At 50.9% G+C, this 56,982-nt stretch carries 58 protein-coding genes and 10 pseudogenes (1 of these 68 only partly in view); 34 read left to right on the top strand and 34 right to left on the bottom strand.

Features of this window, described 5'->3' with window-relative positions; genetic code table 11:
* Nucleotides 1-526, top strand: a pseudogene (gene asnS, locus JCM15764_RS04195) (asparagine--tRNA ligase) (it extends 858 nt beyond the left edge of the window).
* Nucleotides 527-700: 174 nt separating this feature from the next.
* Nucleotides 701-1,528: a UDP-3-O-acyl-N-acetylglucosamine deacetylase gene (lpxC, locus tag JCM15764_RS04190; RefSeq protein WP_054692910.1), complete on the top strand. Its 828-nt coding sequence runs from the start codon at nt 701-703 to the stop codon at nt 1,526-1,528.
* 121 nt (nt 1,529-1,649) lie between these two features.
* On the opposite strand, the gene JCM15764_RS26040 is transcribed toward lpxC (JCM15764_RS04190), so the two are convergent.
* The 4 genes and pseudogenes from JCM15764_RS26040 to JCM15764_RS04175 form a co-directional block, all read right to left on the bottom strand.
* Nucleotides 1,650-3,086, bottom strand: a complete 1,437-nt coding sequence (locus JCM15764_RS26040; RefSeq protein WP_054692907.1) for a sensor domain-containing protein — start codon at nt 3,084-3,086, stop codon at nt 1,650-1,652.
* A complete protein-coding gene (locus JCM15764_RS04180) occupies nt 3,008-4,306 on the bottom strand; it encodes a cache domain-containing protein (protein WP_279384274.1) in 1,299 nt (432 codons plus the stop codon). Before JCM15764_RS04180 ends, JCM15764_RS26040 begins: the two co-directional genes overlap by 79 nt.
* 203 nt (nt 4,307-4,509) lie before the next feature.
* Nucleotides 4,510-4,767 carry a hypothetical protein gene (locus JCM15764_RS21775; RefSeq protein WP_243688339.1) on the bottom strand — a complete coding sequence of 86 codons (258 nt, stop codon included), beginning with the start codon at nt 4,765-4,767 and terminating at the stop codon, nt 4,510-4,512.
* A 5-nt stretch (nt 4,768-4,772) separates the two neighbouring features.
* Nucleotides 4,773-5,596, bottom strand: a pseudogene (locus tag JCM15764_RS04175) (ATP-binding protein).
* A gap of 775 nt (nt 5,597-6,371) precedes the next feature.
* Here JCM15764_RS04175 and JCM15764_RS04170 point away from each other — a divergent pair.
* Nucleotides 6,372-6,506: a hypothetical protein gene (locus JCM15764_RS04170; protein ID WP_439645254.1), complete on the top strand. Its 135-nt coding sequence runs from the start codon at nt 6,372-6,374 to the stop codon at nt 6,504-6,506.
* Nucleotides 6,507-6,602: 96 nt separating this feature from the next.
* Here the strand turns inward: JCM15764_RS04170 and JCM15764_RS04165 are convergent, their stop codons facing one another.
* A complete protein-coding gene (locus JCM15764_RS04165) occupies nt 6,603-8,231 on the bottom strand; it encodes a fumarate hydratase (protein WP_054692900.1) in 1,629 nt (542 codons plus the stop codon).
* Nucleotides 8,232-8,516: 285 nt separating this feature from the next.
* Between JCM15764_RS04165 and JCM15764_RS26035 the strand changes: the two genes are divergently transcribed.
* The 6 genes from JCM15764_RS26035 (at nt 8,517) to JCM15764_RS04145 (ending at nt 11,584) form a co-directional block, all read left to right on the top strand.
* A complete protein-coding gene (locus JCM15764_RS26035) occupies nt 8,517-9,440 on the top strand; it encodes a sulfotransferase family protein (protein ID WP_279384262.1) in 924 nt (307 codons plus the stop codon).
* Nucleotides 9,430-9,807 (top strand): sulfotransferase, encoded by a 378-nt coding sequence (locus tag JCM15764_RS26030; RefSeq protein ID WP_279384261.1) that lies wholly within the window; start codon nt 9,430-9,432, stop codon nt 9,805-9,807. Before JCM15764_RS26035 ends, JCM15764_RS26030 begins: the two co-directional genes overlap by 11 nt.
* A 62-nt stretch (nt 9,808-9,869) precedes the next feature.
* The gene (locus JCM15764_RS27800; protein WP_369412243.1) at nt 9,870-10,403 is read left to right on the top strand and encodes a lysylphosphatidylglycerol synthase domain-containing protein; all 534 of its coding nucleotides are present in this window, start codon (nt 9,870-9,872) and stop codon (nt 10,401-10,403) included.
* Complete coding sequence (locus JCM15764_RS27795; protein WP_369412242.1) at nt 10,358-10,828, top strand: lysylphosphatidylglycerol synthase domain-containing protein; 471 nt, start codon at nt 10,358-10,360, stop codon at nt 10,826-10,828. Before JCM15764_RS27800 ends, JCM15764_RS27795 begins: the two co-directional genes overlap by 46 nt.
* Nucleotides 10,829-10,880: 52 nt before the next feature.
* A complete protein-coding gene (locus JCM15764_RS04150; protein WP_054692895.1) occupies nt 10,881-11,174 on the top strand; it encodes a hypothetical protein in 294 nt (97 codons plus the stop codon).
* Nucleotides 11,081-11,584 (top strand): outer membrane protein, encoded by a 504-nt coding sequence (locus JCM15764_RS04145; protein WP_369412248.1) that lies wholly within the window; start codon nt 11,081-11,083, stop codon nt 11,582-11,584. The genes JCM15764_RS04150 and JCM15764_RS04145 overlap by 94 nt, the downstream gene beginning before the upstream one ends.
* A gap of 58 nt (nt 11,585-11,642) precedes the next feature.
* On the opposite strand, the gene JCM15764_RS04140 is transcribed toward JCM15764_RS04145, so the two are convergent.
* Nucleotides 11,643-11,858 carry a hypothetical protein gene (locus tag JCM15764_RS04140; protein ID WP_243688338.1) on the bottom strand — a complete coding sequence of 72 codons (216 nt, stop codon included), beginning with the start codon at nt 11,856-11,858 and terminating at the stop codon, nt 11,643-11,645.
* Between the two features lie 158 nt (nt 11,859-12,016).
* On the opposite strand from JCM15764_RS04140, the gene JCM15764_RS04135 reads away from it, so the two are divergent.
* A complete protein-coding gene (locus tag JCM15764_RS04135; protein ID WP_054692890.1) occupies nt 12,017-12,415 on the top strand; it encodes a bacteriohemerythrin in 399 nt (132 codons plus the stop codon).
* Between the two features lie 28 nt (nt 12,416-12,443).
* On the opposite strand, the gene ubiE is transcribed toward JCM15764_RS04135, so the two are convergent.
* On the bottom strand, nt 12,444-13,151 hold the full coding sequence (gene ubiE / locus JCM15764_RS04130; RefSeq protein ID WP_054693131.1) for a bifunctional demethylmenaquinone methyltransferase/2-methoxy-6-polyprenyl-1,4-benzoquinol methylase UbiE: 708 nt from the start codon (nt 13,149-13,151) through the stop codon (nt 12,444-12,446).
* A 224-nt stretch (nt 13,152-13,375) separates the two neighbouring features.
* Here ubiE and JCM15764_RS21770 point away from each other — a divergent pair, with 224 nt between their 5' ends.
* The 5 genes and pseudogenes from JCM15764_RS21770 (at nt 13,376) to JCM15764_RS04115 (ending at nt 17,605) form a co-directional block, all read left to right on the top strand.
* Nucleotides 13,376-13,930 carry a diadenylate cyclase gene (locus tag JCM15764_RS21770; protein WP_279384260.1) on the top strand — a complete coding sequence of 185 codons (555 nt, stop codon included), beginning with the start codon at nt 13,376-13,378 and terminating at the stop codon, nt 13,928-13,930.
* Entirely contained in the window at nt 13,867-14,739 is an 873-nt protein-coding gene (locus JCM15764_RS21765) for a CdaR family protein (RefSeq protein WP_279384259.1), read from the top strand. Before JCM15764_RS21770 ends, JCM15764_RS21765 begins: the two co-directional genes overlap by 64 nt.
* An 81-nt stretch (nt 14,740-14,820) precedes the next feature.
* A pseudogene (locus tag JCM15764_RS04120) lies at nt 14,821-15,862 on the top strand (C40 family peptidase).
* A gap of 79 nt (nt 15,863-15,941) precedes the next feature.
* Nucleotides 15,942-16,295, top strand: a complete 354-nt coding sequence (locus JCM15764_RS21760; protein ID WP_243688337.1) for a hypothetical protein — start codon at nt 15,942-15,944, stop codon at nt 16,293-16,295.
* Nucleotides 16,296-16,330: 35 nt separating this feature from the next.
* Nucleotides 16,331-17,605 (top strand): B12-binding domain-containing radical SAM protein, encoded by a 1,275-nt coding sequence (locus tag JCM15764_RS04115; protein ID WP_243688336.1) that lies wholly within the window; start codon nt 16,331-16,333, stop codon nt 17,603-17,605.
* Nucleotides 17,606-17,665: 60 nt separating this feature from the next.
* On the opposite strand, the gene JCM15764_RS04110 is transcribed toward JCM15764_RS04115, so the two are convergent.
* From JCM15764_RS04110 to JCM15764_RS04025, 21 genes and pseudogenes are all read right to left on the bottom strand, one after another.
* Complete coding sequence (locus JCM15764_RS04110; protein ID WP_012647395.1) at nt 17,666-18,079, bottom strand: hypothetical protein; 414 nt, start codon at nt 18,077-18,079, stop codon at nt 17,666-17,668.
* Between the two features lie 114 nt (nt 18,080-18,193).
* Nucleotides 18,194-18,694, bottom strand: coding sequence for a YhdP family protein (locus JCM15764_RS21755; protein ID WP_439645253.1), 501 nt, complete (start codon nt 18,692-18,694; stop codon nt 18,194-18,196).
* Nucleotides 18,695-18,702: 8 nt separating this feature from the next.
* On the bottom strand, nt 18,703-19,914 hold the full coding sequence (locus JCM15764_RS21750) for an AsmA family protein (RefSeq protein WP_243688335.1): 1,212 nt from the start codon (nt 19,912-19,914) through the stop codon (nt 18,703-18,705).
* Nucleotides 19,877-21,412 carry a DUF748 domain-containing protein gene (locus JCM15764_RS21745; protein WP_243688334.1) on the bottom strand — a complete coding sequence of 512 codons (1,536 nt, stop codon included), beginning with the start codon at nt 21,410-21,412 and terminating at the stop codon, nt 19,877-19,879. Before JCM15764_RS21745 ends, JCM15764_RS21750 begins: the two co-directional genes overlap by 38 nt.
* A gap of 192 nt (nt 21,413-21,604) precedes the next feature.
* Nucleotides 21,605-23,844, bottom strand: a pseudogene (locus tag JCM15764_RS04100) (sensor histidine kinase).
* Nucleotides 23,845-23,974: 130 nt separating this feature from the next.
* On the bottom strand, nt 23,975-24,895 hold the full coding sequence (lpxC, locus tag JCM15764_RS04095; protein ID WP_054692880.1) for a UDP-3-O-acyl-N-acetylglucosamine deacetylase: 921 nt from the start codon (nt 24,893-24,895) through the stop codon (nt 23,975-23,977).
* Nucleotides 24,896-24,986: 91 nt separating this feature from the next.
* Nucleotides 24,987-26,777 (bottom strand): 2-polyprenylphenol 6-hydroxylase, encoded by a 1,791-nt coding sequence (ubiB, locus tag JCM15764_RS04090; protein WP_279384258.1) that lies wholly within the window; start codon nt 26,775-26,777, stop codon nt 24,987-24,989.
* On the bottom strand, nt 26,771-27,088 hold the full coding sequence (locus JCM15764_RS04085; RefSeq protein WP_054692877.1) for a phasin family protein: 318 nt from the start codon (nt 27,086-27,088) through the stop codon (nt 26,771-26,773). The genes ubiB and JCM15764_RS04085 overlap by 7 nt, the downstream gene beginning before the upstream one ends.
* 120 nt (nt 27,089-27,208) lie before the next feature.
* Nucleotides 27,209-27,364, bottom strand: a complete 156-nt coding sequence (locus JCM15764_RS04080) for a DUF2905 domain-containing protein (RefSeq protein WP_279384257.1) — start codon at nt 27,362-27,364, stop codon at nt 27,209-27,211.
* Nucleotides 27,365-27,416: 52 nt separating this feature from the next.
* A complete protein-coding gene (locus tag JCM15764_RS04075) occupies nt 27,417-27,971 on the bottom strand; it encodes an epoxyqueuosine reductase QueH (protein ID WP_054692874.1) in 555 nt (184 codons plus the stop codon).
* A gap of 64 nt (nt 27,972-28,035) precedes the next feature.
* Complete coding sequence (locus JCM15764_RS04070; RefSeq protein ID WP_054692871.1) at nt 28,036-28,467, bottom strand: archease; 432 nt, start codon at nt 28,465-28,467, stop codon at nt 28,036-28,038.
* A gap of 4 nt (nt 28,468-28,471) precedes the next feature.
* Nucleotides 28,472-29,929 (bottom strand): RtcB family protein, encoded by a 1,458-nt coding sequence (locus tag JCM15764_RS04065; RefSeq protein ID WP_054692868.1) that lies wholly within the window; start codon nt 29,927-29,929, stop codon nt 28,472-28,474.
* A gap of 111 nt (nt 29,930-30,040) precedes the next feature.
* Nucleotides 30,041-30,667: a DnaA/Hda family protein gene (locus JCM15764_RS04060; RefSeq protein ID WP_369412247.1), complete on the bottom strand. Its 627-nt coding sequence runs from the start codon at nt 30,665-30,667 to the stop codon at nt 30,041-30,043.
* A 100-nt stretch (nt 30,668-30,767) separates the two neighbouring features.
* A pseudogene (gene ruvB / locus JCM15764_RS04055) lies at nt 30,768-31,786 on the bottom strand (Holliday junction branch migration DNA helicase RuvB).
* 361 nt (nt 31,787-32,147) lie between these two features.
* Entirely contained in the window at nt 32,148-32,825 is a 678-nt protein-coding gene (locus tag JCM15764_RS04050) for an RloB family protein (protein ID WP_054692865.1), read from the bottom strand.
* Nucleotides 32,825-34,093 (bottom strand): AAA family ATPase, encoded by a 1,269-nt coding sequence (locus JCM15764_RS04045; protein ID WP_054692861.1) that lies wholly within the window; start codon nt 34,091-34,093, stop codon nt 32,825-32,827. The genes JCM15764_RS04050 and JCM15764_RS04045 overlap by 1 nt, the downstream gene beginning before the upstream one ends.
* A gap of 345 nt (nt 34,094-34,438) precedes the next feature.
* Entirely contained in the window at nt 34,439-35,005 is a 567-nt protein-coding gene (locus tag JCM15764_RS04040) for a DUF2971 domain-containing protein (protein WP_243688333.1), read from the bottom strand.
* A complete protein-coding gene (locus JCM15764_RS21740; protein WP_243688332.1) occupies nt 34,959-35,261 on the bottom strand; it encodes a hypothetical protein in 303 nt (100 codons plus the stop codon). Before JCM15764_RS21740 ends, JCM15764_RS04040 begins: the two co-directional genes overlap by 47 nt.
* A gap of 238 nt (nt 35,262-35,499) precedes the next feature.
* A complete protein-coding gene (ruvA, locus tag JCM15764_RS04035; RefSeq protein ID WP_054692855.1) occupies nt 35,500-36,099 on the bottom strand; it encodes a Holliday junction branch migration protein RuvA in 600 nt (199 codons plus the stop codon).
* Nucleotides 36,096-36,616 (bottom strand): annotated as a pseudogene (ruvC, locus tag JCM15764_RS04030) (crossover junction endodeoxyribonuclease RuvC). Before ruvC ends, ruvA begins: the two are co-directional and overlap by 4 nt.
* Nucleotides 36,617-36,665: 49 nt before the next feature.
* Nucleotides 36,666-37,409, bottom strand: a complete 744-nt coding sequence (locus JCM15764_RS04025; protein ID WP_054692852.1) for a YebC/PmpR family DNA-binding transcriptional regulator — start codon at nt 37,407-37,409, stop codon at nt 36,666-36,668.
* Between the two features lie 134 nt (nt 37,410-37,543).
* Here JCM15764_RS04025 and JCM15764_RS04020 point away from each other — a divergent pair, with 134 nt between their 5' ends.
* From JCM15764_RS04020 to JCM15764_RS03965, 13 genes and pseudogenes are all read left to right on the top strand, one after another.
* Entirely contained in the window at nt 37,544-37,975 is a 432-nt protein-coding gene (locus JCM15764_RS04020; protein ID WP_054692849.1) for a YbjQ family protein, read from the top strand.
* Between the two features lie 347 nt (nt 37,976-38,322).
* A pseudogene (locus JCM15764_RS04015) lies at nt 38,323-39,086 on the top strand (IclR family transcriptional regulator).
* Nucleotides 39,087-39,207: 121 nt separating this feature from the next.
* Complete coding sequence (locus tag JCM15764_RS04010) at nt 39,208-39,516, top strand: DUF485 domain-containing protein (RefSeq protein WP_012647412.1); 309 nt, start codon at nt 39,208-39,210, stop codon at nt 39,514-39,516.
* A gap of 15 nt (nt 39,517-39,531) precedes the next feature.
* Nucleotides 39,532-41,508: pseudogene (locus JCM15764_RS04005) on the top strand (solute symporter family protein).
* A gap of 66 nt (nt 41,509-41,574) precedes the next feature.
* Nucleotides 41,575-42,804, top strand: coding sequence for a putative nucleotidyltransferase substrate binding domain-containing protein (locus JCM15764_RS04000; RefSeq protein WP_243688331.1), 1,230 nt, complete (start codon nt 41,575-41,577; stop codon nt 42,802-42,804).
* A 130-nt stretch (nt 42,805-42,934) separates the two neighbouring features.
* Nucleotides 42,935-44,899, top strand: a complete 1,965-nt coding sequence (locus JCM15764_RS03995; protein ID WP_054692846.1) for a cache domain-containing protein — start codon at nt 42,935-42,937, stop codon at nt 44,897-44,899.
* A gap of 333 nt (nt 44,900-45,232) precedes the next feature.
* A complete protein-coding gene (locus JCM15764_RS21735; RefSeq protein WP_369412241.1) occupies nt 45,233-45,454 on the top strand; it encodes a toxin-antitoxin system TumE family protein in 222 nt (73 codons plus the stop codon).
* Nucleotide 45,455: 1 nt separating this feature from the next.
* Nucleotides 45,456-45,797 carry an HVO_A0114 family putative DNA-binding protein gene (locus JCM15764_RS03985; RefSeq protein ID WP_054692840.1) on the top strand — a complete coding sequence of 114 codons (342 nt, stop codon included), beginning with the start codon at nt 45,456-45,458 and terminating at the stop codon, nt 45,795-45,797.
* A 61-nt stretch (nt 45,798-45,858) separates the two neighbouring features.
* Nucleotides 45,859-47,240, top strand: a pseudogene (locus tag JCM15764_RS03980) (sigma-54-dependent transcriptional regulator).
* A gap of 393 nt (nt 47,241-47,633) precedes the next feature.
* Nucleotides 47,634-47,825, top strand: coding sequence for a hypothetical protein (locus JCM15764_RS03975; RefSeq protein WP_012647417.1), 192 nt, complete (start codon nt 47,634-47,636; stop codon nt 47,823-47,825).
* A 20-nt stretch (nt 47,826-47,845) separates the two neighbouring features.
* Complete coding sequence (locus JCM15764_RS26025) at nt 47,846-47,968, top strand: hypothetical protein (RefSeq protein WP_279384256.1); 123 nt, start codon at nt 47,846-47,848, stop codon at nt 47,966-47,968.
* Nucleotides 47,949-48,200, top strand: a complete 252-nt coding sequence (locus tag JCM15764_RS03970; RefSeq protein WP_012647419.1) for a hypothetical protein — start codon at nt 47,949-47,951, stop codon at nt 48,198-48,200. Before JCM15764_RS26025 ends, JCM15764_RS03970 begins: the two co-directional genes overlap by 20 nt.
* A gap of 132 nt (nt 48,201-48,332) precedes the next feature.
* Nucleotides 48,333-49,379, top strand: a pseudogene (locus tag JCM15764_RS03965) (hypothetical protein).
* A gap of 89 nt (nt 49,380-49,468) precedes the next feature.
* Here JCM15764_RS03965 and JCM15764_RS03960 read toward each other — a convergent pair.
* The 3 genes from JCM15764_RS03960 to JCM15764_RS03955 form a co-directional block, all read right to left on the bottom strand.
* A complete protein-coding gene (locus tag JCM15764_RS03960) occupies nt 49,469-49,711 on the bottom strand; it encodes a c(7)-type cytochrome triheme domain-containing protein (RefSeq protein WP_243688329.1) in 243 nt (80 codons plus the stop codon).
* Entirely contained in the window at nt 49,683-49,820 is a 138-nt protein-coding gene (locus JCM15764_RS21730; protein ID WP_243688328.1) for a hypothetical protein, read from the bottom strand. The genes JCM15764_RS03960 and JCM15764_RS21730 overlap by 29 nt, the downstream gene beginning before the upstream one ends.
* Before the next feature lie 237 nt (nt 49,821-50,057).
* Complete coding sequence (locus JCM15764_RS03955) at nt 50,058-50,552, bottom strand: hypothetical protein (protein WP_243688327.1); 495 nt, start codon at nt 50,550-50,552, stop codon at nt 50,058-50,060.
* Nucleotides 50,553-50,692: 140 nt separating this feature from the next.
* Here JCM15764_RS03955 and JCM15764_RS03950 point away from each other — a divergent pair, with 140 nt between their 5' ends.
* From JCM15764_RS03950 to JCM15764_RS21720, 4 genes are all read left to right on the top strand, one after another.
* Nucleotides 50,693-51,901, top strand: coding sequence for a class I SAM-dependent rRNA methyltransferase (locus tag JCM15764_RS03950; protein WP_054692838.1), 1,209 nt, complete (start codon nt 50,693-50,695; stop codon nt 51,899-51,901).
* Nucleotides 51,902-51,994: 93 nt separating this feature from the next.
* Nucleotides 51,995-52,219, top strand: coding sequence for a SlyX family protein (locus tag JCM15764_RS03945; protein ID WP_243688326.1), 225 nt, complete (start codon nt 51,995-51,997; stop codon nt 52,217-52,219).
* 23 nt (nt 52,220-52,242) lie between these two features.
* On the top strand, nt 52,243-52,857 hold the full coding sequence (locus JCM15764_RS21725; protein ID WP_243688325.1) for an aldo/keto reductase: 615 nt from the start codon (nt 52,243-52,245) through the stop codon (nt 52,855-52,857).
* 47 nt (nt 52,858-52,904) lie between these two features.
* Entirely contained in the window at nt 52,905-53,192 is a 288-nt protein-coding gene (locus JCM15764_RS21720; RefSeq protein WP_243688324.1) for a 4Fe-4S dicluster domain-containing protein, read from the top strand.
* Here JCM15764_RS21720 and JCM15764_RS03935 read toward each other — a convergent pair.
* From JCM15764_RS03935 to JCM15764_RS03925, 3 genes are read right to left on the bottom strand one after another with little or no spacing between them, the layout of a single operon-like run.
* Nucleotides 53,176-53,715 (bottom strand): DUF2721 domain-containing protein, encoded by a 540-nt coding sequence (locus JCM15764_RS03935; protein ID WP_054692835.1) that lies wholly within the window; start codon nt 53,713-53,715, stop codon nt 53,176-53,178. The two genes, JCM15764_RS21720 and JCM15764_RS03935, sit on opposite strands and share 17 nt — an antisense overlap.
* A gap of 23 nt (nt 53,716-53,738) precedes the next feature.
* On the bottom strand, nt 53,739-54,623 hold the full coding sequence (locus tag JCM15764_RS03930; protein WP_054692831.1) for a carbon-nitrogen hydrolase: 885 nt from the start codon (nt 54,621-54,623) through the stop codon (nt 53,739-53,741).
* Nucleotides 54,624-54,651: 28 nt separating this feature from the next.
* Nucleotides 54,652-55,674, bottom strand: coding sequence for an agmatine deiminase family protein (locus JCM15764_RS03925; protein WP_054692829.1), 1,023 nt, complete (start codon nt 55,672-55,674; stop codon nt 54,652-54,654).
* A 113-nt stretch (nt 55,675-55,787) separates the two neighbouring features.
* Here JCM15764_RS03925 and JCM15764_RS03920 point away from each other — a divergent pair, with 113 nt between their 5' ends.
* A complete protein-coding gene (locus JCM15764_RS03920) occupies nt 55,788-56,633 on the top strand; it encodes a methionine adenosyltransferase (RefSeq protein WP_279384255.1) in 846 nt (281 codons plus the stop codon).
* On the top strand, nt 56,564-56,982 hold a 419-nt coding region (locus tag JCM15764_RS29305; protein ID WP_279384254.1), incomplete at its 3' end, for a methionine adenosyltransferase. The genes JCM15764_RS03920 and JCM15764_RS29305, both read left to right, overlap by 70 nt.

Below are 56,982 nucleotides of genomic sequence, written 5' to 3'. Positions count from 1 at the left end.
CGACAAGGGCCTGCTGTCGCGGATCGAGGCAGTGGCTTCATCATCCTTTGCCGTCATGGAATACACCGAGGCAATCGATCATCTGAAAAAAGCGGCTGTCCCTTTTGCCTTTCCTGTTGAATGGGGACTGGACCTGCAGTCGGAACATGAGCGTTACATAACCGAGCAGGTTGTTGGAGGCCCTGTTTTCCTCATCAATTATCCAAAGGATATCAAGGCATTCTACATGCGGCAGAATGACGACGGCAGGACTGTTGCAGCAATGGACCTGCTGGTGCCCAAGGTGGGGGAGATTATTGGCGGTAGTCAGCGGGAAGAGCGGTTTGATCTGCTCCTTGAACGCATGGGGGAGCTGGGTATAAATGAAGAAGGGCTCTGGTGGTACCTGGATAGCCGCCGCTGGGGCTCCTGTCCACATGCCGGCTTCGGTTTGGGATTCGAGCGACTGCTCATGTATCTTACCGGCATGGAGAACATTCGCGACGTGATTCCTTTTCCGCGTACGCCCAGGCATGCCGAGTTTTGATACACCCCGCAATCTCATGCCGATAATTTCGCTTCAATTTAGCCGTCTTAAAGGCATCGGGCACGGCAGCCGATGCCTTTTTTCTTTATAAAAGCGCTTTTTATGTATCTTTCCCCAGTTGCCTTCAGGCTATTCTTCTCCCCATGACTCGATCCCGGAAAGGTTTTATTTATTATGATTAAACATCAGACCACCATAAACCGCATTTTCAAACTATCCGGCATCGGCCTTCACACCGGCCGGGAGGTTACCATGGAATTCCTGCCCCGGCGGGAATTCGGCATTGCCTTTATCTTCAACGGTCAGCTGATACCTGCCCGTTACGACATGGTTGCCGACACCCGTCTTTCCACACAGGTTGCAGCCGGGGAGGCATCTGTCGCCACAATCGAACATCTTATGGCGGCCTTCTATTTTTCCGGCATCACCAACTGCCTTGTCTATATTGATGGACCTGAGGTGCCGATCATGGACGGCTCGGCTTGGGAGTTCTACCATGAGCTCTGGCGCGCCGGAATTTATGAGTTTCCCGAATCGGGGGTGTATCTGAAAATTCAGCGCCCGGTCGAAGTCCGGCATAATGACGCCTTTGTCCGGGTAAAACCCCTTAACACCCTGGACATCACCATGACCATCGAATTTCGTCCACCAGTTGGAAAACAGCGCAAGCGAGTCATGGACGTGGAAAATGCCATCTCCATCATAAACTCCCGTACCTTTGTCCTGCATGAAGAAATTGAGGCCATCAAAAAAGCCGGTCTGGCCAAGGGAGGATCCCTGGAAAACGCCGTCGTCATAGGTGGCGATAGTATCGTAAACCCCCAGGGGCTTCGCTACAAGAAAGAGCTGGTGAACCACAAGATTCTCGACCTGATTGGCGATTTTTATACGTGTGGCTACCGTTTGCTGGGCAAGGTGGAGGCCCACAAGACCGGGCATTACCTGAACAATCTGTTCCTGCGTGAGGTGTTCGCAGATCCTGCCAATTACGCTGTCTACTGAAATGCCTCAGGAACGGAGGAACACGGACAGCAGCATCAGGTTTAGAATGGCCATGGGCGCTCCGGGCGACAAAGCGTTGCTATTCCGTGTCTGAACATGGTTCTGATTGACACATTCATAATCACTCCTGAATCATCATGCCGCCCCGTAAAAACCTGGTGAACTCCGCCTCAGGCAGTGGCGATGATAGGAGGTAGCCTTGTATCTCGTTGCAGTTCCGGGTACTGAGGAATTCAAGCTGACTGTGGTTTTCCACTCCCTCAGCCGTAACCTTAAGATTCAGATTGTGGGCCATGGCAATGATTGCACTGACAATGGCCGTGTCGTCGGGATTATTCGGTACATCGCGGATGAAAGAGCGGTCTATCTTAACCCTGTTGATCGGGAAGTTCTTAAGGTAGCTCAAGGAGGAGTATCCGGTACCGAAGTCGTCTATAGCCAGACTGACTCCCATTTCCTTCAGTTTGTGCAGGACGGTTGTGCTCTCTTCCGCCTTGGACATGAGCATGCTTTCAGTTAGCTCCAGCTCCAGTTGACTAGGCGCCAGCCCCGTTTTCTTCAGCACTGCTTCAATCAATTCGATGAACTTTTTCTGCCTGAACTGTATCCCACACAGGTTTACCGCTACCCTGAGCGGCATAAATCCCGCATCCATCCAGGCCCTGTTTTTAGCACATGCGGTCTGGAGAGCCCATTCACCTATGGGTAGGATCAGACCGGTTTCCTCTGCCATCGGGATGAATCTGGATGGAGGAAGCAGTCCAAGGTCAGGATGCTGCCAGCGTATCAGCGCTTCCATCCCCACAAGCCGTCCACTCTTCAGGTCCATCTGCGGCTGATAGAAGATGACGAATTCATTTCGCTCCAGGGCCCTGCGCAGGCTGTTTTCCAGGATGAGATGCTCAAGCGTCTGGACATTCATCTCCTGAGAGAAGTACTGGAAGGTATCTCTTCCCTGATCTTTAGCCTTATACATGGCAAGATCGGCGTTTTTAAGCAGACCTTGGACGTCAGTGCCGTCTTCAGGATAGATGGCAATGCCGATGCTGGCAGTGATGAATATCTCCTGACCATTTAAAGCCAGTGGCTTGGATATGGCCGCGAGAATTTTTTCTGCAATCTTGTTCAGATCTTCAGCATGTTCGATGGCAGAGATGATAATAACGAATTCATCCCCTCCGATTCTGGCAACCGTATCGGTTTCCCATACGCATTCTGTCAGACGCTCGGCGACAGTGGCCAGCAGGCTGTCACCTGCCACGTGTCCCAGTGTGTCATTGATGCTTTTGAAGCGGTCAAGATCGAGACACATGATAGCAACCTTGCGATTGTCACGTACTGCCTGAACAATGCTCTGTCCTAGCCGGTCCTGGAGCAGCGAACGGTTCGGCAAACCCGTCAGGGTATCATAGTAGGCAAGTTGCTGAATCTCGTCTTCTGCCTTTTTTCGGTCGGTGATGTCCCTGACGATTGCCAGTTCTACCTGTTTTCCCTGCCAGATTGTTCTGGCCGTTGTGACTTCAACCGGAACACAGCTACCATCCCTATGGGCCAGCATGATTTCAAACTGCTTGGGACGAATTCACCCGCATCTGTTTTTGCCTTTCGTTCGATAATCATTTGCAGGTGGTCCGGGTGAATAATTGTTTCAATGGTGGTCAAAAGCATCTCTTCAACACTGTAACCGACGATCTCTGCGGCTCTCTTGTTGACATATGCAAGATGGCTGCTGTCAGTGATTATCTGAAGGCCATCATTGGCATTGTCAGCAAGGGCTCTGAAATTGCTTTCGCTCTCTCGCAAGGCATTCTGATGCTGATCGAGGGAAAGTATCATGCTGTTGAACGCATTAATCAGTGTTCCCAGTTCATCTTTTCTTTCAAGATTGATCAGATTATGCAATCCGGATTTATCAGGGATTGCTTTCACATGGCGGGTGATGAGCGAAAGCGGTGAGGTGAGGCGTTGCATCAGGAACCAGACAAAAAGGAGGGTTACTGCTGTACCGACGACCATGACAGTAATGAAGTAGATTCTGTTTGTCTTAAGTGGAGCATAGGCTTCGACGATGGGATAACTTGCTGCTAGAATCCAATCGGTAGTTTTAAGGTGTTTGAATGAAGAAAGTGTCTCAATCCTTCTTGAGTTGCGGGTTTCTCCACTTCCTTCGAATCCGGCGATTGATTCGTCAAAAAGCCTGTTAATGCCGACAGGCACATCCCGGTGCATGATACGATTTTTCTCGGGATGGGCGATTATTGTACGGTGGTTATCGAAAAGGTAAACGTAACCTGTTTTACCGATTCGGGTGTGTGAGAGATCCTCAAGAAAATTCTGGCCCAGGAGGTCGAAACTCCCGCCGAATATGGCAGCCAGCTTTCCGTTACTGTAAATCGGCACGGTGAGCATGACACAGGGGTGCCCAGGATTGTGGGTGGAGAGGTAGGGGCTTGATATGACCGGCTTGCCTCTGGCCACCGTGTCTTTAAAATAGTCGCGAAAGGAAATGTCCCGTCCACGCCGGTGCTCAAGGTATGGACTCTCGGCAACAATCTTCCCTTCAGGGGAAAAGACGAAAAGTGCGTTATCGAACAAAGCGAGCAGTGAATATCTGTTGTCCAGGAAGCGCTGAGCCTTGTGGGAATCCCTGAGCTCTTCGAGGGTTATATTTGCTGCAGCTGCCAATAGGGAATTCTGGGCTATTCTGAGCTTGTCATCTACGTTTTCGGCAAGGGCACTGACGAGGTGTATTGCTGATTGGAGATACTCTGCTTGTATTCGCGCTCAATGTAAGAAAGGGATAGGAAGGCAAGTATTGCCAGAGAGCAGACAAAAAGAGAAGATACCGCCAGTGCCATTGTTATTTTAAGGCTGAGTTTCCTTATGTCAAAGTCCTTCCCGAGGTTGTTTCCAAGGAGAATACCACACCCCGTGCCGGTTAAAAAGGCTTCTCTGTTTCAATTGATAAAACCCGGTTAACTTTATAAATCTGGACTTCTTTCCGCTGAAAGCGCTACTATGCCCACATGAGCAAAACGTTCGCATCTTTTATGATACTGGTAGTTATTTCCCTTGTCTCCTTCGGCACCTGGCAGCTGTTTTTGGGCAATTTTGAGGCCGCGTTCTCCTCTGTCCCTTTTCTGCTTGCTGTCTACTTTTTCGTCAAGGTTTACCGAAAATAACCGTCTCAATTCCTGAACAAAAAGCCGCTTCAGCAGCGGGCTTTTTTGTCTGAGCATGTGGTTTACTTGTCGAGCAGATACTTGCCGACCCAGTTCTTGGAGAATTGGAAGGCTGTGCGCCCGCAGCGCTTACTCTTGTCATGGGACCACTGAATTGCTTCTTCTTCAAGTTCTTTGCTCCAGGGAATTTCCAGCTGCCGTTCCTTCGCGTGCCTTTCAACGCACATTCGTACCGCATGAAGATAGCGATCCTGGGTAAATACGTGGAATGGTATCCATAATCCGAACCGGTCGGAGAGAGAAATCTTCTCTTCCATCGCCTCACTCTGCTGCAACTCTCCATTGACGAACTTGCCGCCGATCTTGTCCGAATCGTATTCGGGAATAAGGTGGCGGCGATTGGACGTTACATAAATAAGAACGTTTTCCGGGGAGGAATAAACTGAACCGTCCAGGGCGCTCTTCAGCATCTTGTAACTGAGTTCACCAACTTCGAAGGTAAGGTCGTCGCAGAGAAGGATGAAGCGGTATGGTTCATCCCGAACCATCGTGAAGATGTCTGAGAGATAGACCAGGTCTTCCTTTTCCACCTGAATAATGCGCAGTCCCTCACTGGCAAATTCATTAAGCAGCGCCTTGACGATGGAGGATTTGCCTGTGCGCGTGAGCCCCAGAGCAGAGCATTGTTGGCAGGCAGTCCCTTGAGAAATTGCTTGGTGTTGCTTACCAGGATCTCTTTCTGCTTTTCCACTCCCAGCAGTTCTTCAAGTGTTGAGGTATCAGTAACCGTTACCGGTTCCAGAAAACCGGAGAACGAGTGACGGCGCCAGTTTGCGGCATAGCAGGTGGACCAGTCTATTGAGGCGATTGCCTTTGGAAGCAGCATCTCAACGGAACTCAGGACTCGCTCCAGTTGGGCGACTACTTCAGGTTTCAGGGTCATCATGATTTTTTCTCTCTTCCTTTGGTAGACTCTTTTGTTTCTACAATCATTGCTGCGGGATCAAGGTGCCGGCAACGACAAAAGTTGTATACGTTACGGGCCGCTGCTGTCAAATTAAAAATTCATCCTCACCTGTTTCTGGCAGAAAGAAAAAAGCCCCGCGGCTGGTGCCGGCGGGGCTTGATGTTTATCTGATTTTTTTCAGGCAGCGAAGCTGTAAGAAAGGTGCGATGCATTGCCAAGGAACGATTTCTCCTGGGTATCCTTGACGATGTTTGCCACATTGTGATTAATCGCATATACAGAGTCACAAACGGTGCATTCTCTTATTCCTTCAAAGAAGCTTTCCGACTGCAAATCGATGTCTAAATGTTCATTGCTCCCGCAGACTGGACAATTCATATTCATTCCTCTCTTTATGTTTTTGTTTAATAAAACTATAAAGAGAAGCATTCCGAATTGCAAGAAATAAAACAACAAAAAAGAAGGAAAATCAAGATGTTGTGGAAATTTTGTATTATCTGTTAATCCCGCTTTCTATTTTGTCTACTTGTTCCATTTTTACTATCACTTCAAGTTACTGATATTACGCATTTTTAAAATATATAATTGTGTTTTGTAATCGTTCGTTGTTTTATTTTTAACATATGATTGACATTGGGCTAAAGGAAAGTAAATAGAATCATACCTATGGCGCATTGGGAGACAGGAGGATCATATGTCACTGGTCAAGACGTGGTACACGGTGGAAGAGGCTGTAGCAAAGTTCGGCGTCGATGAAGCGCGTATTCTGGAATGGGTTACTGAGGGCTTATACGAACAGAGGATAGCGGCGGGAAAGTGGTACGGGTGAACGGAGACGACCTGGACCTGAAGATCCAGGAACTGACGGGTATTTGAGCCTTGGGGGGACAGGGGTTGTGTCCCCCCAAGCATTATGCTGTCAAGCTTACAGACCCAACTGTTTAAAGAAATCATTTCCCTTGTCATCCACCAGAATGAAGGCGGGGAAATTCTCAACTTCTATCTTCCACACTGCTTCCATTCCCAGTTCAGGGAAATCGATACATTCCACCTTCTTGATGTTTTCTTCGGCAAGAACTGCTGCCGGTCCACCTATGGAACCCAGATAAAAGCCGCCGTATTTCTTGCAGGCATCTGTAACCTGCTGGCTGCGGTTGCCTTTGGCTATCATCACCATTGAGCCGCCGTGGGACTGGAGCAGGTCGACGTAGGAATCCATGCGGCCGGCTGTGGTGGGACCGAAAGATCCGGAGGGTTTGCCTGCAGGGGTTTTTGCCGGACCGGCATAGTAGATGGGGTGGTTTTTCAGATACTCGGGAAGGGGCTTGCCGCTATCAAGGATCTCCTTGAACTTGGCGTGAGCAATATCCCTGCCGACAACGATAGTACCGGACAGCAGCAGCGGTGTTGAGACAGGATGCTTGCCTAGCTCGGCGAGAATCTCCTTCATGGGCCTGTTGAGATCGATCTTGACACCGTGCTCATGTTTTCCGCGGTACTGATCGGGAATCAGCCGCCCGGGATTCCTGTCCATCTCCTCGACAAAAAGGCCTTCTTTAGTGATCTTTGCCTTGATATTGCGGTCAGCAGAACATGAGACCGCCATGCCTACCGGGCAGGATGCACCGTGGCGTGGCAGACGAATGACGCGAACATCGTGGGCAAAATACTTACCGCCGAACTGTGCACCGATCCCCAGCTTGTATGCCGCCTCAAGCAGCTTGTTTTCCAGCTCGACATCGCGGAAGGCCTGACCATGTTCGTTGCCGCTGGTGGGCAGAGCATCCAACTCCTTTGCCGTAGCCAGCTTTACTGCTTTCATGCAGGCGTCGGCAGATGTGCCGCCGATGATGAAGGCAATGTGATATGGGGGGCATGCAGCAGTACCCAGGTATTTCATCTTTTCAATGAGATATTTTTCCAGTTTTTCCGGGGTGAGCAGTGCTTTGGTCTCCTGGTAAAGCATGGTCTTGTTGGCAGATCCCCCCCCTTTGGCCATGAATAGAAATTTATAATAGTCGCCGTCAGTGGCCATGATGTCTATCTGGGCAGGCAGGTTGGTGCCGGTATTCACTTCCTTGTACATGTCCAAGGCAACAGTCTGTGAATAGCGGAGGTTTTCCTCTGTATATGTCTTATACACTCCTTTGGAGAGGTATTCTTCATCCTTGACTCCGGTCCAGACCTGCTGTCCCTTCTTGGCCACGATGGTTGCCGTGCCTGTATCCTGACAGATCGGAAGCTCAAACTGGGCTGCGATTTCCGCGTTGCGCAGAAAGGCCATGGCCACACCCTTGTCGTTCATGGATGCCTCAGGGTCTCGGAGAATTTTGGCAACCTGCTCGTTGTGTGCAGGGCGAAGCAAGAACGAAACATCCCTCATGGCCTCATTGGCCAGAATTGTTAATGCATCGGGGGCAACGCGAACCACATCCTTGCCTGCAAATTGCTCAACCTGAACATATTTTTCGGAGCCTTCAATCTTGCGGTAATTGGTCTCATCTTTGCCGACGGGGAAGGGGTCCTGATAATGAAAATCTTTAACTGCTGCCATCTAAGTTTCTCCTTTCAATTGATATTTCCAGGGCAGGGTAAGAAAAACAGATTTGTGTGCTCTCGAACCTCATGCCACGGTGTCTGAAATGAAATTGTATACAGTATGCCGGAATATATTGGAAAATCTTCAATTTGTCGAGAGAGAAGTTTTCGCACTGTTAAAAATCTCTACACCAAGAACAGTCCCAGCCTCAGCATAAATATTCAGAGTCGGTTGACGGGCTTTAGAGAAGGAGTAGAATTAAATTTGATTAATAATTTAAGGAATCCTTAGGAGCAACCTGTGACTGAACCATCAAGCCTGACAAGTCAGCTCAACAGCAATGTCTTCTTTAAACCTGGCTATATCAAGATGTCCAGGCTCTTGACCGGTATCAACTCCGTAAACAATTTATTTCAGAAAAAAGGATACGAATTTTTAAAGCTCGAATCCCGTGCCCTGATGGATAAATGCATCAGGCGAACGGGGCTTGATGATTTCGGAGGTGAAGATTTTCACCATCCCCTTTCTGTTCTACTGCAGTCCTTCGAATCCGATGCAGACTTGAACCTGTTTGGGCGCATCAGTGTCTATTCCGAAATAATCAGGATGCTGTGCAACAGGCTTCTCATGGTGGCTGATCGCAAGCGGTTTCCGCAGATCGACAGTGAGCGCATAGTTCGCCCCCTTTTCATCACCGGTTTGCCGCGAAGTGGAACGACTTTTCTGCATGCGCTACTGGCGCAGGATCCAAAATGCCGGGCGCCGCAGGTTTGGGAAGTGATGCATCCTTCACCGCCGCCTGAAACAGCCTCCTATTCTTCTGATCCGCGCATTGCAAAGACGGGCAAGGAACTAAGATGGCTGGACATCCTGATTCCCTACTTCAAAAGGGTTCATCTCATTCATGAGCGTTATCCCCAGGAATGTATTGCCATAACCAGTCATGCCTTCATGAGCTATGTTTTCGAATCGATGTACCATGTTTCCTCATACCGCATCTGGCATGACAAGCAGGATAAACGTCCGGTTTACGAGTTCCACCGCTGGTTTTTACAGCACCTGCAGTGGCGTTCGCCGGGAAGCCACTGGGTCCTCAAGGCACCAAGCCACCTGATGGCGCTGGAGTCGTTACTGGATGTATATCCGGATGCAGATATTGTCGTCACCCATCGTGATCCCCTTAAAGTACTACTCGTGTGCAAGCTTTACCCGGGTGTTGCGTGAACCCTTTACCAATGGACTGGACAACAGGAAAATTGGCATTGAGGTGAGCAGCCGCTGGGAAGGGAGCGCCTGGCACTCCTTGCAGTTCCGCCAAAGCAGACCTCACCTGCAGAAACGCTTCTTCGATGTAAATTTCACAGACCTGGAGAGGGACCCAATGTCAGTTGTCAATGGTATTTACCGTCATTTTGGCCGAGAAATAGACAGCAGTGCTGAGTTGGCCATGAAAACATTTATTGCCGGTAATCCAAAGGACAAGAATGGCGCCCATCATTATTCTCTGGAAGAATTCGGTCTTGATCGGGAAACGGAAAAAAGGCGTTTCCAGTTTTACATGGATCACTACTCTATTCCTCCTGAAATGTGAATCAGGTCTTTCAGGTACACATAAGGGGCATCTGCTCATTACTGACCAGGTCGGTGGGTTCCATGGGACGCCTCAATCTGATCCTGCTTCTCATAGCCTCATTCTTCTTTTATGGAATGCTGAAGCAGGTGGGGTGGGAAAACCTGGAACACTATTTCCATCGGGTTGGTTATGCCGGATTGCTTCTGCTTGTGCCTTACGGGATCATGAATCTTCTGACCGCCCTTGCCTGGCAGGTGCTCATTGTTGATTCGACCGCATCCGTGTCTCTGGGCCGGTTGTTTTTGCTCCGTCTGGCGGGAGAATCGCTTAATCAATTGACGCCAACGGCTTCATTGGGAGGAGAACCTTTCAAGGCTCTAAGGTTGAAGGCCTCAGGTATTCCCTGGCAACAGGCGACGGCCTCGCTCATTATCCACAAAGGACTGATGGTCATGAGCCTGGTCTTGTACATATTCCTGAGCCTTGCCCTGGTGCCTTTTGTCATGCCTGTCGGAGGGGTCAGGCTGGGACTGCTCCTGGCCTGCGCAGTGTCCTTACCGGGGCAGGGGTGGCCTTTGTTGTTTTGCAGCATCGTAATCCATGTGTCCTCCTGATCAGGCTACTGGAGCGTTGGGGTAAGTGCCCGGCTTTTCTGAAGGCGAGGAAGGAAGAACTGGCAAGCCTCGATGCTGCCATGGCAGGATTTTACAGCAGGTATCCCGGCAAGAGTGCACTGGCATTCTTATTCTTGTTCCTTAATTGGCTTGTGCAGGGAGTTGAAGTTTATCTCATCTTTCATCTGCTGGGCCAGTCGGTAGAGTGGCAACTGGCGTTGTGTCTGGATGCACTGGCCATGCTCTTTACGGCGCTTGGTTTCATGATTCCGGTACAACTCGGGGTCCAGGATGGAGGAAATGTGTTGCTTGCGCTGGGTTTCAGGCTTGGAGCAGCCGTAGGGTTGGCTTTCAGTATCTTGCGAAGAATAAGGGAGGCATTCTGGTTGCTTGTGGGACTTGTGGTGGTAACATGGGAAAGATAAATTGTTTGGTCCTTATTGGGATTAACCGGAAGAGGATCAAAATCTACAGGAGGTGGATTGCAATGAAAAAGGTACTTTCGCTTATCACCGTCATGTTCTTTTTGCTGCTTCCCGCACTGTCCTGGTCGCTTCTGCCAGACCGGGTGCTTACGTCTCAGGTTTTATCGGAGTTTCCGTTCCCCGTGATGCCAGTGTCGACAGTAGCCAGTTTGCCAGCGATGGTACCATGCTGAACGCTACCGATGAGGTGGAATTCGACCTGGAATCAATATCGGCGGCACTGGTGGCTACGATTTTGGATTTCTGCGTCTTGAGGGAGAGCTTTCATTCAAATACTCGGAAATAAACAGGATTACCGACACTGCGGATGGTTTCAGATTCGGCAACCCTGATGGGAATATCGGTGTCTTCGCCATGATGGGCAACGCCTTTTTCGATCTGCACAATCCCGGTCCGGTTACGCCATATGTGGGGGGAGGCGTCGGGTTTGCGACTCTGCACCTTAGTGACACGTTCGGCACCGACGTTACAACCAGCGGTCCAGAACGTATCTTCCTTTATCCGGAGGACGACGACATGGTGTTTGCTTACCAGGCTGGAGCGGGGGTGGGCATTGCTCTTAATCGGAGGCTTACGCTGGATATAGGCTACCGCTACTTCGGCACTTCCAGAGCCAGGTTCGGCGATGGTTTTGACACTGCCGATCTGCGATATGAAAGCCACAATGCTGCTGTGGGGCTGAGGGTGAAATTCTAGACCAGCAGGTCCACCCCCCAGAGTAGTCATTCCGCGTCCAGTTCCCACTGGTCCGCATTCAGTCGTGACGCAGCAGGTAAACCCTGCTGTCGTCGGCCGCCACCTTGAAGTAGTTGGCATCCACGCCATACCAGCGGTCCAGTATCTCCATTACACGAAAAGTTTGTTCGCCAAGGATGAATGAACTCGGCCGCTCGTCAGCCTTATATCCGGAATAGGTCTGGATGGTAACTGGTACCTGCATAGTCTCTCCCGATTTTATGATACTGATCACCCACTAATTTCCTTTAAACCACCTCCTCCTTCCAGTTAACCATAAAATCTCAGGAAAGGAACCATATTAGCCCTGGTAATTTTCCGCTCGAATTGTCTTTACCTCCTGCGGTATTTGCCGAAAAGAAATGCATCTCTTTTCATTTACGGGGGACGATCATGCAGCTGGTAAAATGGGATAATACTCTGACTTTAGGTGTTGAGCCATTTGACGACCATCACAAGCACCTGGTATGTCTTCTTAATGAGACCTATGACCTGTTCATTGCGAGCGAAAAGCCGTCATCTCTGGAGGAGGTGATCGATGAACTTATCGATTATGCCACCTACCACTTTTCCTCGGAAGAGCTGTGGATGGTCAAATTGAATTATCCAAAACAGGAAGAACACAAGAAACAGCACGAGGAGTTTTCATCTCGGGTGGTGAATTTTCAGCGAGATTTGATACAGAAGGGAAGCACATCGACACTGGAAGTGCTCAGCTTTCTACAGCGATGGCTTGTGGAGCACATAAAGCACAGTGATGGTGAGTACAGCAGGTTTATCCATAAGGGATGACTTTGAGCGGCCGGCCATGGGTGAATACTTATTTCTCACCTGTATAGACAGTGGCGATACCCAGTGTCAGGTCGTGGTGCTGGGTATTTTTAAAGCCAACGCCGGCCATGATAGTTTTGAACTGATCCTGGGAGGGGAATTCAATTACGGAATCTGGCAGGTATTTATAGGCGCTGAATTTTGAGAAGAGCCCGCCTATGACGGGCAGGACCTTGAGAAAATAAAAGTGATAAAGGTGCTTAAACAGTGCAAAGCGCGGTGTGGAAAATTCCAGTATCACCACTCTGCCTCCAGGCTTAAGGACACGGTACATTTCCTTGAGCCCCTGGGACCGGTCAACAACATTTCTGATGCCGAAGGCGATGGTAATGGAATCAAAACTGTCATCGGCAAAGGGAATATCTTCGCAAGGAGCAACATGCATGTTTATGCGTCCTGCGTAGGACGAGGCAGCCACCTTCTGTTTCCCCAACTCAACCATTTCGCCGCTGAAATCGATGCCGGTAATGGAAACCGACGACGGCGTCTGGGCAGCTATTTCCAATGCCACATCTCCCGTGCCGGTGGCGACATCGAGTATGCGGCCGTTGGGCGCATATTTGATTTTCTTGACGGCAAAGCGGCGCCAGCTTCGGTCTATGCCGAAACTCAGAACCCTGTTGAGAAAGTCATAGCGGGGGGCGATGGTGTCGAACATTTCCTGGATCTTTTCACCCTTTTCCGTGAGTTTAAACATTTTCCCTACCTTTTTAACCACATAAATGATATAAGTCCGGTGGTTTTGTATCCGGCACTTGGGAGACAAAATTTTTAACACAAAGGTGGCACGCATACCAGAAAAATGTTACTCCGGCTCAAACGATAAAGCCGTAGCAAGGCGTCAGGTCCAACCCCTGCCGTAACCGAGGGTTACAGTTGTTTTCCTATTTTCGCCCCCAAGATATCGCTGACATACTGATCATGAGTTTTCTTGTCTACCAGCTGTACAGCTGGTTCAAGAATACCAGAGCACTACAGGTGGTAATCGGCCTCGGCTTTCTCGGTCTTCTCTATGTTATTACCAAGAACCTGGGGTTGTTCATGACCAGTTGGATACTCCAGGAACTGGGGACGGTTCTCTTCATCCTCCTGATTGTCATCTTCCAGGGGGAAATACGTCAGGCACTTTACCGTTTCAGTCTTTTGAGGAACCTCTTCGGTCGCCAGGACAACCCATCCCAAATTGACATTATGGATCTGGCCAATACTGTTTTTTCTCTGGCTCAGGAGAAGACAGGTGCACTGATCGTTTTTCAGCGCAGGGAGAACCTGGATGACTACCTTTTGCATGGCATCCAGTTGGACAGTCTACCCTGCAGCCAGCTCTTGATGAGTATCTTCAGGGATGGAGCTCCGTTGCATGACGCGCCGTCATTATACGGGAAGGTCGCATTGCCCAGGCTTCCTGTCATTTGCCCCTTTCCTCCAGCACCGACATCCCCCAATATTTCGGCACCAGGCATCGCGCCGGGCTAGGCTTGACCGAGCGTTCAGATGCTGCTGTCATAATCGTATCGGAAGAGAGAGGAACGGTCTCCCTTGCCCTTGCCGGAGAGCTGTCTCGAATGGATTCCCCGGAAGTGCTGTATGATACACTCAACACCATTCTTTCTCCTCCTGTCCAGGAAGTAAGCACGACCACCCTACGGCGCAAGCTTTTTGGTAATATTGTGCCAAAGATGGCCATACTGCTCTTTGTTCTTGCATGCTGGCTGTTGATAACGTCACGCCAGGGAGCAATTCTTACTGTCAATGCTCCGGTAAAATTTCATAACCTCCCCAAAGAACTGGCTTTAATAAAAACTACCCCTGAAGAGGTTGAGGTGCAGCTGAAGGTCTTTTCCAATCTCATTCCTTCGCCTAAAGAGATGGATATAATTGCCGATGTTGACCTGTCTCGGGCTAAGGAAGGGGTGAACAACATTGCTATCCGCAGTGAAGAGATAAAGCTCCCGCCTGGCGTTATTATTGCCGGACTTAGCCGCTCCACGATCAGGGTGGTTGCGGATAAAAAAATTATCCGTCATATAGCGGTGAAAGCCGGCACTGTGTCAAGACTGCCGGGGAAACTGCGGCTTCGATCCGCAAAGGTGGACCCACCCACTGTTGTTGTTGAAGGTCCTGCCCATGTGGTGAATCAGTTCGATCAGGTGCAGACCGAGGAGATTGATTTGTCTTTAATACGGCAAAACACAATGCTTGAAAGGAGGGTGCTTTCCCCATCACCCCAGTTGAGAGTGTTGAGGGATGAACCTGTAAAAGTCCGTGTTTTAACAGGGCGCTGACACCTTGGGGTTGACAAGATCAAAAAATTGTTATATAAAAGGGATAATTTTAATGTGATTGTAGAACAGAAAGGAGGGTAGATGGCTAATTACATTAGGTATATATTAATCTGTGTCATTATTCTTACTTTTCCTTCTTTTGTCTTTGCAGCAAAAACTCACCGGGTAAAAAAGAACGAAACTCTTTTCAGTCTTGCCAAAAAATACCACGTCACAGTTCAAGATATCAAATCCACCAACAATCTGGTTAGCAGTCATATAAAACCGAAACAGGTTCTTGTTATTCCTCCCCGCTCCGTAGAGGCTTCCTCCGCCGAGCGCAGAGAGAGCAAAACCAAGGTCAGTACCTACAAGGTGAAAAAAAGCGAAACTCTTTCGCGCATTGCTAAAAAGACTGGCGTTTCGGTAAGCGAGCTGAAACGTCTGAACAATCTGAGCAAAAGCAAGGTAAGACCTGGAACCGTTCTGGTTCTGCGAGAGCGAGAGCCTACGGACGAGGCTCCGGTACAGCGGACCGCCAAAAAGCTCCAGCTGCGCCACAGCGATCTGTTCAACGAGAAGGATTACGAACAGAGCCTTGCCGAGCTCACTGAACTTGATCCTGATCAAAAAGTAGATCTGAAAAAAAAGTGCCGAACTTAAAGTTGACAATATTCAGGAACTCAAGAAATCTGCCTATGGCTTTCTCGGAACCAGGTATCGTTTCGGTGGCAGCTCAAGGAGCGGTATCGACTGTTCCAGTTTTGTCCAGCAGGTATTTCGCGAGCTGGAAGTGTCCCTTCCAAGAACTGCACGTGAACAGTTCGGCATGGGGGCTGAGGTTGCACCTGGCGATCTGCAGAAGGGGGATCTGATCTTCTTTCGCACCTACGCTTCCTATCCTTCCCATGTTGGCATCTATCTGGGCAATAATAAAATGATCCATGCTTCATCAAAAGATCGCCGTGTCGTGGTTTCTCCCATCAATACCTATTATTACCGTTCCCGCTTCATCGGGGCTAAAAGAATTGTGGAAATAAATCCGGACATTTTCAAATTTGATGACCTTCTTCTTGGTGTAGAAGAAGAAACCATGGATGATGTGATTGCCAATGATTCCCTGGGCCTGACCCAGGCAAAATAAAATCGTACCTCCCCGAGGTAAAAAAGATCCGGCCTGTGGCTGGGTCTTTTTTTTATGCAAAACTGCTGATGGAGAAACCTTGACCCAGGTACTTCTTGCATATAAATCAAACAGTGCTGGTGCAAATGATCCGTATACCTCCCTGCTGCCTGTAGGTCTGGGCTATATCAACGCAGTATTGAAAAGCCACGGATATGCTTCCCAAATGGCCAATTTTTCCAAGTTCAGCTGGAAAGAGACGGAATCCATCATTTCACGACTGCGCCCCCAAGTCCTGGGGATTGCGCAATTTACCCATAACAGATTCGAGTCAGTGAAACTGGCAGCCTTGGCTAAAAAATCAATCCCGCTACCTTTGTTGTTTTTGGCGGTCCCCATGCCACACATCAATACCGGGAGATACTCGACCGCCACAAGCAAGTGGATGCGGTAGTGCTGGGGGAGGGGGAGGAGAGCTTCCTTGAATTAGTGGCAACTCTAAAGGGTGAGACCCCGCGCCTCGCCGAAATAAAAGGTATAGCTTTCCGCACTGCTGACGGTATTATTTCCACTGCTGCAAGGCCACCCATTGCCGATCTTGACTCAGTCCCATTTCCTGCAGCATATATGGACAACGCCTTTGGGGTGGATCTGCACCGGCAGCTGGAGTTCATTATCACCTCACGGGGCTGCCCGGCAGCCTGCCTGTTTTGTTCGTCTCCCCTCTTCTGGGGAAAATCATTACGTCTGCGTTCGCCACGCAATATGGTTGATGAAATAACCCTTATCCGTAATCGCTGTGGGTTGATCTATTTTTCCATCCGCGATGATACCTTCACTGCCGACAAAGGCAGAGTCATGGAGTTCTGTCGACTTCTTCGTGAGGAGAAGGTCTTTATTCTCTGGAACTGTCAATCCAGGGTCAGTGCTGTCGACGAAGAGCTGCTTTTTGCAATGAAGCGGGCAGGTTGCGAATGTATCCAGTTCGGAGTCGAATCAGGGTCTCCACGCATTTTAAAGGCACTGGGTAAAGGGATCAATACCGAACAGGTCAGAAAGGCCTCTGCTTTGGTGAGGAAAGCAGGCATGAACCTGTCCATTTATTTGATTACCGGGGTGAAAAGCGAGGTTGATGCCGATACCGATGCCACAATCAAGCTGGTAGAAGCTATTCAAGCCCATGATGGGCAGGTATCGCCATTGGCATACTATCCAGGTACGGAGATTTTCAGCAAAGATGTTAAAGCTGGAGCAATTGGCCGGGAAATATTCAATGAAGATAGACATGAAGCGCTCTATGTGCGAGATGATGCCTTTGTCGAATCTTCGACACAGCGGTTGCTGGAAACGGTCGCCAAGGTCGGAAAGGGGGCCGGATATGGTGAAAGGGATTTCCAGTCCCATAAGAAATTGCTCGGTTATTGCCATGCTACCAACATCATGTCGGGAGAGATGTATGAGGATGAAGGGCGATGGCAACTGGCAGAGAGAGAATATCGTGAGATAACCGAAAGGGAGCCGGAAAACCCATGGGGTTGGCTTCTTCTCGGGGCACTATATGGAAGGATGGGCGCTCTGGAGAAAGCCTGTAGCACATACAAACGGGTTCTGACCGTTGTTCCGGCCCATGCCCCTGCTTTCTCAGATCTGGGAGAACTGATGATGCTGATGGGCAGGACTTTGGAGGGGACGGAATATTTTAAAAGAGCTCTTGAGCTGAACCCATATGATCCAAGAGCGAAGCAAGCACTCAAGACCCGATAGAAAAAATAAGGGCGAAACCCTTGCGGGTTTCGCCCTTGCTTCAACAGGATGAGATGTCTGTTACTTTACAATTCTCAGGCCGGGAGCAAAAATGATCTTGTCGAAGGTGCGCTTCAACGTTTTGCTCTGGAAATTTACCATGGGCGGAGAATCCGGGAATTCGACCATGTCGCCAACGCTCACTTTAGTTTGCATAACGGCAACCCAAAGTTTCTGGCCATTCTCTTCAACCTGGGCATAAGTGTAGCCGCCAGAGTCCATTGTCTCAAGTACCTTGCCTTTGTGTCCTGCACCAGCAGGAATTTCCTGAGGTTTCAGGCCGGCATGGGGATCGCCGCCCGGAGTACCAGCCGGTGCCTGCTGTGTGGGGGCTCCACCTTGGGGTGCCTGACCTTGAGGGGCTTCTTCTTTTTTCTTGCAACCGGTTACTGCAAGTGCAGCGATTGCCAGCACGACTACCAATGTCTTCTTCACCGTAATCCTCCTGTTGGGATGTTTATTAAACTGGGGTAAAATAGCATACCTTCATTTTCTTTTACAATAAAAAATTACAGGTAACTCACTTGATTTTTGAGTTTTCTGTGATTTCTATTTTCCGATGATGACCTCGCCGGTATTGGTAAATATCTTTGCCGGCAGTTCGAAAACCCGCCTGAATATGTCAAATACTCCCTTGGCCAGGTACTTCACCGGGATAGCGGAGACCTTGGGATCGTCTATTTTTCCCTTTGCTTCAAAGTAGGCTGTTACCAGTGTCTTGTCCTTGCCGGTAAGTATCCAACCGACAATGGGGATGTGGCTGACCACCTTGTCCACCGTCTGAAGCGGTTGAACACCGACAGTGGCGTCGATTTCTTCCCTGGTCAGGTCGATTTTGCCTACACAGGAAATGTTCATGGCATCGCTATCAAGAAAAAAATCGCTGGTCGAGATGGTGCCGTCCCTGACTGCCAGAGTACCGGCAATACTGTTGTATGGCATGCCGCCGGATACCATGTCCGGTAATTGCAGTTTGAGCAACTGGGATACATTGAGTATGGAAAATATTTTTGACAGTGTAGCGAATCTTCGCAGAGAGCCGTCTTCCATGTAGATCTTCACCGATCCAAGAGCTGTCCGCTTGATGTCTGCGCTGGTATTTCCTTTTGCCGAAAGTTCCCCCTGCAGATTAAGGTTCCTGTGATTTCCTGCTTTTTCATACCGATGGCATGTGTAGCTTTTTCTGCTGAAACCCCCTCCAGATTGAAGCTGACCTGGTAATGGGGAGTGCCGTTTGATCCCGAGTCGAGTCGTCCCTTGCCGGAGACATTACCGCCAAAAGCCGAGAAACCCAGTTGCTGCAGATATAATATTTTGTCTTCAAATAGTGCATCGGCTTTGAGGCCCTTAAATTCAAGGTCCCGGTACCTTCCTGAAGCTGCTTTGATTGAAGCCTTCATCTTCAGGCTAGTGGATGACTCACTTTTGCCTATGGGTTCCAGTTTGGACAACAACAGCAGGTCTTCAATATCAAGATTTGGAGAAGTGATGGCCACATCGATCTTTGGATTATCTATCTCCCTGACCATTCCCCTGACAGATAGAGATGTTTTCTTGATCTGGGTGGAAAGTTCCTTTATCTGCAAGTCTTTGTCTTTCAAAGAAATGGAAGCATGAAGTTTTTCAGCCTGCAGGGCTTTACCGGCGAGGTTATATCCCAGATCGGACAGATCCAGTGACGGGGATGAGAAAGTCATGCTCAGGGTGGGATTTTTGAAGCCGGATAAGGACCCTTTACCGGAGATGGTCGAACTGCCCATCTTGACCGATAGCTGGGATGTTTCCAATTGATCGCCTTTGAAGTGGATAACGCCGGACATGTTGCTCAGCATCTTAACCGGTTCGGGAGGCTTTACGGCAAAGCCGGAGAAGTGGATATCTCCTCCCCAGCGGAACTTGGCCAGATCGTTGCCTGGTCCTTTGCCGTGGACGGATGCCTTAAGCTTGCCAGTCGGATTGTACTGTCGGATGAAAGGGAGCATTGGTGTTATGTCCCCTGCTGAAAACATATTCGTCTGAAGGCCCAGGTTCAGGTTGTCCTGGCCCTTGTAACTGTAACCGGCGCTGGCGGTAAGATGCAGAGGGCCAAGGTCGTAAGCCAGGTATGAAAGTATCGCTTCTTCCTTGTTGAGGCTTCCTTTGAAGGCTACTCTGTTGGTGCGTTTGGCCGGTTTATTGATGTAATTCCTGTAACTGTATGCAGCGTCAATAAGATTCCAGTCGCCGGAAAGATTATAACCGCTGGTGAATCCATTGCCTGCCAGGTTCAACTCCGAATTTCCCGTAAAAGACAGGTATTTTTCGCGCCCCTGACCAAGAAGCCAGGCCACCTCCGCTTGGTGTGGGGTCATTTTCATGGTGAAAGGATAGGAGGATGGGGTCGTCAGGGGATAGTCGCAATTTTGCATCGAGGGTGAAGGGGGATGTGCCGAAGTTCCCTGACATGCGGATCAGGTTGAAATCCTTACCTCTCATTTCCAGGTCACCTTTGACCCTGTTGAATGTTGGAACCTGTGGACCGAAGGAAACGATACCTTTATCAACCGTTCCTTTGATAAAGAGCACGTTATAGTTTTGCCCCAGTTCCATGTGCAGAATCTGGCTTATTCTCCCGTCAAGCCTGCCTTCATTAAGTTTGTAAGTACCACCCTTTATATGTTTTTCGATGAAGTCTGCTGTGTCGTCAACTATGATTCCATAGGGTATGTAGCCGGCGAATTCCTCCAGCCTGAAAGTGGAAGTGACTGCCTGGGCAACAATGCGTGGATCTTTACTGTGCAGGTCCAGAATTGAGCAGCTTCCTTCGACATTGAGTTTGTCGACGGTCAGATTGATGGACTTGACGGCGATGTCACGGTCAGTCAGCTCCATGGCATAGCGAAAATGTGTGTTCCTTGGGGTCAGAACGGCATGAAATATCTGCGGGTAATCGAATCGCAAGGACGAAACCCGGACTTCGCCCTTGGAGGTGAAGGCCTTGAATTTACCTTTGACGTTCAGATCAGTATCGAAGCGACCCATAACCTTCTTGAATGGAACATGGGCCATGTAGTAAGGCCAAAATTGGGAGACATCAAAGTTGTCCGTCTTGATGTGCAGGTCAGCAATGGACTCCTTCAGTGGTCTGTCCTTGCGGGCAATCCTTACAGTACCGGAAACTGACAATTTGTTAGGCGCAGCTCCGCCTATGGATGCAGCCAGTTTGATCCGGCACTTTTTGCCCCTGGTCATATTGCCGAAATGCAGGTCGAGATCTTCCAGTCTGGTGGTCAATCCCGATGGCACTACTGACCGATCATCGAAATTGACAATGCCTTTTTCCACCTTTATCTCTTTCAGGTGTACGGAAACCGATGAGTCTGTCTTTTCCAGGAGATCATCAAAATTGAAGACACCTTTATCATCCCTGTTTAAATTAATTTTTGGATGAGAGAGGATAATTTCATGGAGTGATACTCTTTTCTCCAGCAGAGGCAGCAGGTCAACCTTGAAGGTGATTTTCTCAGCACTGACAAAATTGCTTGAGCCATCCTTTTCTTTGACAATTACATTGGTGAAGGTAAACGATGGGCCGAATTTAAAGGCAAACAGACCTTTTTCGTAAGTGACTTGCCTTTTAAGCATTCTCTGGGTTTCAGCCAGAATCTGCTCCTTATAGGTGTCCAGATGGAGGAGTTTATCCAGAAGGAATGAAAGACCGCCTCCTGCTAGAATAATGGCCAGCAGGAAGGAGAAGAAGATGATGATATATTTGTTTTTTGAAGTCATATGTAAAATCCATGCCCGACGAAATTTAAGATGTTCACGCAGTTGCCTTGTCCGCCGGATTATACTCTTCCGGCTACTCAGGTGCAAGTTTGTCTGTCACCTGTCAAATAACCTCAAGCAGAATATTACCCTCTGCACGGGCGGTTCAAGTGTGTTGGCTGGAATTTAAAGCAGGTGAATGTGGCCTTGGCCTTATACCCAGGCGCCGCTGATCGGCAGTTCGATGGTGAAAATGGTGCCTTTGGGCTGATTGTCCTTGGTCCTGATAAAGCCGTGGTGATCGGAGATGATGGTATTGACAATGGCCAGCCCCAGACCGGTTCCGGCTTTCTTTGTGGAAAAGTAGGGCTCGAAGAGCCTGGCGCGGTCCTCGGGTAGGATACCATGGCCAGTATCGGCCACGGTGAAGGTAACCATTTTCAACTCCCTGTTGTAGGTGCTTTCGATGATTATGGCGCCGTTACCGTCTATGGCAGCCACTGCATTATCCAGAAGATTGATCAGCACCCGCTTGATCTGGTCCCGATCCAGCTGGATCGTTGGAATGTTTTCATCGGTCCTCAGTGAAAAGGTGATATTGCGATGGGCTTCCTGATACAGTGTTATCGCTTCATGCAGAATCTCGTTCAGGTTGTTGGGTGAAGGCTGTGCAGCAGGCATGCGGGCAAAGTTGGAAAATTCATCGACCAGCGTCTTCAGCTCGTCCACAGACTTGATGATCATATCGGTACATTCATCGAAAACCTTCTCTTCCCCCTCGAACCTTGATAGGTAACGCTTTCTCAGCCTTTGTGCCGATAGCTTTATGGGGGTCAGAGGGTTCTTTATTTCGTGGGCTATTCGCCTTGCAACCTCACGCCAGGCGGCCATGCGTTGAGCCTTGATCAACTGTGTCAGATCATCGAAGACGACGACGGTGCCGACGAATTCATCGTTTTCATCCTTAAGAACGGTCAGATTGACGAGGAGGGTGAGCTTGGCATCGCGTATGGGTATGGTTACCTGCTTGTTGACCGTATCCTGCTGGGAAACGATGAGATCGCGCAGCATGCTCTTTACTATGTCCAGATGAACCGGCTGCAAAACCTCCCGAAAATTTTTGCCGGTAACCTTCTGGGTGTTGATGTTGAGCAGGCGCTCGGCTGACTTGTTGACTGTTGTCAGAACGCCCTGTTTATCCACCGAAATTACCCCGGCATTTACGTTTTTCAGGACGATCTCCATGTAACGCCGTCTCTGTTCCAGCTCAAGGTTGCTGCGGCTCAATTCTTCGTTGGTATTTTTCAGGGCCAGCTGGTTGTTTCGCAAATCCTGGGTCATCTTGTTGAATGACGAGATCAGCATGCCGATCTCGTCATTGCCCTTTTCACCCAGGTGAACATCCAGGTTCCCCTCGGCAACTTGTCTGGTGGCCTCCGCCAGCTCCTGGATCGGGATGGTAAGACTTTTTGCCAGATAGACGCCGAACCAGACCGCCAGGAAAATGATCACCATGGTGATGAGAAACAGGGTGAGTATATAGCCGGTGGTGATGGGATTTTTCAGGATCTTCAGCTGGCGGAATTCGTGGTAAGAGGTGGATATTTCCTTCATCTTGCTTACCAGTGAATAGGGTACGTAATAATTGACAACGACGACACCCACCACATCCGCTTCATTCCAGTTGGAATGGACGGGGACTATGCCGCGGATCAGATCTGCCTTGCCTACCGAGTTGACCTTGGTGACTTGTTTTCCCTGCAGTCCGATTTTGATGTCTTCCGACGAGGGTTGGTAAATTCACCCAGGGGCAGCTTGGGATTGGCAGCCCTGACCAGTTCCTCCTTCTGGGATGAATAGACTTCTACTACCCCCAGGTTATACTCCTTCTGCTTCTGCCTGATCACCGCCTTGAGCCGGGGCAGGTTTTCCTCGTTGAGGAGTTTCTGCTCCTTGATGATGGCGCTGATTTGCTCACCGTAGTAGAGGGCATTTGCCGCCGAAGTCTTGTAATAAGTCTGGGCAACTTCCATGGATTCATCCAGGGAGGTTTCAACCTGTTTGTTGAACCAGTTCTGGATGCTGTTGGTAATGAAGCCGGCGGAAACGAAGAACAGAAGCATTGTCGGAACCAGTGAAAGACCGACAAAGGCAAGAACCAGCTTGGTGCGGAGCTTGGCCCCCAAAGCATTTTGGCGGTGCTCGATCATGAGCTTCGCCACATTGCGGAACACCATGAAAATGAGCAGGATGATTAGAAGTATGATGACATTGATAATGCCGAAAATGACGATGTTGTTGCCCATCGGCACTTCGGAACTCAGCTTTGAAAGATGAATTTCGGTGACGGTGAGAAATATGATAAGCAGGAGGGAAAAAGCGACAATGAATCCCTCCCGTTTTCTCTTGCGCAGCTCAGCTTTAGGCAGACCTTTTTCCGTATCGTTTCCCAATTTTAATTCCTTTTCAGTGAATATGCCCGGTAACTCTATATGAAAGCCGTATTTATTTCAAGCCGCCCAGGTGCCCAAACAAAAAAAGCAGCCTTGCGGGCTGCTTTCAGTGTGCAGGAGGATGATCCTTTCAACAGGCTTCCAACCATGCCATTTCCGGGACACCGAGAGGGATCTGGAAAGTCTTTTCCTTGCTCTTGTCTTCCACAACGGTCCAGCAATCGGGGCGGGACAAAAGTTCGGCCATAAAACGGTGATTAAGTTCATGTCCAGATTTAGTCGCCTTGACATGACCGATGATCTGCATTCCTGCAAGGGCAAAGTCCCCGACAGAATCAAGAATCTTGTGACGGACGAATTCATCGGTGAAACGAAGCCCCTCACCATTTACAATTCCAGATTCATCAATGGCTACAGCATTGGCCAGGGAGGCCCCCAGGGCAAGTCCACGAGATCTCATGGTTTCCAATTCGGCGACAAAGCCGAAGGTCCTGGCGGGACAGAAATCATCAGTAAAGCATTCCGGGTCGAACCTCATGGTCCTGAACTGCCGGTTGATGGCCGGATGGCTGAAGCGTAGATCGAAGGAAATGCGAAAATAGCGGGAGGGAATGATAGTGACCCTTTTGTCGCCGTCCCTGACGGTTACCGACTTCTTCACCACAAGGTACCGACGTGGCTTGCCCTGTGTGGTGATGCCTGCTTTGCGGATGGCGTCGACAAAGGGGGCGGCGCTGCCGTCCATGATGGGAACTTCGGGGCTATTAATATCCACATGGACATTGTCTATGCCACAGCTGAACAAGGCCGCCATCAGATGTTCGATGGTTGCAACACTGGCGCCGTCTTTGCCGATGGTGGTCGATAACCGTGTATCGACCACGTTTGCGGTGGTTGCTTCAATGGTCACGGACCGGGGCAGGTCTATTCGATGGAAAACAATGCCGTTGCCGGCATCCGCGGGACGAAGGGTCACCTGGGTTTCTCTTCCGGAATGAAGGCCTGTGCCGGTAAGGGTAATCTTGTTTTTAAGTGTCTGCTGATAAGCCATGGCAAACTCCTTTGACGAATAAATAGTCAGTACACATACTATTTAGCAAGTTGTGGGCCATGTCTTTAAGGAATGGGAATCTGTTTTAATTTCAGAATGTTGAGTGAAAGGTGGGGGGGCAGGGTCTGTGGTCGGAAGGAGGAGAACATGTTGCAAAAAAGGTTCTATGTGGCAAAAATGCAACAGTTTTGGGGTGACCTATAGTCGTCCTGAACGGATGATGGCGATTACCCACCAGAAGCCGATAAGCTGCAATGGTATAGCCGAGAAAGGCGAAGGCGGGAAATTCGAAAATGAGTGGCCCCTTATTGGTCTGCATTACTATGGATGAACCGATGATCAGAGCTGCAATAATGAGGCTGAAAGAGAGGCGGTTGATGGATTTATCCAGATCCTTGCTGAAATGGTCCAACCCGCGGTGTTCTAGGTCGATCTTGAATTTGTTGTGGTTGAGACGGTGGAGTATTTCCCTCAGGTCGCGCGGCAGATTCCTGGCCAGATTCAGATAGGACATGAACATGGTGCTCAGGTCCTTGGCAAAACTGCCGGGGGTGATTTTTTCCTTGATGGCCTTTTCCATGAATGGCCGCAGGTGTTCAATCATGTCGAACTCTGGATCAAGTTCCCGTCCCATCCCTTCTATGATCACCAGCGACTTTGCAAGGAGCATCAAGTCCGGTTGCAGCTTGATGTGGAATGTGGTGACTATATCGATGAACTCCACCAGCATCCGCCCGACTTCAATTTCCTGCAGGGGAATTTCATAGTAGCTGTCGATGAATTCCGACAGGTCCCTTTTCAGTGCCCGCCGGTTGAGATTTTCGCCTATCTCGCCGGAATAGGCGAGGAGGGCAATCAGCTCATCCACATCCCTGTTGAGAATAGTGAAAATGATGTCAGTCAGGTATCTTTTGAGCTGGTTGTCCAGGCGCCCGACTATGCCGTAGTCCAGCAGACAGATGACATTATCCGGCAGAATCAGCACGTTACCGGGGTGTGGGTCGCCATGGAAAAAGCCATGGTCCAGGACCATCTTCAGGAAGGCATCGGCACCACGCTTGGCGATTAGTTTCCTGTCAAGTCCTGCCCTTTCCAGGGCCAGGTGATCTGTCACCTTGATTCCGTTTATGTACTCCAGGGTGAGGATGGTTTTGCCGGTATGTTGCCAGAAAACTTCGGCGAAATGCATGGTGCGGTCACCACTGAAGTTGTCGCGTATCTTTTCAATGGTGTGCCCCTCCCGTGAAAAGTCCATTTCCCGGCGGATGGTGCGGGCAAATTCCTTGACCAGACCCACTGGATCGTAGACTTCGGCTGCCGGCATGTGGCGTTCCATGAGTTGGGCTATGCCCATCAGGACATCGATATCCGTTTCGACGAGGGCCTCTATCCCGGGGCGTCGCACCTTGACCACCACATCTTCACCCGTTCTCAGTCTTGCCCGGTGGACCTGGGCGATGGAGGCCGCAGCAACAGGAATGGGATCAATCTGAAAAAATACTTCCTCCACCGGCTTTCCCAGTTCCAGCGTGATCTGCGTCTCAGCTTCTTCAAAGGGAAAGGACGGGACATTATCCTGCAGTTTGGAGAATTCATCCACGAAGCTGCGGGGAATGACGTCCGGGCGGGTGGAAAGAAGTTGGCCAAGCTTGATGAAGGTCGGTCCCAGTTCCTCGAAGGCGAGCCTCATTCGCTCTGCCGGTGAATACTGGGCAATGGTCGAGGCCTTGCGCCGCAGCACCTTGCGGCTCATGGCAGCCAGTTGGGAAAGATTGAAATATTCCAGCAGATGTTCCAGTCCATACTTGACCAGTACTTTCACAATCTGCCGGTAACGTCGGATGCTGCGGATATTGCGGCTTAGCTGGATAAGGTTCAGCATTCAGGACCTAGATCTTCGTCGCTCACCATGTTTTCAAGGGCCTGCACACGCTTCTGCAAGCGGTCGAACTCCTCCCGAGGTACCAGGCCCATTCGCTCTATGGTCTTCTTTACCTCATTTTCGGCTATTTCATTGATGCGTTCCCGGCTGTCCTTGGCCATGGTCTGGATTTTATCGAGGAGGGCCTTCCCTTCGTCTTCGCTCAGCTTGTACTTTTCCTTCATTTCCGTCAGCAGCTCCTCAGCCTTTTTCTGTGTCATGGAAACTGCGCCGAGTCCAGTCAATAAAGCTTTTTCCAGTAATTCGAACATAAGTCCTCCTCCTAGCGGGTTTTTTACAGTTAAAAGGTAGCAGAAGAGCCGAAGATATCAAGGGGCAAAGGACATATCAGCTTCATTAGTTCCATTCGGAACCTCCGGACGGAAATTGCATTACCTTCTGAAAAGCCACAATATCAGTGACAGCAGGAGAGAAACCAGAATACTGGTGGCAAGGGGAAAATAAAAACTGAAATTTTCTCTCTTGATATAAATGTCACCAGGCAGTCGCCCCAGCCACGGAATTTTCCCGGCAAAGGAAACGGCCACTCCGATGGCGGCGATGATCAGGCCAAGTAGATGAGAGCTTTGCCGATTCCGCTCATGCAGGCTCCTTCGCCGAAACCGGTCGCGGCTGGTAACGATCTTTCTCGCTGTAGATGCAACCGCAGTACTGCTGGCGATAGATGCCCATCTTTTTCGATATTTGAATCCCTTCTTGCCAGCCCACGCGGTAATCGCTGTAATGGAAAGGGATGCCGTAGTTTTTGCCTATTTTTTCTCCAAGCTCCCGAATGATTTCGTGGTTTTGGTATCTGCTGTACAGAAGTGAAGAAGAGTACCCATCGAAGCCACCTTCCACTGCAGCAGCTGCCGCAGCCGCCAGACGGGAGTTGTAGCAGTAGAGACAACGATCAGCCGGTTTGGCAGCGACTGCTGAAAGAAAGTCTTCCAGGCGATATTCATCCCGGTAGATGACTTCCAGGTCGATCAATCCCGCATATTCCCTGACCGTCTCCAAACGCTTCCGGTACTCCAGATAAGGGTGAATATTGTGGTTGAAGAAATAGCCGGTTACGGCCATGCCGCTGGAGCGCATTTCCTTGACCGGATAGATGGCGCACGGGGCGCAGCAGATGTGGAACAGTATTTTCATGGGGCCTAAATTAGCGTTTCATTTCGAACAAAGCAAACAAATTTATCGGACAGTAGATCCAGGTTCAAACGTCGAGAACGACACAGGCTTTCCAGCCATGCTCGTCATTTTTGAGTGAAAAACGATGCAGGGTCACCGCCTTGACGTCTGTAAGCAGGCGATGTTTTGCCGGGTCGATCCGCTCGCCCCGGGCGATAACCTTTGCCCTGTGCATCCCGGTCTCCTGGCTGAAGTATAGGGACTGGATGCGGAGCAGCAGGCGCTTCGCATCCTTGAGAAATACCAGTTCATTCAGCACGTCGAAGAGCAGCAGGTCAAGTTCGGCATTTTCCAGTTCAAACTCCAGACTCTCCTCTGGTCGAATGCCGTCCACATCTTCGGTCATGGTATTGAGCAAGGCATCGGCGGCGGCAGTGAATACCTCTTCCAGTGTGGTCCCCGATGCTTCGAAAGCGGTGTCGGCGGTAGCTATATTTTCCAGATAATGGTAAGGCATGTATCTAACCCTTTATATTTCCCATAGGAATCAGCCGCGCTACGCGCTTGCTCAATCCGGCCAGTTCGGTGGCTTCAACCACTTCATCGATGTTTTTGTAGGCAGCCCCTGCCTCCTCGGCCAGTCCACCCCAGGAATCGGTCCTGACGTAAATGCCCCGCTCTTCCATATCCCGCTGCAGCTTCTGCCCCTTGCCAAGCTTTTTGGCCTGATGGCGGCTCATGGTGCGGCCGCTGCCGTGGGCGGTGGAAAAGAAAGTTTCGGCACCGCTCTTCATGCCGGCAAGGAGGTACGACCCCGTTTCCATGCTGCCGCCTATGATTACCGGCTGCCCGGTTTCCCGGTAGCAGTCGGGAAGCCCCTCCATGCCGGGACCGAAGGCACGGGTAGAGCCTTTGCGATGGATGAGAACATCCCTTTTCTTGCCGTTTATGACATGTTTTTCGATCTTTGCGGTATTGTGGGCCACGTCGTAGACCATGTTCATCCCCAGGTCTTCCGGGCTCTTGTGGAAGATGGACGAAAAGACCTCCCGGATTCGGTGCAGGATAACTTGGCGGTTGGCAAAGGCCATGTTCACCGCACATTTCATGGCGGCAAAATAATCCTGCCCTTCGGGTGACTGGAACGGTGCGCATGAAAGTTCACGGTCCAGCTTCTTCAGCCCGTATTTTCTCTCCATGACGCTGAGGAACAGCTGCAGGTAATCGGTGGCAACCTGGTGGCCGAAGCCGCGGCTGCCGCAGTGGAACATGATGGCGATCTGGTTGGGCATGGTCAGGCCAAAGGCGCGGGCCAGGCTTTCATCAATTATATTTTCCGGCTTTGCCACCTGAATTTCGCAGTAATGGTTGCCCGATCCGAGGGTTCCAACCTGGTCGTAGCCCCTTTCGATTGCCTTGTGGCTGACCTTAGATGCATCCGCACCCGGAAAGCAGCCTTCCTCCTCGGTCATTTCCAGGTCTAGAGGCCAGGCGTAGCCGTTTTTCAGACACCAGCGGGAACCCTGTTCCAGGATATCGCGGAACTCAGTTTGGGAACATTTTATGAAACCGGTACAGCCGACCCCGCTGGGAACCCGATAGAAAAGGGCATCCACCAGCTGGTGAATGTGCGGCTTGACCTCCTCCAGCGTCAGGTTGGTAATAACCAGCCGCATGCCGCAGTTGATGTCGAAGCCGATCCCTCCCGGCGAGATGACGCCGTGCTGCGGATCCATGGCCGCTACGCCGCCGATGGGAAAACCGTAACCCCAGTGTCCGTCAGGCATGCAGTAGGCGTAGTTGATGATGCCCGGCAGGCATGCCACATTTGTTACCTGGTCGAAGACGCCGGCGTCCATCTCCCGGACAAGTTTCTCGGTGGCAACGATACGCGCCGGAACAAGCATTCCCGGCTTGTAAGAAACCGGCAGCTCCCAGAGGGTGTCCGATATCTTTTTCAGGGAAGAGGGAAGGGCCATTTATCTTTCTCCTTGTTTATAAAAATACTACCACAAAAAGAAAGGATGGTTGCTACCGCTCCTAGGAGTCTGTCGGACTTAGGGGATTTCATTCCTAAGTCCGACAGACTCCTAGCGGCTCAATGCTTCTTTTGCCTGCCGCAGGCTGATCTTCTTCTTGGTCATGAGGGCGTGGCGGTGGATTTGCTGGAGAGCATTGAGCAGGGTGGGAATATCCCGATGCAGATGGACAAGGAGGTAGGCAGTCACTTCCTCCGGCACGACAATCTGTCGGTCTTCGGCCAGCTTCTGCAGGATCATGCGCAGGGAATCATCGCCGGAAATGTCCAGCTTGGAGACCAGGCCCCACAACAGGCGGGAAGTAAGGTGCCCGTCGAGGTTGGGGAGTTCCTTAGGTGGATAAAGTCCGCTGATGGCGATCTTTTTGCCAGCGGTGTAAAAGTCATTGAACAGCTGCCAGAGTTCCACACGGATGCTGTTGTTGTCCGGTATGAGATGGATGTCGTCGATGAGTAGCGCCGGAGAGTTTTTGAACTGCTCGGCCAGCTTTGACAGTTCTTCGGCAGGATAATGGCCGTCATAGATCTTGTCGATGTCCTTGAACGAGATGGAGGGAAGGGCGGCAAGGCCCGACTGGATGCCGATGCTGTTGGCGATGGCGGTGAGGAGATGGGTTTTGCCGGATCCCTTTGCGCCGTAGAGATAGAGGAGATTTTCCGTGCCGTCCCCTTCTGCCAGCTGTCTGGCAAAATGATAGGCGGTCTTGTTGCCGGCGCAGACAACGAAATTGTCGAAGCGTATTTGGAATTAACCGGAAAGTCGAAGATAAGCTGCATGATCAATCCTGGAAAAGTTTGCCCTGCGGCGGTTCAGGCACAATGCGTCCGAAATGCTCATAGGCGGCCCTGGTGGCGACCCGGCCGCGCGGGGTGCGGTTGAGAAAGCGTTCTGGATCAGGAAAGGCTCGTAGACATCCTCGATGGTGTCGCTTTCCTCGCTGATGGCGGCAGCAATGGTGTCAAGCCCCACCGGTCCGCCGCCAAACTTGTCGATGATGGTCAAAAGGATCATCCGATCCATGTAATCGAAGCCCATGTGGTCGATTTCCAGGAGTGCAAGGGCGTCCTTTACCACATTGAGCGTGATGATGCCGTCCGCCTTCACCTGGGCAAAATCGCGGACCCGGCGCAGGAGCCGATTGGCAATCCTTGGCGTGCCGCGACTGCGCCTGGCCAGCTCGGTGGCCCCTTCCGGTTTTATCTCCATGCCGAGAATGCGGGCCGAACGGGTGATAATGAACGCCAGTTCTTCAATGGTGTAGAACTCCAGGCGGGAGATGACGCCAAAGCGGTCTCTTAAAGGTGATGATAAAAGCCCCGCCCGTGTCGTCGCCCCCACCAGGGTGAATTTGGGCAGGTCGAGCTTTATTGTGCGGGCGCTTGGCCCCTGGCCGATGATGATATCCAGCTGGAAATCCTCCATGGCCGGGTAGAGGATCTCTTCCACCACATGGGAAAGGCGGTGGATCTCGTCGATGAAAAGCACATCGTGGGGTTCCAGATTGGTGAGAATGGCGGCCAGGTCTCCAGGACGTTCTATGACCGGTCCGGAGGTGGATTTTATATTTACTCCCATTTCACAGGCGATGATGTTCGCCAGGGTCGTTTTCCCAAGCCCCGGCGGGCCATAGAGAAGCACGTGGTCCAAGGCTTCGCCGCGACCCCGGGCAGCCTCGATGAAGACGCGCAGATTTCCCTTGGCCTTCTCCTGCCCCACATAGTCGTCCAGGGACTTGGGGCGCAGCGTCGCTTCCAGGAGATCATCATCGGTTATGTCGGGAGTAATGGTCCGGGTCATCTAACCTTCCTTGGCATTTGAGAACGGCCTAAAGTATACCAGTTGCCGGGAAAGGTCAAGCGGGGAGGGCCCTTGAAAAAATGAAGCTGGTGGGACCGATATTGCTGGAGTAGCGTGTTCCCGCACGAAGAAGCTGTGAAGAAGTTCACGAGCTAATGGCGACAGTAATTTGGTTTGAGAAGTCGGTTTCAGACCTGGCGGAGATTTTCGATTACATCGCGATCTACTCTCCTTGCCTCTGACGACAAGGTTTCGCAGATGAACTGATTATTTCAGTTTCCTCTTCATCTTCTTTATTGTGAACGGCGTGAGGGGCTGCTATGGAACGCCAGCGGAAACAGCAGCACCCGAGTGTTTGGAATCAGCCTTGACCGGTATTCAAATTGATTAGATATTCGATAAGCTCATGCATGTTGGTGGCAGGATGGGTTTCGCCTGTTGTCTGATTGTGTTGCTGCAATTGCCGAGCATGTTTAATTGCATCAGGAAGCATTGCTTTTGTTAAGTAGAAGATATTGCTGGCACCCTTTTTATATCCGGGAATTCTTCCACTTTTATTCAACGCAGATATAACCAGCTCGCAGTTTGAGGCGTTACCTGGAGCACAGAATTGTCGAGTAGTATAGCCGAAATGAAGCAACAGCCAGAACTCGAAACAGGGAACTGAAGTTATGGCAACAAAAAGAACCTCTTTGCCCAGTTTCGTCTGTCGTAGCTTATCTAAGGCCGCATCGAATGTGGAATGCTTATCCCGATCCAATACGCAATAAACCCGGTCATAATCTGGATCTTCACGAAATTTTTTGATGGCATAATTAACAACGCTAAGCGGATCTGAGCCACACTCTTTACCGCAGATGTCTATATTGGCGGTGCTGAGCCGGTAAGTATCCCGAATCTCCCTGAGGTAGTTTGGCTCTGTTTTTGCCCCCTCGCATACAATGAGAACCCGATCATACGGCGCTTTCCTTGCTTTCTTCCGTTTCAGAGACGCCGCAACTCGTTGTTTACGTTTATGGAAAAGATCATCCGAGCCCATCAGAACCTCATTTCGCCGATATATGGTAAAGCCCCGTAACGCCCTTTCAAATAGCCTTTTTCCAAAGCTTCGCCTTTTCGAGGGGTGAAGTCTGACAAGGGATAAAGTCTTGTTGCATTGGTAGCATCCTTTTCTGTAAACCAGATCTGGTCACGGCGGAACAGATCATTATCGAGCACTGATGTGTCGTGGGTTGAGAAAATCAGTTGTGCATTTTTCCGGTTAATCTGCGGATTGTTAATGAGGCTGATGAGAAAGCGTACCATTAGAGGGTGCATGCTGTTGTTGAGTTCGTCTACAAACAGCACATGGCCATTGTCGAGCACATCGAGCCAAGGGCCCGCAAGGGTAAACAGCTTTTTTGTCCCGACGGATTCATCGTCAGGGTCAAGAGCAACCAACTCCTCGGTTCCTGCCACCGTGTGCATAAATTTGATCTCGGCAATTTCCTTACCATCCAACTCTTTTTGGATAATATCCTTAACTGTGTCCGGCATATCTGATGGCAGGTCGGTTGAGTCAAACTTCTTTGTCTCTACCTTGAGATCCTTAATACTCAGATCTGCTGCGTTTAGCAGTTCAAGAATTCTTTTTCTGCCTGCTTCCGTTTTGCACAATGAGGCTGAATATGCTGGTGAAAGACCACCTACACCGATGGTATGCAGCTTCTGATGGAACCAGTTGTAAATCGGCTTCAACTGCTCGTTATTTAATTGTACGGCTGTGGACAGAAACAGGGCATTGCTACGAGTAGTTTCCTGTAAAACGGTTTTGTGGCCTTTAAACTTACTACCAAAATACCAATTTTCTTTATCAGCAGACGTGTCAAATTCTCTTTCGAACCAACGCTGGGGGCGTCCTTCAGGATAGGCAATCAACCACTCATGGACGACACGTGTACGATTTACGGCAAATCCATATTGGTACCGAATCCCTTCTTGCAGAAACAGCACCTCAAATTCACTAGGTTCACTGCGACTACCAGTATTAAACAGAAATGGCTTGACGTCGATGGGTTCCCCCTCCTGTCCTTCCTTGGAAGATTGAATTACAAAACTTTCCATGAAATCTATTGATTCTAATAGATTAGTTTTTCCGGATGCATTTGGTCCGTAGATAGCGGCGGAACGAAGCAGGCGCGGCATTCCCTGTTGATTTGTAATGAAGCTGTTTGTATCTCTCAGCTCGGAAGCGGAACTGGCCGTCATACTGAGAGTTTGCGTTGTCTGGATAGATTTGAAATTGGTAACGCTAAATTCGATTAGCATGGCTTATTTCCTTTCACGTGGAATCTATAGCCAAATATTACATATTTTATGCAAAAAACAAATATTAATTTAGGGAGGCATTTTGGTGTCGTTCTTATCTAGTTTTTGAACCGGTTCCTTTACATACCAGATTAGCTCCGGTTTGTCCTGAACGATCCATTCACCCCGCGAACCGCCAGTGTTACCCCTGTAGGGCCTAGATTCAAGAGTGGAAAGGATAGGGGCAACTCTCAATTATCTACTAAACATTAAATTCAGGGTCGTATAAAGATTGAATATGGGAGCCGACCCCTTTTATCTTCGCTTTTATCTTCGACCGCGCCCCTAAGATTTCAGGTACGCCAGTCAGTCCTGTACGACCGAAAGCCACTCCAGTTCATAGCGCAGTTTAGACATCCGCATATCATAAAGTTCGACTTTGAGTCCGTTTTTATTTATTGCAGCAAAAATCTTTCGCCTAAGACTTTCGTCAGTATGGGCACCTAAGTAGATGCTCTTGAGCGCATCCTTTGGAAGATTGACGAGGAATACAGGATGTCCCGCGGGATCCACACCAGCGATTTTCGTTTCGTCAGTAAAAAGTCGAAAAATTCTGACCTCCTCTTCATAAGCCCAATCGATTGATTTTTCACACAAAAGCTTTTCGTAATAATCGTGATCGCCAACACAGGTCATGCTTCGCTGAGAGGTGTAGTTGACATTATTGGGTCGAGAACTCAGTCCTTGGTAGGTTTCTTGGTAGAAAAACTCATGGGAATCATCAAAACCGATCACAAAGCCGGTGTGATTGTTAGCATAATGAGACCACATGAGGAGGTTGGTAAAGGTTCTAGATAATGACAGTATACCTAGACATTTATTTACTCTATCCATAAGCTCGAAACCAATATTTGCTGGAGACATTTTTTTCATATATATCAAGTTTTGCTGCGTGTAATTGAGCTTGTAGCAGCTGATAATTCCCAGGGGTTTTTTCTTTATCGGCAGTAGTTGACCATAATTCTTCTGCATCCAATTCAATTTTTTTTATAAAATCCGCCTGGTCTAAAGTTGCATCTATAAGAGGTGATGCCTCAAACGGGTCATTGAGCGCTCGCGGCTGTGAAAAGCGCACTTCTAAGTCCTCAAGGACAGAAACCCTATCCACTATTAGGTATTTGTATAGCACGAGCTACTCCAATATACGAACTGAGGCGAGAGGATACTTTTCCCGTGATGTTCAACTAGTAATTGACAGGTTAGAACCCGGTTTCTACATATAGAAACCACAAAAGCTTATACATTTATAAACTTTTTTCTTGCTTATGCGACGTTAACAGTTTCAATAATAGAAACTTTTCGTCTTCTCTACTTGAGGAGAAAAATGAGTATGGGCACCTGTGATGCTGCCGCCTATGGGGCTGCATCTAGCGCATCAGCTTCTTCAGGGCCAGCTTGAGAATGGTTTCCACCGAGGAATCGGCCGTAATGTCGATTTCACCGAGCACTTTCTGCACCAGCGATTCCTTGTAACCAAGATTGACGAGGGCGGAGAGCACGTCATCGTGCATGTCCCGACCGGCACCGGCTTTGGCTGTTGCCGGGGCGGTGGGGAAGGTTCCAAGTTTCTTGACCTTTTCCCGCAATTCCAGAACCAGCCGCTCGGCGGTTTTCTTGCCGATGCCGGGAATGGAGGCAAGCCTGGCCAGGTCACCCTGAACCAGCGCCTGGCAGAGTTCTTCGGCGCCGATATTGGAGAGAATACCGTTGCCCAGCTTCGGACCGATACCAGAGATGGAAATGAGCAACTGGAACATCTCCTTTTCCTCCATGGTCCGAAAGCCATAGAGATTGATGGCGTCTTCCTTGACGTTGGTGTAGATGTGGAGGGCGACTGCACCGCCGGTTTCCGGCAGGGCATAGTAGGTGGAAAAGGGGATCTGCACCCGGTAACCGACACCGTTGACGTCGAGGATAATGAAGTCCGGCGATTTATGGGCTAGTTTTCCTGTGAGTAGGGCTATCATCGGCGACCTCTTGGGATGCTATGGCTTGGGACGGTGCTGGTGAGGCGTTTGATAGTGACGGAATGGGCATGGCAGATGGCCACGGCGAGGGCGTCGGAGGCATCTTCCTGGGCGATCTCCGGCAGGTTGAGCAGTACCTTGATCATCTGCTGCACCTGCTGCTTGGCAGCCTTGCCGTTGCCGACCACCGCCTGTTTTACCTGCAGGGCGGTGTATTCGAAGACATCGAGACCGGCATTGACGCCGGCAACGATGGCGGCGCCGCGGGCCTGGCCGAGCTTGAGGGCACTCTGGACATTGTTGGAGAAGAAGATGTTTTCCACGGCCACGGCATCAGCTGATAAGTTTCGATGATTTCGCTCAGGCTGCCGTAGATGCGTTTCAGACGGGATGGGAAGTCTTTGGCACTGTCGGTGAAGATGGCGCCATTGTCCACATGAATCAGGCGGTTTCCCTCCTTGGTGACAACGCCGTAGCCGGTGATGCGCGAGCCTGGATCTATGCCGAGTATTCTCATGGTTCCTTTTGTACACAAACAAAAAAGGCGGGGTTTAACCCGCCCTTGGTTACATCATTTTATCCATCTCTTCTTCCGAGATGTCGAAGTTTGAATAGACGTTCTGGACGTCGTCATTATCTTCCATCCGATCCATGAGTTTGAGCATGTTCTCGGCCTGTTTCCCTTCCAGCTTGACCATGGTCTGCGGGATCATGGTCACTTCGGCGGAGTCCGGCTTGAATCCGGCCTTCTCAAGGGCATCCCTCACTTCCATGAAATTTGACGGATCGGTTGTTACCTCGATCTGCTCGTCTTCCTCGCTGACATCTTCGGCTCCCGCTTCGATGGCCGCCTCGAAAAGCTTATCAAAGTCGACAGATTTGGGATAAACGATCAGCCCTTTTTTGTCGAACATCCAGGCGACACAACCCGCTTCCCCCATGTTGCCGTTGCACTTGGTAAAAATGCTGCGCACGTCGGAAACGGTGCGGTTGCGGTTGTCGGTCATCACCTCAACCAGAACGGCAGCTCCGCCGGGGCCGTATCCCTCGTAGGTGGTTTCTTCGTAGACGACACCGTCCATGCCGCCGGTTCCCTTTTTGATGGCGCGTTCTATGTTATCCTTGGGCATGTTTTCACCCTTGGCTTTGTCGATGGCGGTACGGAGTCGCGGATTGCCGTCAGGATCGCCACCACCCAGCTTTGCGGCGACGGTAATCTCCTTGATCAGTTTGGTGAATATCTTGCCGCGCTTCGCATCGGCAGCGCCTTTTTTGTGTTTGATGGTACTCCACTTATTATGTCCTGACATGTGGTGCAATTCCTTTCGTGGTTATTATCCGCTTCAAAAAAAACGTGGAATACTAACATGGAGAAAATAGGGTTGTAAAGAGAGAAAATACGGGTAAAATTAGCCGTATTGTTTAAAATTTGGAGGGTATAGCCATGTCGCAACAACGATTCGAAGAAATGGGCAGCAAGGGTGGATGCGGTCAGGGTAGACGTCTGGGTGACGCTTCAAGGCAATGGTGGGTCGCTCGGCGTTACCTTGCCTGTGTCCTGTTGCTGGTGCTTTTTATCAGTGGCTGTGCCATATTCAAGGCTGAAATGGACCTTCCTCCACTTTTGGCACAGGATGAGGTGGTTCGCCCCTTTACCAAGCTGGCGGTTGTTCAGGTGAGCCGTCAGCGCTTCGGTACGTCCTATGATCTTAAAACCGAAGATTATGGCTGGGCATATGAAGCGCTGAGAGAGGAGGCGGCAAAGATTGGCGCCGACGCTGTCATTTTCTCGGAGGTCAAGCTTGAAGCCTCTTCCTATCTGTTGTTTCCCATGGCCACTGTGGATGCCCGCGGAACTGCAATTCGATTCCGCTGAACCGACCTATCCCCATCTCCTTTCTGTTCCCGTCTTTTTTTCATTCCCATCGTTTTATATCTCCATAAGCCGTTGCCTGTTCTGGGTTGACGCAAATACAGCTTGCGATCCAGGCACATTTTGATTATTTATCAACCTTCGTTTTAATCACATGGGTGATGGTTATCGTGTTTAATCGAATTGGCGTTGAAAAATGTAACTATTTGTTATAGCGTCATTTATTTCTTGTTTGGTGATGATTAGGAGAAAATAGTCTTGACTGTAATAAAACATTGTGCTAAAAAAATAACAAAAGCTGTTTTCCAAAGTTTAAAACATTCATTTAAACCTGCGTAAACGGGGCAACTATGGACCGCGAAAAAAGTTCATATGCAGTTCAGAGTGTTGAAAATGCACTTGATATACTTGAGGCCCTGGCTGATGAAATTCATGACGGAACTCTGCCGTATCTGGCGGGTAAGCTAGGCATCAGCAGAAACAAAACCTTCCGCCTCCTGGCAACCTTGGAAGGGCGGGGCCTGGTCGAAAAAGATGAATGGAGCGGTAATTATCATCTTGGCGTTACCACGGTGGAACTGGCCCAGCGGTTCTTGCGCAACATCAGCCTGATCAAACATGCCCATCCGGTCATGGAGTCCCTGGCGAGGAAGCACGATGAGGCGGTGTATATGACTGTCCTGCGTGGAAGCGAAGTGCTTTTTCTCGATATGGTTGACTGCGACCAGCAGATCAAGGCCGAATCTTTTGTCGGCAAGAGATTTCCATTTTTTACCAATGCCGCGGGTAAGGCAATCAAAGCAATGGAATCAAAGGATGTGTTGGAAAAATATTTTCATCACCGGCGCAAGGAGATACCGAACCAGTCCGGACTGGAAGCAGAGCTTGAGCTGATCCGCGAGAAGGGCGTTGCTGTGGATATAGGGGGGCTTGGCGAGGGAATTGTCAGTGTTGCCGTGGCAGTAAGGATTATGCCGGGAAGGTGGTCGGCGCCATTGCCCTGCTTGGTCCCTCCTTCCGAATGGTGGCAGGGCGAGTGGAAAATGAAATTATTCCTTCATTGTGTGAAGGGGCTGAAATGCTTTCCATGAAATTTGGTTATGCCAAAATGTGAACTTAATGTGCATCATTGATTAACAAATCAACGAAAGGGGGGCTGCATCAAGTTTTAATGTTGTTTGAAGCGGAGTCGCTTCCTCCAAATGGTTAAATTACTAATGAAAGGAGTAACTACCATGGCAGAAAAACAGTATGATTGGGGGGCTATAGCCAAAAACCCAAAATTCGTCGAACTCCACCACAAAAAGACAACGTTTCTTTTTGGCTGGTGGATATTCTCGTCGGTGTTTTATTTCCTCCTCCCCATCGGCGCAGCGTACACACCTGGTCTTTTCAAGATCAAGATCATCAGCAACATCAACTTTGGTTACTTGTTCGCTCTTTCCCAGTTCTTTGTTTCCTGGGGAATTGCCATGTATTATGCGCATGTTGCCAATAAGGACTTCGACCGGCTCACCCGTGAACTGGTCGATGAGCTCAAGTAAAGGGGGACGACATAGATGAAAAAACTACTCGTAGGATTAGCGTTAGCCCTTTCCGTAGGCTCAATGGCTTTCGCAGAGGAGCAGAAAGCTCCTGCCGGGGCAGTCGCTGCACCGGCCGCCCAGACAGCCACTCCGGCAGCTTCTACTGCTCCTGCAGCTATGCAGGCAGTTCCCGCACCTGCCGCCAAGCCTGCCAGTGACGGCAAGCTCAAGGCGAACCCGAAGGTCACCATCCCGATCTTCCTGATCATCATCGGTGCTACCATGTGCGTAGTCGTCTGGTCTGCAAAGCGGACCAAGTCTGCTGCAGATTTCTATACCGCCGGCGGCGGCATCACCGGCACACAGAACGGTTGGGCTATTGCCGGTGATTACATGTCGGCCGCTTCCTTTCTGGGTATATCCGGCATGATCTCCCTGTATGGCTATGACGGGTTCATGTACTCGGTTGGCTGGCTGGTGGCGTACATTACGGTCCTTCTGATCGTCGCCGAACCATGCCGTAACGCAGGCAAGTATACACTGGGCGATATCCTTTCCTTCCGCACCGAGCCCAAACCTGTCCGTGCTGTGGCTGCTATCTCCGTTGTTGCGGTCTCCACCTTTTATCTCACCGCGCAAATGGTAGGTGCCGGCAAACTGATGCAGCTTCTTCTCGGAATCAATTACAAATTTGCCATCATCGGCGTCGGTATTCTGATGGTCGGCTATGTTGTTTTCGGCGGCATGACCGCCACCACCTGGGTACAGATCATCAAGCCGGCCTGCTTATGACCGGTGCTGCAATTCTTTCATTGCTGGTAATGATCAAATCGAATATGAACCCGATTCAGTTCTTTAATGATATTGCAACTAATCCCAATATTGCGGATCATGTGAAACTGCTGCCGATCTATCTGAAAGAGCTCGATGCCGGCACTGCCACGGCGGATGCCGGCCAGCGCTTCCTGGAGCCGGGCCTGTTCCTCACCAACCCGCTCGACCAGATCTCCCTCGGTATGGCACTGGTCCTCGGTACTGCCGGTATGCCGCACATCCTGATGCGCTTTTTCACCGTACCGACTGCCAGGCAGCTCGTAAATCGGTTATCGTTGCCATGTGGATCATTGGTTCCTTCTACATTCTTACTACGCTGCTCGGATTCGGTGCTGCGATCCACCTCAGTCCGCAGGGGATCCAGAAGGTTGACAAAGGCGGCAACATGGCTGCCATGATGTTGGCCAAGGCCATGGGGGGTGATATCTCTCCGTTTGTCGGCGACCTGCTGCTGGCCTTCCTCTGTGCTGTTGCCTTCGCCACCATCCTGGCGGTTGTCTCCGGTCTGGTTCTGGCAGCTTCCGCAGCCATTGCCCATGACATCTATGTTAACGTGATCAAAGACGGGCATGCCGACCAGCATGAGCAGGTCATGGCAGCCAGGATAACCTCTCTGGTTGTCGGCGCATGGGTATCGTTATCGGTATCGCGGCAGAAAAACAAAACGTCGCCCATCTTGTTGCACTTGCCTTTGCAGTTGCTTCATCGGGTAACCTGCCTGTTGTTGTCCTTTCGCTCTTCTGGAGGAAGTTCAACACCGCGGGTGTCATTTCCGGACTGCTTGTGGGCACCATTGCTTCCATCGGCCTGGTTATGGTTTCTCCCAACATGACCTACCCGAACAAGGTGGCTGATGATGCCAAGAAGGCCTACACCTTGCTGGAGAAGGAAATTGCCGCTGGCAAGGTAGCTCCGGAGGCGATGGATAAAACCTTGAAGACCATCGCGGAGAAAAAGGATGTTGAAGTCAAGAATCGTGGCGGCAAATCAATGATGGGTCTGGAAAAACCTCTCTTCACCCTGAAAAACCCGGGCATCATCTCCATTCCCCTTGGCTTCATGGCTGCTATTCTGGGCGCTCTTGCCTTCCCCAGCCGCCGTTCGGAAGAGATGTTCGACGAGATCTACGTCCGCCAGAATACCGGCATTGGCATGGCCAAGGCCATAGATCACTAATCAAACGCTTTTACATGTGATAGGATTGGGGGAGGCTTCGGCCTTCCCCATTTTTATGGATCTAACATGCCCTCACAGAACGTCATGACAGAAGAGTCCCCTGAAGCGGTCATCAATACCGCCATGGAGAAGGTGTTGCGTTTTCTTCCCTTACTGGAAAGGGAAGAATCCTTGCGTTTTCTTCGTTTTTTGTCAGAAAACGTCAGTGGCGAAATAGACAGAATAAATACTTTTTCAACTCGTGAGATCGAACTACGGCAACGGGCTTCAGTTGAAACAGACTTTGCAGTCCTCACGGAAATCCATGACTCTTTGAACGAGCTTGAGCTGGAGAGGTTTCTCAAGACCCTTTCGGTACCGGCGCTGCACAGGAACTGCACAGACTACAGGGATCTTCTGGCGGGGCGGGTCCTGGAATTGGTCAGCCAGGAGATGGAGCGATCGGGTAAGGGAGCTCCACCATTATCATTTGCCCTGATAAGCATGGGAAGTGATGGCCGGGAAGAGCAGACGCTGATAACCGACCAGGATTACCTTATCGTTTATGAAGACGGTGGCGGTGAGGTCGCCGACAACTATTTCAGGGAATTCTCGGAAATTCTGGTGGAGAAACTTGCCCAGGTGGGCTTCAAGAAATGCACCGGCGATATCATGCCCACCAACCAGACCTGGAGAGGTTCCCTTGCCCAATGGAAAAGACGTCTTCTCGCCATCGTCCGCTATGAGTTTGCAGACTACGCTAAAAATCTCATGGACTTGATCGTCCTTTCCGACGCCCGCTATGTGGCCGGCGAGCGAGAGCTGGCAGACCAGCTGGTTTCCACCATTCGTGCCTTCCAGCAGGATTATTTTCAGGTTTTATGGGGGATGGCCAAGGCCGCCACCGAAATGAAACTTGCTTTGGGCTTCCTGAAGAGGCTCTGGACAGAAGGATCGGGAGATCATAAGGGAGAATTCAACCTCAAGCTGCTCGCCTGGGCGCCGCTGGTCATGAATGTGCGCATCCTAGCCATTAATCAGGCTATTCCTGCAACCAACACCCTACAGCGGATAGAATTTCTTGAAAAGGAAAAGAGCCTTTCGCATACCATGGCCGTCGGCTTGAAAGACGCCTACCATATTCTTACCAGACATCGGATTCTGCTCCAGATCAAGGTGATAAAGGGAATCGAAAAGGACTCTTACCATCTGAACCCTTATCAGCTGCCGACGGAGGAGCGTGAGCGTATCCGGCACGCCCTGCTGCGCATCGAGGAACTTCAGAAGACTATCCATGTGAATTTCTCCATCATGTAGTCCGGTAGATTTCCCGCAAGATTCAATTGCCATCGGTTTGATCCCCGTTTGATGCCGGTTATGACAAATGGCTGGATTTTTTTTTCCTGTATACATAATATGCCCTGAATCCCCGTAGATTTGGACCCTCATGCATAGATACCTTTTCAAATTCATGAATAACCTGCGGCTCCGCTGGAAGCTATTGGTAGTGGTTCTGCCGCTGGTTGTCATTCCCATCTTCCTCGTTGGCGGAGTGATCGGCTATATTTCCACTCAGCAGGCCTATCTGGGCATAACCCAGACCAGTAAGGCTGATTTGGAGCACATGGCCAGCTTCACCATTGATCTTCTCAAGTCTCACCATCAGCAATTTCAGGTCTACAAGCAGGACAAGGAGCGCAGTTTCAACCTTGAACTGGCGACACTGACAAACCTGGCCTACAATATGGTGGAAGCCGAACATCGGCAGATGAAGAGCGGCCACATCGATCCGGCGACCGCCATGCTTGAGGCCCGAAAGGCTCTGAAAAAGGTCAACGTGGGGGAGACCGGCTATATTTATGCCATGTCCAGTAAGGGTGATCTGCAGGTCCACATTGCCCGTGAAGGCGACAACGTCTATAACGAGAAGGACGAAAACGGCAGATATTTCATCCGCGAGATGTGCCGGCGGGCGCTCAAATCCAGGTCGGGAGAAGTTCTTTTCATTGTCTATCCCTGGCGAAACGCCATTCTCGGGGACAAGGCGCCGCGGAAAAAGGTCGTTGCTTACCGGTACTTCAAGGAGTGGGACTGGATTATTGCTGCAGGCGGTTATCTGGAAGAGACCTACGGGGATGTCAATTTTGAAAAGCGTGCTTTTGCCGAGTTGAAAGCAAAGATAAAAGCTAAGCAGGTGGGTAAGACCGGCTATATCTTCTGCATGGACAGCAAGGGTGACTTTACCGTACATCCCGGCGGCGAGGGGAGGAATTTCCTCGATGCCAAAGATTCAGACGGGAATGAGTTTATCCGGGAGATGTGTGTCAACAAGACCGGTTGGATCCGCTATCCGTGGAAAAATGCAGGGGACAGCGTGCCGCGGATGAAAATCGTACGCTATGAGTATTTCCAGCCATGGGACTGGGTTGTGGCGGTCGGCTCCTACGAAGATGAATTTTATCAGGAAGCCAAGGATATCAATCGGCGCATCTTTGAAAGCATGATCGTTCTCACCATCCTTGTCTGCATCATTGCCGCGGCGCTGGTCTTTCTTGCTTCCAAAGTGCTTACCGATCCCATCAACCACATGATCGAGGTCATCCGCAAGGTAAAGCAGGGGCGCTTCAATGAGCGAATGGCTGTGGATGCCAACGACGAGCTGGGCGAACTAGCCAAGGCCTTCAACCACATGACCAGGATCATCAACCGCAACAAGGAGATGGCGGCCAATCTGGCCCAGCAGGGAAAGATGGCCTCGCTGGGGGTTCTTTCTTCAGGGGTGGCCCATGAGATCAATAACCCCCTCGGGGTGATACTGGGCTATGCCGGATACCTGGAAGGAAAGCTGTCACCGGATGACCCCAATTACCGGTTTGTCCATGAGATCAAGCGGGAAAGCAAACGCTGCAAGAAGATCGTCCAGGACCTGCTCAGTTATGCCCGGACCCCGAAACCGACTCTGGAAAATACCGATATCAATACTCTGCTTGATCAGATCGTCGATTTTGCCGCCAATCACACGGACATGCACCACGTTTCCGTGGTAAAGGAATTCGCTGGTGAGTTGCCCACCATCATGGCGGACGGGGATCAGCTTCGCCAGGTGGCCATAAACCTGATTCTCAATTCCGGTGCTGCCATGCAGAGCGGTGGTCGTCTCATTGTCGGCAGCAGGCTTGAGAACAGCTTCATCTTTCTGACTTTTGCCGACAATGGTGCAGGTATCTCCCCTGAAAACCTGGAGAAGATCTTCGAGCCGTTTTTCACCACCAAGACTAAAGGAACGGGCTTGGGCCTGGCCATTACCAAGCAGATCATCGAGCAGCATCAGGGGGAGATCACCATAGAGAGTGAACAGGGGCGAGGCACGACGGTCGTGGTAAAACTTCCCGTTGAGCGGGAAGAATTCTAGGAGTCTGTCGGACTTAGAATGAATCGGCTGCGAAAATGGCAAATCGGTCCGGATCTCCGTAAATTTTCGACAAATAGGTCCACTATTCGCTCTCAAATTTACAAATATCCGTCCTCGATTTTCCATTCTCTCGCTTCGATCCCTAAGTCCGACAGACTCCTAGGAAATTTGGTTTCCGTTCTCCGTTTGTTTGAAAACAACTGCTGTCCCAGGAAGAAGAAAATTACTGTTGTAGCAATTGACAACACAGCTAGTTGTTGTTATTCTCTCCAACATGAATGCCAAACTGATGATCCATGAGCGCCATGCACTCTCAGAGACCTCATTCGTAGAATGGTGGTCTGGTGTTTGCCGATGCCTCTTTCCGGCAGCAATCACGATTACAAGTATCGGCTTGCTTTCGTTGTGCAAGGTGCCTGCGTCCTTCGCTATGATAACGAGGGTGGCAAAGGTGATCATGTGCACAGAGACGAGAATGAAATTCCATACCAATTTACTACTCCACAAATTCTTCTAGATGATTTCTGGCACGACGTGGACAATTGGAGGCCCTGATATGAATAGCGTAACATTGGAAGTCCGTTCCCGCGATAAAATCACTGACAGGGTTCTGCGTGCATTCGGGGGGGAGGCACAAGGCAACTTTATCAGCTTTGAGTCGCCGGAACTCTTGTTCAAGGTAATTTCCGGTAAACGATGGGAGTTATTGAAGGTCATGACGGGAGCCGGCCCGATGACGATTCGCGAGGCAGCCCGGCGCTTGCACCGGGATGTGAAAGGGGTGCATGGCGATGTCCATGCACTGCTCAATGCCGGTTTGCTGCAAAAAAACGAAGAAGGATTGATCGTTTTTCCCTATGATGCTGTGCATGTGGATTTTATGCTGCAAGCTGCGTGAGCTGTTTGGATTAACAAGTTGGCATATTAAAATACGATTCACTATTCTTGAGGTTGGAGCAGTGTCCGATAAAAAACGCATTATGGTGATCGACAACGAGGAGGGTCTCTGTCGCATGATGGAGGCGGTCCTGCTTGATAACGGCTATAGGACCAAATCGTACCTGAGATCCTTTGAGGCGGTGGAGGAGTTCGAGGCGGGACAATGGGACCTGGTGGTTACGGATATAAAGATGCCGGTCATGGATGGACTGGAAGTACTGCAAAGACTGAAGGTGAAGGACCCTGCCATTCCGGTAATCATGGTGACAGCATATGCCACGGTGGAAATGTCCATTCAGGCTCTACGCCGTGGTGCCTATGACATGCTGACCAAACCCTTCGAACCGGAGGAACTCCTGTATCGGGTGAAAAACGCCCTGAAACATAACCAGTTGATCGTGGAAAACCGGGAATTGCGGGAAGAACTGGTGGGAAAATTCCGCTTCGACAATATCATCGGCGCTTCCGACTCGCTTAAAGCAGTGCTGGAAAGGGTGGAGAAAATCGCCATCAGGGACACCTCGGTTTTGATCACCGGCGAGTCCGGAACCGGGAAGGAATTGATCGCCCAGGCCATCCACTACAATTCACTGCGCAAGGAAAACAAGTTCATGGCCATCAACTGTGGCGCCCTGCCGGAATCACTGCTGGAAAGTGAACTTTTCGGCTACAAAAAGGGTGCTTTCACCGGGGCCAAGGAGAACCGACAGGGGCTTTTGGAGGCGGCAGACGGCGGAACCCTTTTCCTTGACGAGGTGGGGAACCTGCCCATGAACGTGCAGAAAACCCTGCTCAGATTCCTCCAGGAACAGGAATTTCATCGGATTGGCGATACAACCCCGACCAAGGTGGATGTCCGCATACTCTCTGCCACAAACTCTGATCTGAAGCAGGCAGTTAAAAACGGAGGGTTCCGTGAGGACCTCTACTATCGGCTTAATGTGGTAAATATTCACCTTCCCCCCCTGCGGGAAAGGAAAGCGGATATCCCCCTGCTGGCAACCCATTTCATTGCCCTGCAGAACAAGAAGTTCGATACCTCTATCAAGGGCCTTTCCCCTGAGGCGATGGAGGCAGTTCTTTCATATGACTGGTTAGGCAATATCCGCCAGTTGAAAAATGTGATCGAGCATGTCTTGCCATGGAGACCGACGAATACATCGGACTGCCTATCATCTCCCAGTTCATAGAGCTTCCTTCCACCCATGAAAATGGCCAGACCTCGCTGGATGAGGGAGAATACAACAGGGCTCTTTCCCGCTTCGAAACCGATTATCTGAAGGGACTGCTGCGCAAGAACTGCGGCAACATTGAGGCCGCGGCCCGCGAGGCCGGCATGAACATGGCTACCATCTACCGCAAGATCAAGAAGTACAACATCAAGAAAGAAGACTACAGCTGATTGACTGAAGAATTCATCTCTCCCTGCATTTGCAGATTTGCAAAAAACAATATCAGCTTCGCATTTCTGCAAAAAGCATCTTGTATGTCCACTCCATCAACGTAACCTCATAATAATCCCATGCTTTTATGGTTCATGCTATCACCTGGAACCTGTTAACCTGCCTTGCACATCTGCAAAAGGGCGCCCCTCCATTTTTCTGATATTTCTGCCTAAGTGTCTGTTAAGTAACGTATTTATTATTAGTTTTCCCTTTGGTACGGTGGTTGCTTATATTGTTTACAGTTGCTCCTTTCATTGTAGGGGATGATATCGGTGATGTTGGGAGGCTGATCCGATGTCATCCTGTACAGCTACCAGCAAAGCCTTCAGGCTTACACATATGAGGTCCCAATGAAGGTTGAGACAGTTTGTCCCTTCTACGGAAAAAACGACGACTTTTGCGATGTGGGGTGCGGTTACATATCGCCGCATGACGTCAACCAGATCATAAAGTATTGCAGTTGTCGGTACAAAGAGTGTCTGAAATACCAGGAACTGTCTGACCGACTGCCCAAGGAAAGTTTCGAACCAGCCAAATGCTGATTTACCAAGGAGGCAACACCATGCTTTACAATCTTAGCCTGCATCTCAATGCTTTTTATGTGCCTGCAGCAATGACTCTGGCAGGAGCTTTTGTACTTATTTCACTTATAAAGGAGAAAAAAGATGAGCGAAAAAGAGCTTGAACTGTTGGCAAGGATTGAGGACCTGGAGCGGCACACCTGGCGTAACAGTGCAATTCTCAGGGCAGTGGCAATGGTTTCCTTTACCGCTCTTTTCGGCATTATCATTGCCTCCGGCGTAGTGGGTGGCGGTCGTGGCAGCCATTGGTCAGGTCCGGCCTGGAATACCATGTGGCTTTATGGGCTGTTTGCCGCGAATGCGGTGTCGATGTTCTGGACCACCCACAAAGAATAAGGGAAACGCCCACTTAGGGTAAAAGCTATCACCCCCTGCTCACCTGGGTTCGCTTCCCCCCTATGGAATAGGGGGGATTGAGGGGGGTATTTCCCTGACGGAAACTCACTAACCTTTGGAGGTATACATATCATGCCGATGAAATTAACGAATATAATTCTGCTTCTGGTCGTGGTGACGCTTTGTGCGGCGTTTTCCATGCGCATTTTCCAGGGCCTCGACGAAATGATGGGTGATCAGTACTGGGTCGTTGATACAACCCAGGGGGACCATGGCTGGTATGGCATGGGGCTGCTTCCCCATGTGAAGAAAATGCCGAAAGACATTGTCAAGGCCGCAAACACTGATCCTAACGTTAAAGAAAAATACGTCATCTATGCCCAGAGCGGCGATTTTGCCGGTAACTCCGTTTACGGCATCTGCTTCGGCATTCCTCTCATCATGTACCTGATCTGGTTCGCCTTTATCCTTGGATTTCCCGATCGGTCGACCCCTACCTTCTGCCGAGGAGGATCTTCACCCTGGCGGCCATCACCGTCTGCTCCATCCTGGTAAACCTGTTCCTGATGAGGATTGCCGCTGACTTTGCCCGCGACCCGATGGCCCGCATCGCCAACGTTGCCGGCAATCATGCTTCACTCCTTTTTCACAATGCCGGCATCTGGTTTGCCATTCTCTTCTCGGCCCTCGGCACACATAACCACAACGCCCAGGAATCTGCCGCCCCTGACAGCCGCAATTGGCAGACTCAGGCAAATGAGAAGTTTTCCTGGATGTTCACCCTGTTGGCCGCCGTTACCATCCTTGAGGTGGTGCTGGTCAAAAACAAGCTTGCCCTGCCTGACGCTGCTGTCGATTATTCCGTATGGATCATCTGGGTGGTCATCTTCATGCGCATGTACGGCTTCTCTCCCAAATACTGGATGAAGCGCGGTCGCGGCATTGCCATTATGGTGTAGGTACCTTATTGACACTTCCGGTCTTCTACCTCCTGGAAAGGGCCACCGGCACCCTCGGAGCCGGCTTCGCTTCACCGATCCTCACCAAGCGCTCGGCGCCGAAAATGCCAACATCGGCCTTTCCCTGATGGTCTCCATTTATCTCATATTCTGGATGGAATTTGCTACAGCGATCCGTATGAATGGTCCGGCGAAGTCAGCAGCGGTGGAGAAACACTAAGATCAGTCGATGATAGAATGGTTACAAAAAAACGGCAGCGAACTTCTTCGCTGCCGTTTCTTGTTTTCTGCAACTGTTAGGGGGGACCGTTACTCGGTTTTTTCCTTCGAGCCATCTGATTTCTTCTGGTCGCGATGGCAACGCACGCAGTTGTCGGCGATCTTGAAGGCCTTCTTGCCGTCGTGGCATTTGCCGCAGTATTTGCCGGCGTAGAGATCGCTCATGACTATTTTTACGCCACCTTTCTTCATTTCAGGGAACACGGCGGGATTATGGCAATCGCCACAGGTGATGCCGGCGTTTTTATGGGCCTGTCCGTTGAAGACCACCACCCCTTTCGCTCCCGGTAAACTCTACTACCTTGTCCTCTCCCACGGCATAGGCTGTACCGGTGAAAGAGAGGGCAATAATGGCGGTTGCCAGCAGGGCGTTTGCTTTCATCTTGGCTCCTCCTTTGACATAATAATATTAGTCTGAATTAACTATGCCATTGGATGAATCAATGTCAAGAATCGGCCTCCATCCGGGAACTGGCTGATATATCAAGGGATTGTAGTGTTTCCTCCAGGTACAGTATGAGGTTGACCACATTGTCTCTGAATTCAGCCGGTACCTCTGGCACGCCAACCAGTGCAGTATCTAGACGCCTTGCTGCAGAAAGGCTGGACTTGACCGGGATCAGGGGATCCGGCTCCTCGGTGTCATGGCCGGCTGCCACCTCCTTGAAGCGCTTGAGACTGTCGGATGACTCCGCTCCTCTTCGACGATGCTTTTGCGCAATTGGGCATACTCATCGTCACTGAAGCCCTTTTCTTCCTTGGCCTGGCGCAGCAGGTCCACAGAACGAAAGTCAGGCAAAGGCTTCAATGGATTGCGCTGGGTCAAGAGCTCCGGTTCCTGCTTTTCCATGTAGCGGTAGGCGAGGGTGAGCTTTTCAGCAGTTCCTTTCTTGATGCGGATCTCCTGGACACAATAATCCTCGAAGCTCTGGTAACCCCATTCCCGGAAGTGACCACGGGAACTCACCTGCAGCAGTTTGTCCCCCAATTCCACCCATGAAGATTTGAATTTTTTTGCGGTGTCCAGCACCTGATAACGCTCGGATTCGGGATCCAGTTGCTCCATGATCTTTTCGATGTGGCGTTCGCCGCTTGATTGTGGCATGTCGGTCATGATTCGTTTCTCCATGTTTTGGTGCAAAGCAAGGTAGCAGAAGGAAGGCTCTTTTTGAAGTATTTTTCGCTTGGTTGAGGCTGGATATCAGGTAGAATTCCTGCTTTTAAAAATCCGAGTTTTTATAACGAGGCTAATCAATGCAGGAACAATGCAAGGTTGGACCCGAGACGGCGCGCATGCTGGCGCTGGGCCACCCATGGATCATCGCCGACTCCTATACCCGCAGATGGCCGGACGGCAAAACGGGTGAGCTGATTGAACTTGTTGACGACAACGGCCATTTTCTGGCCATGGCCTTGCTCGACCCAACTGACCGTATTGTGGCGCGGGTGTTGTCCCACAAACGGATGCGGCTGGACAGGGAATGGCTTGGGAAAAGGCTACGCGCAGCCGTACAACTCAGAAATAACCATGCCGACCTCTCCGATTCAAATGCCTACAGGTTGGTCAATGGAGAAGGGGACGGACTGCCCGGGCTGACTGTCGACCGGTATGGCGATTATCTGATGGTGCAACTCTATTGCAGCGGCTGGCGACCGCACCTGAAGCTGATTACCCTGGGATTGCAGGAGCTCCTTTCGCCAAAGGGGATTTATGAGAAAGACCGGCCGCAAAAGACCAGGGAGCTTGAAGCCTCCAGCGACAATAAAATATATGGCCGCCTGCTCTGCGGCACGGCGGCAAGCCAACCCGTGCAGGTGCAGGAAAATGGCCTGAACTTCCTCGTCAACCTTGAACTGGGTTTAAATACCGGCCTTTTCATCGATCAGCGGCAGAACCGCCGCGATCTTATGGGGCGGGCCAGGGGGAAGAGGGTGCTTAACCTTTTTGCCTATACGGCTGCGTTTTCCGTTGCTGCTGCCGCTGCCGGAGCCAGTCTCGTCACCAGTGTCGATGCCTCGGCAAGTTACCTGGAGTGGGGGAAAGCCAATTTCGGCGCCAACCGTCTCAATCCCCGGCGCCATGAATTCGTCGTCGGTGACTGTTTCGATGTTTTGCAGGATATGCAACGGCAGGGGAAAAGCTATGATATCATCATCATGGACCCACCATCCTTTTCCACCACGGCCAAAAGCCGCTTCACCACCCGCGGCGGCACGTCGGATCTGGTTGCAGCGGCTCTGCCGCTCCTTGCAGATGGCGGTCTCCTGATCACTTCCTCCAACCACCAGAAGGTGGATGTGGCGGATTATCTGAAGGAGCTGCGCCGCGGGGCACTTCAGGCCAAATGCCAACTGAGAATCACAGGACTCTTCGGCCAGCCGCCGGATTTTCCCTATCCGGTTACCTTTGCCGAGGGACGGTATTTGAAGTATGTTATTGCGGTTAAAGGCGGTGATTGGTGATTGGTGATTGGTGATTGGTGATTGGTGACGCGTTACGCGTGACGGGTGACGGGTGACGGGTGAAGAGTTAGCAATTAGTAGTTAGGAGGAACGGTGAATAGTGAGGTAAAAATGACTGAATCACGATTGACGGATCTGGAAATTCATATGATGCATCAGGAAAATACCATCCAGGAACTCAATGACGTGGTCATGGAGCAGCAGCGGATGATCGACCTTTTGCGCTCGGAGGTGCAGACCATCAAGGAACAGCTGCAAGCCCTGGATCCCTCTCTCAACAGGCTGCCGTCTGAAGAGGAGCCGCCTCCCCATTATTGAGTCTCATCTCAGGAGGAATAACAGTGAAACAGACAACACTGGGCAACACAGGACTCACCATAAATCCACTCGTCTTCGGTACCTTGCCGCTCGGGCCGCTACAGGCTGGGTTGAGCCCGGAAGAAGGAGGTCGGCTGATCCGTCATGGCCTTGAGCGGGGCATAAACATGCTGGATACGGCTGAGCTGTATCAGAGCTACTCCCATATCAAGGCGGCCCTGGATGGTTTTAAAGGCAAGGTCCATATCGTCAGCAAGACCCATGCACCCGACGGCGCCCTTGCACGGGTCCATGTGGAGCGGGGCTTGCGCGAACTGGGGCTGGACCGTTTCGACGTGGTCCATCTCCATGGGGCTAAGATTGCCGATCCCTTTACCGAAAGAAAAGAGGTGCTGGAAGAGCTGCTGAAGATGAAGGAAGAGGGGAAGATTGCCCATGTGGGGCTCTCCTCCCACTATATTTCCGCCATTCGCAAGGCTGCCGACCATCCGGAGATCGAGGTCATTCACCCCCTGATCAACATGAACGGCATGGGGATTATCGACGGCAGCGCCAAAGAAATGGCGGCGGCCATTCGGGCCTGTAAAGCGGCCGGCAAGGGAATTTACGCCATGAAGGCCTGGCTGGGGGCAATCTGATTCCCCAGGCTCGGCAGGCAATTCGCTATGTTTTGAATGTGGCGGGTGTGGATGGCGTGGCAATCGGCATGCTGTCCGAGGGGGAGATAGATGCGAATCTTGCACTCTTTCACGACGATGTTGCCGACGAGGAAACGTGGAAAGGGTTGGAAAGCAGGCGGCGCAGCCTCAGGATTATGGGCAATTTCTGCAAAGGATGCGAGAATTGCCTCGATGCCTGTGCCAGTGGAGCATTGTCCGTAGTTGATGGAAAGGCCCGGGTGGATGAGGAAACCTGCATCCTCTGCGGCTACTGCGCCGCTTCCTGTCCGGAATTTATCATTCGCGTGGTTTAGGCTCGGTGCCGTCCCCTTTGCGGCAATTGCTTTCAAGGAAACCAATGAAGTCGATGTGGCTGTTGATGAAGGTCAGGTTATACCTGCTCTCGTAGAGGAGCAGCGCACTGGCGGCAAAAAGAAACAGCCCGCCGAGAAGGGCTATTGCTGTGGGAATCCAGCTGGTTTCCGGGCTGCCGAATGCCACATTTAAGGCGATGGCCAGGCTTGAGGCGATGAAAAGGGCGGTGGCGGTATAGAGGGCTGCCAGTGACCGCTGAATGAGGATGGAGCGCACCCGCTGCCTGGCCAGTTGCTGACGGATATGAGTCAGCCGCTCTTCATGCAGGGTGAACTTCCCCACCAGTATCCCTTCCACCTCGCTCTTCATGGAATTTACCCGGTCGAAGAGCCGTCCCAGTCGACCAGAGGTGGAAAAGATCAGGGTGCCGCAGGCGGAGATCAATACCGCCGGGGTGATCATGGAAGCAAGGATGCGGCTGCTGGAAAGGGCTTCCAGCAGTTCCTTCTCGTGTATGGCCATAGATTTATCCTTTATCCCGGCTCTTAATCCCGGTATCTTTTCAAAAGATCACCGTAGGCATCAATGCGTCGGTCGCGCAAGAACGGCCAGATACGGCGGACGTTCTCGCTGCGGTCGTCATCGATCTTCACCACCAGCACCTCTTCCCCTTCATTTTTCCCTTGAGCCAGGAATTCTCCCTGGGGACCGGCAACGAAGCTGTTGCCCCAGAACTCAATCCCTGCTCCCACCTTGCTCGGATCTGCTTCGAAACCGACCCGATTGACGCTCACCACGGGAATACCGTTGGCTACGGCATGGCTGCGCTGGATGGTGATCCAGGCGTCCAACTGCCGTTGTTTTTCCCCATCTGAATCGTTGGGGTCCCAGCCGATGGCGGTGGGGTAGATGAGCAGCTCTGCCCCGGCCAGGGCCATCAGTCTGGCCGCTTCCGGATACCACTGGTCCCAGCAGACCAGCACCCCCAGCTTGCCTGCCGAAGTCTGTATCGGCTCGAAGCCCAGGTCACCGGGGGTAAAATAGAATTTTTCGTAAAAGGCGGGGTCGTCGGGGATGTGCATTTTTCGGTATTTCCCGGCGATGGAACCGTCCTTTTCCAGCACCACCGCCGTGTTGTGGTAGAGTCCGGGCGCGCGCCGCTCAAAAAGGGAGGTGACGATCACCACCCCCAACTCCCTGGCAATGGCGCCGAATTCCTCGGTGGAGGGGCCGGGAATGGACTCTGCCAGATCGAAGCAGGCGGTATCCTCCGTCTGACAAAAATAGGGGCCGCAGTGCAGCTCCTGCAGGACGACAAGTTGTGCTCCCTTCGCGGCAGCCGCTCTGATTCCGGCCATGGTTTTGGAAATGGTTTCTTTCCTGTCGGCACTGCAGCTCTGCTGAACCAGGCCGATGACGATGTTTTTCATGTGTTACCTCTTTTATCTGCATCAATATTTATATAAGCGTTCCCTTAGGCAACTGCATGGTGACGCAATGCAGTGAGCCATGCTGGAGGATCAGCGGCAGGCAATCGATGCCGATTACCTCATGCCTGGGGAAAGCCTCAGCTATGGCTGCCAGGGCTGCCCGATCACTGTTATCCTGATATGTGGGGACCAGCACCGCGTTATTGATGATGAGAAAGTTGGCGTAGGTGGCCGGCAGACGCCCCCCATCTTCATCATATTTGGCCTCCGGCCAGGGAAGCGGCACCAGCCTGTAAGGACGCCCTTCCCTGGTTCTGAAACGGACAAGTTCCTCCTCCATGGCTTTTAGCGCTTGGTAATGCTCGTCCTGAGGGTCGTCGCACCTGACATAGGCAATGGTGTCGTCCGGGCAGAGCCTGGCCAGGGTATCGATGTGGCTGTCCGTATCATCTCCTGTCAAAAAGCCGTTTTCCAGCCAGAGGAAGTGCTCTGCACCCAGGAGCTCGGCCAGGGCCGTTTCAATGTCCGTTTTGCCGAGGTGCGGATTACGGTTGGCATTCAACAGGCATTCGGCGGTGGTAAGTATGGTGCCTCTGCCATCACTCTCAATGCTTCCACCTTCCAGGATCAGACCGACGGTTTTCAGCGGTATAGAGCCGAAAATCCGCCCGTCATGGAGTCGGCGGCTCACCTGGTTGTCCCTGTCGGCGGCAAATTTCAATCCCCAGCCGTTGAAACCGAAGTCCAGCAGGAGTGTTTTTTTATCCTCCCGGACCGTAATGGGGCCGAAATCCCTCGACCAGGTATCATTGGTCGGCAGCTGCCTGAAAAAGATCCTTTCCATCACTGCACCGGCATCCTGGAGCTTTTCTGCAACAGGTGAGGTCTCGGGAGCAACGACCACCACCCTTTCCTGGCGGCTGATCTGCCTGGCAATTTCCACGAAAACCGGTTCCACCGCCCCGAGCCACGGCCGCCAGTCGCTGTCTTCGTGGGGCCATGCCACCAGCACCCCATCCTGTTCTTCCCATTCTGCGGGTAATCTTGCCATTGTTGCCATCCCTGATCGGAACTATAAAAAAGGGAAGTATATGGAAAAGAAGCTGAAAATGCAATTGCCAAGGGGTCTCTTTTTCCCACGAATTAAACGGGTATAATTTAAACATGATTCGGATTGAAGCTGCCAAAGGTGAGGCTGTTGCTGCCCAACGGGTGGAAATAGTCGAGCGAAAGGGGATCGGACACCCTGATTACATCTGCGATGCGGTCATGGACGCCATTTCCGTCGCTTTATCCCAGGAATACCTGCGCCGGTTCGGCGCCATCCTTCATCATAATATCGACAAGAGCCTTCTCGCTGCAGGCAGGGTGGAGAAGCATTTCGGCGGCGGCAGAATTCTGCAGCCGATGGAAATGATTATTGGCGACCGCGCCACATTCAGAGCCTTCGGGGAGGAGGTGGCGGTTGGCGAAATAGCAGTGTCTGCAGCAAAAAGATGGTTTATGGACAATCTGCGCTTCGTCGATCCCGATCATGATCTGCATTACAGGGTTGTACTGGCTCCCGGTTCCGAAGAGCTGACCGGCATCTTTGCCCGGCCCGGTCAGACCCGGGTTTCCAACGATACCTCCGCTGCCGTCGGCTATTATCCACTGAGCGCTACGGAACAATTGGTGCTCGATCTGGAACATTACCTTAATTCTACCGGCTTCAAGGGCGATTTTCCCGACACCGGCGAAGATGTGAAAATCATGGGGCTCAGGCAGGACGACTCCCTTGAATTGACTGTTGCCATGCCGCTGCTGGCTCGGTTCATAGGGTCCGAGCAAGAATATTTCGCAAGAAAAGCCTCGATAGTAAAGGCAATGCAGGAATTTATCGCAACTGGCAAACATAGTTTCAAAACCGATATTGCATACAACTGCCTGGATGTGCCGGCGTGGGGCTTGACGGCATTTATCTCAGTCTGCTTGGTACATCTGCCGAAGATGCAGATTCGGGCCAAGTAGGCCGTGGCAACAGGGTCAATGGCCTGATTTCCATGAACAGGCCCATGGGAACTGAGGCTGCAGCCGGTAAGAACCCGGTGAGCCATGTGGGCAAGATTTACAATTTCCTGGCACACCATCTTGCCCGGGAAATTTACCAAAGCACCGACAGGTTTCAGGAGGTATATGTCCTGCTCCTGAACAGGATCGGTACCCCCATCGATCAGCCGCAGATGGTCTCAGTCCGCTTATTGGTGGAAGATGGCCTGACAGTGGATCTCCGGAATAGTATCGAAGAAATTATTCATCGCAATCTGGGCCAGATGGGTAATTTTTGCCTGACTCTGGCCCGTGGCGAAATTCCTGTCTG

The organism is Geotalea toluenoxydans JCM 15764 (genome assembly GCF_001311985.1).
Lineage (GTDB): Bacteria > Desulfobacterota > Desulfuromonadia > Geobacterales > Geobacteraceae > Geotalea > Geotalea toluenoxydans.
Note: the sequence above shows the minus strand (reverse complement) of the source record. Positions and strands in the feature narration are given on the sequence as shown.

Coding starts and splice junctions, on each gene's coding strand:
- lpxC (WP_054692910.1), top strand. CDS start 701: ATGATTAAACATCAGACCACCATAAACCGCATTTTCAAACTATCCGGC.
- JCM15764_RS26040 (WP_054692907.1), bottom strand. CDS start 3,086: ATGCTGGCCCATAGGGATGGTAGCTGTGTTCCGGTTGAAGTCACAACG.
- JCM15764_RS21775 (WP_243688339.1), bottom strand. CDS start 4,767: ATGCTCAGACAAAAAAGCCCGCTGCTGAAGCGGCTTTTTGTTCAGGAA.
- JCM15764_RS04170 (WP_439645254.1), top strand. CDS start 6,372: ATGTCACTGGTCAAGACGTGGTACACGGTGGAAGAGGCTGTAGCAAAG.
- JCM15764_RS04165 (WP_054692900.1), bottom strand. CDS start 8,231: ATGGCAGCAGTTAAAGATTTTCATTATCAGGACCCCTTCCCCGTCGGC.
- JCM15764_RS27800 (WP_369412243.1), top strand. CDS start 9,870: ATGGGACGCCTCAATCTGATCCTGCTTCTCATAGCCTCATTCTTCTTT.
- JCM15764_RS04135 (WP_054692890.1), top strand. CDS start 12,017: ATGCAGCTGGTAAAATGGGATAATACTCTGACTTTAGGTGTTGAGCCA.
- ubiE (WP_054693131.1), bottom strand. CDS start 13,151: ATGTTTAAACTCACGGAAAAGGGTGAAAAGATCCAGGAAATGTTCGAC.
- JCM15764_RS21770 (WP_279384260.1), top strand. CDS start 13,376: ATGAGTTTTCTTGTCTACCAGCTGTACAGCTGGTTCAAGAATACCAGA.
- JCM15764_RS21755 (WP_439645253.1), bottom strand. CDS start 18,694: ATGGAAGACGGCTCTCTGCGAAGATTCGCTACACTGTCAAAAATATTT.
- JCM15764_RS21745 (WP_243688334.1), bottom strand. CDS start 21,412: ATGACTTCAAAAAACAAATATATCATCATCTTCTTCTCCTTCCTGCTG.
- lpxC (WP_054692880.1), bottom strand. CDS start 24,895: ATGGCTTATCAGCAGACACTTAAAAACAAGATTACCCTTACCGGCACA.
- ubiB (WP_279384258.1), bottom strand. CDS start 26,777: ATGCTGAACCTTATCCAGCTAAGCCGCAATATCCGCAGCATCCGACGT.
- JCM15764_RS04085 (WP_054692877.1), bottom strand. CDS start 27,088: ATGTTCGAATTACTGGAAAAAGCTTTATTGACTGGACTCGGCGCAGTT.
- JCM15764_RS04075 (WP_054692874.1), bottom strand. CDS start 27,971: ATGAAAATACTGTTCCACATCTGCTGCGCCCCGTGCGCCATCTATCCG.
- JCM15764_RS04070 (WP_054692871.1), bottom strand. CDS start 28,467: ATGCCTTACCATTATCTGGAAAATATAGCTACCGCCGACACCGCTTTC.
- JCM15764_RS04065 (WP_054692868.1), bottom strand. CDS start 29,929: ATGGCCCTTCCCTCTTCCCTGAAAAAGATATCGGACACCCTCTGGGAG.
- JCM15764_RS04050 (WP_054692865.1), bottom strand. CDS start 32,825: ATGGGCTCGGATGATCTTTTCCATAAACGTAAACAACGAGTTGCGGCG.
- JCM15764_RS04045 (WP_054692861.1), bottom strand. CDS start 34,093: ATGCTAATCGAATTTAGCGTTACCAATTTCAAATCTATCCAGACAACG.
- JCM15764_RS04040 (WP_243688333.1), bottom strand. CDS start 35,005: ATGAAAAAAATGTCTCCAGCAAATATTGGTTTCGAGCTTATGGATAGA.
- ruvA (WP_054692855.1), bottom strand. CDS start 36,099: ATGATAGCCCTACTCACAGGAAAACTAGCCCATAAATCGCCGGACTTC.
- JCM15764_RS04025 (WP_054692852.1), bottom strand. CDS start 37,409: ATGTCAGGACATAATAAGTGGAGTACCATCAAACACAAAAAAGGCGCT.
- JCM15764_RS04020 (WP_054692849.1), top strand. CDS start 37,544: ATGTCGCAACAACGATTCGAAGAAATGGGCAGCAAGGGTGGATGCGGT.
- JCM15764_RS04010 (WP_012647412.1), top strand. CDS start 39,208: ATGGCAGAAAAACAGTATGATTGGGGGGCTATAGCCAAAAACCCAAAA.
- JCM15764_RS04000 (WP_243688331.1), top strand. CDS start 41,575: ATGCCCTCACAGAACGTCATGACAGAAGAGTCCCCTGAAGCGGTCATC.
- JCM15764_RS03995 (WP_054692846.1), top strand. CDS start 42,935: ATGCATAGATACCTTTTCAAATTCATGAATAACCTGCGGCTCCGCTGG.
- JCM15764_RS21735 (WP_369412241.1), top strand. CDS start 45,233: ATGGTGGTCTGGTGTTTGCCGATGCCTCTTTCCGGCAGCAATCACGAT.
- JCM15764_RS03985 (WP_054692840.1), top strand. CDS start 45,456: ATGAATAGCGTAACATTGGAAGTCCGTTCCCGCGATAAAATCACTGAC.
- JCM15764_RS03975 (WP_012647417.1), top strand. CDS start 47,634: ATGAAGGTTGAGACAGTTTGTCCCTTCTACGGAAAAAACGACGACTTT.
- JCM15764_RS26025 (WP_279384256.1), top strand. CDS start 47,846: ATGCTTTACAATCTTAGCCTGCATCTCAATGCTTTTTATGTGCCTGCA.
- JCM15764_RS03970 (WP_012647419.1), top strand. CDS start 47,949: ATGAGCGAAAAAGAGCTTGAACTGTTGGCAAGGATTGAGGACCTGGAG.
- JCM15764_RS21730 (WP_243688328.1), bottom strand. CDS start 49,820: ATGAAAGCAAACGCCCTGCTGGCAACCGCCATTATTGCCCTCTCTTTC.
- JCM15764_RS03955 (WP_243688327.1), bottom strand. CDS start 50,552: ATGACCGACATGCCACAATCAAGCGGCGAACGCCACATCGAAAAGATC.
- JCM15764_RS03950 (WP_054692838.1), top strand. CDS start 50,693: ATGCAGGAACAATGCAAGGTTGGACCCGAGACGGCGCGCATGCTGGCG.
- JCM15764_RS03935 (WP_054692835.1), bottom strand. CDS start 53,715: ATGGCCATACACGAGAAGGAACTGCTGGAAGCCCTTTCCAGCAGCCGC.
- JCM15764_RS03930 (WP_054692831.1), bottom strand. CDS start 54,623: ATGAAAAACATCGTCATCGGCCTGGTTCAGCAGAGCTGCAGTGCCGAC.
- JCM15764_RS03925 (WP_054692829.1), bottom strand. CDS start 55,674: ATGGCAAGATTACCCGCAGAATGGGAAGAACAGGATGGGGTGCTGGTG.
- JCM15764_RS03920 (WP_279384255.1), top strand. CDS start 55,788: ATGATTCGGATTGAAGCTGCCAAAGGTGAGGCTGTTGCTGCCCAACGG.